General features: G+C 44.6%; 37 protein-coding genes (1 of these 37 only partly in view). 11 read left to right on the top strand and 26 right to left on the bottom strand.

The features are described from left to right. The 5 genes from AC1DU2_RS18910 to AC1DU2_RS18890 form a co-directional block, all read right to left on the bottom strand. Positions 1–251 carry the start of a DUF5703 domain-containing protein gene (locus tag AC1DU2_RS18910; protein ID WP_477386013.1) on the bottom strand. 1,909 nt of this gene lie to the left of the window's left edge, so only the first 251 of its 2,160 coding nucleotides appear in the window; its start codon is at positions 249–251; its stop codon lies beyond the left edge, outside the window. A gap of 180 nt (positions 252–431) precedes the next feature. After that, positions 432–1,508: a YncE family protein gene (locus tag AC1DU2_RS18905; protein ID WP_477386011.1), complete on the bottom strand. Its 1,077-nt coding sequence runs from the start codon at positions 1,506–1,508 to the stop codon at positions 432–434. A 273-nt stretch (positions 1,509–1,781) separates the two neighbouring features. After that, the gene (locus AC1DU2_RS18900) at positions 1,782–2,768 is read right to left on the bottom strand and encodes a 3-keto-disaccharide hydrolase (RefSeq protein ID WP_477386009.1); all 987 of its coding nucleotides are present in this window, start codon (positions 2,766–2,768) and stop codon (positions 1,782–1,784) included. Positions 2,769–3,222: 454 nt separating this feature from the next. Further along, the gene (locus AC1DU2_RS18895) at positions 3,223–4,398 is read right to left on the bottom strand and encodes a formylglycine-generating enzyme family protein (protein ID WP_477386007.1); all 1,176 of its coding nucleotides are present in this window, start codon (positions 4,396–4,398) and stop codon (positions 3,223–3,225) included. Positions 4,399–4,424: 26 nt separating this feature from the next. Continuing rightward, positions 4,425–6,050, bottom strand: coding sequence for an arylsulfatase (locus AC1DU2_RS18890; protein ID WP_477386005.1), 1,626 nt, complete (start codon positions 6,048–6,050; stop codon positions 4,425–4,427). A 500-nt stretch (positions 6,051–6,550) separates the two neighbouring features. Here AC1DU2_RS18890 and AC1DU2_RS18885 point away from each other — a divergent pair, with 500 nt between their 5' ends. Next, a complete protein-coding gene (locus AC1DU2_RS18885) occupies positions 6,551–8,314 on the top strand; it encodes an SMP-30/gluconolactonase/LRE family protein (protein WP_477386004.1) in 1,764 nt (587 codons plus the stop codon). 31 nt (positions 8,315–8,345) lie between these two features. On the opposite strand, the gene AC1DU2_RS18880 is transcribed toward AC1DU2_RS18885, so the two are convergent. The 6 genes from AC1DU2_RS18880 to AC1DU2_RS18855 all read right to left on the bottom strand — a co-directional run bounded on the left by AC1DU2_RS18880 (position 8,346) and on the right by AC1DU2_RS18855 (position 16,522). Next, positions 8,346–8,972 carry a M15 family metallopeptidase gene (locus AC1DU2_RS18880; RefSeq protein ID WP_477386002.1) on the bottom strand — a complete coding sequence of 209 codons (627 nt, stop codon included), beginning with the start codon at positions 8,970–8,972 and terminating at the stop codon, positions 8,346–8,348. 187 nt (positions 8,973–9,159) lie between these two features. Beyond that, on the bottom strand, positions 9,160–10,302 hold the full coding sequence (locus AC1DU2_RS18875) for a VWA domain-containing protein (RefSeq protein ID WP_477386001.1): 1,143 nt from the start codon (positions 10,300–10,302) through the stop codon (positions 9,160–9,162). Next, positions 10,292–12,559: a DUF5682 family protein gene (locus AC1DU2_RS18870; protein ID WP_477358218.1), complete on the bottom strand. Its 2,268-nt coding sequence runs from the start codon at positions 12,557–12,559 to the stop codon at positions 10,292–10,294. Before AC1DU2_RS18870 ends, AC1DU2_RS18875 begins: the two co-directional genes overlap by 11 nt. 87 nt (positions 12,560–12,646) lie before the next feature. Beyond that, positions 12,647–13,723, bottom strand: coding sequence for an ATP-binding protein (locus AC1DU2_RS18865; RefSeq protein ID WP_477358215.1), 1,077 nt, complete (start codon positions 13,721–13,723; stop codon positions 12,647–12,649). A 1-nt stretch (position 13,724) separates the two neighbouring features. Then, positions 13,725–15,215 carry a DUF5691 domain-containing protein gene (locus tag AC1DU2_RS18860; RefSeq protein ID WP_477385999.1) on the bottom strand — a complete coding sequence of 497 codons (1,491 nt, stop codon included), beginning with the start codon at positions 15,213–15,215 and terminating at the stop codon, positions 13,725–13,727. After that, entirely contained in the window at positions 15,215–16,522 is a 1,308-nt protein-coding gene (locus AC1DU2_RS18855) for an SWIM zinc finger family protein (protein WP_477385997.1), read from the bottom strand. The genes AC1DU2_RS18860 and AC1DU2_RS18855 overlap by 1 nt, the downstream gene beginning before the upstream one ends. A 177-nt stretch (positions 16,523–16,699) precedes the next feature. Between AC1DU2_RS18855 and AC1DU2_RS18850 the strand changes: the two genes are divergently transcribed. Then, on the top strand, positions 16,700–17,167 hold the full coding sequence (locus tag AC1DU2_RS18850; protein WP_477385995.1) for a DUF6265 family protein: 468 nt from the start codon (positions 16,700–16,702) through the stop codon (positions 17,165–17,167). 71 nt (positions 17,168–17,238) lie between these two features. Here AC1DU2_RS18850 and AC1DU2_RS18845 read toward each other — a convergent pair whose 3' ends face one another. Next, complete coding sequence (locus tag AC1DU2_RS18845; RefSeq protein ID WP_477358203.1) at positions 17,239–17,889, bottom strand: fibrobacter succinogenes major paralogous domain-containing protein; 651 nt, start codon at positions 17,887–17,889, stop codon at positions 17,239–17,241. A gap of 275 nt (positions 17,890–18,164) precedes the next feature. Here AC1DU2_RS18845 and AC1DU2_RS18840 point away from each other — a divergent pair, with 275 nt between their 5' ends. Continuing rightward, positions 18,165–21,554 (top strand): DEAD/DEAH box helicase, encoded by a 3,390-nt coding sequence (locus tag AC1DU2_RS18840; protein WP_477385993.1) that lies wholly within the window; start codon positions 18,165–18,167, stop codon positions 21,552–21,554. 85 nt (positions 21,555–21,639) lie between these two features. Here AC1DU2_RS18840 and AC1DU2_RS18835 read toward each other — a convergent pair whose 3' ends face one another. The 7 genes from AC1DU2_RS18835 to AC1DU2_RS18805 all read right to left on the bottom strand — a co-directional run bounded on the left by AC1DU2_RS18835 (position 21,640) and on the right by AC1DU2_RS18805 (position 36,973). Further along, positions 21,640–26,949: an Ig-like domain-containing protein gene (locus tag AC1DU2_RS18835; RefSeq protein WP_477385991.1), complete on the bottom strand. Its 5,310-nt coding sequence runs from the start codon at positions 26,947–26,949 to the stop codon at positions 21,640–21,642. 285 nt (positions 26,950–27,234) lie between these two features. Then, positions 27,235–28,074 carry a glycoside hydrolase family 16 protein gene (locus AC1DU2_RS18830; RefSeq protein WP_477385989.1) on the bottom strand — a complete coding sequence of 280 codons (840 nt, stop codon included), beginning with the start codon at positions 28,072–28,074 and terminating at the stop codon, positions 27,235–27,237. A 154-nt stretch (positions 28,075–28,228) separates the two neighbouring features. Then, entirely contained in the window at positions 28,229–29,284 is a 1,056-nt protein-coding gene (locus AC1DU2_RS18825; protein ID WP_477358190.1) for a family 16 glycosylhydrolase, read from the bottom strand. Between the two features lie 7 nt (positions 29,285–29,291). Then, positions 29,292–30,188: a PKD domain-containing protein gene (locus AC1DU2_RS18820; RefSeq protein ID WP_477385987.1), complete on the bottom strand. Its 897-nt coding sequence runs from the start codon at positions 30,186–30,188 to the stop codon at positions 29,292–29,294. Between the two features lie 12 nt (positions 30,189–30,200). Continuing rightward, a complete protein-coding gene (locus tag AC1DU2_RS18815) occupies positions 30,201–32,297 on the bottom strand; it encodes a phage tail protein (protein ID WP_477358184.1) in 2,097 nt (698 codons plus the stop codon). Between the two features lie 27 nt (positions 32,298–32,324). Continuing rightward, the gene (locus tag AC1DU2_RS18810; protein WP_477358181.1) at positions 32,325–33,827 is read right to left on the bottom strand and encodes a RagB/SusD family nutrient uptake outer membrane protein; all 1,503 of its coding nucleotides are present in this window, start codon (positions 33,825–33,827) and stop codon (positions 32,325–32,327) included. Between the two features lie 23 nt (positions 33,828–33,850). After that, the gene (locus AC1DU2_RS18805) at positions 33,851–36,973 is read right to left on the bottom strand and encodes a SusC/RagA family TonB-linked outer membrane protein (protein WP_477385984.1); all 3,123 of its coding nucleotides are present in this window, start codon (positions 36,971–36,973) and stop codon (positions 33,851–33,853) included. 410 nt (positions 36,974–37,383) lie between these two features. Between AC1DU2_RS18805 and AC1DU2_RS18800 the strand changes: the two genes are divergently transcribed. Then, on the top strand, positions 37,384–40,305 hold the full coding sequence (locus AC1DU2_RS18800; protein ID WP_477385982.1) for a ligand-binding sensor domain-containing protein: 2,922 nt from the start codon (positions 37,384–37,386) through the stop codon (positions 40,303–40,305). 69 nt (positions 40,306–40,374) lie between these two features. Next, entirely contained in the window at positions 40,375–40,890 is a 516-nt protein-coding gene (locus tag AC1DU2_RS18795) for a hypothetical protein (protein ID WP_477358173.1), read from the top strand. A gap of 70 nt (positions 40,891–40,960) precedes the next feature. Here AC1DU2_RS18795 and AC1DU2_RS18790 read toward each other — a convergent pair whose 3' ends face one another. The 7 genes from AC1DU2_RS18790 to AC1DU2_RS18760 all read right to left on the bottom strand — a co-directional run bounded on the left by AC1DU2_RS18790 (position 40,961) and on the right by AC1DU2_RS18760 (position 51,448). Beyond that, positions 40,961–42,292, bottom strand: a complete 1,332-nt coding sequence (locus tag AC1DU2_RS18790) for a TldD/PmbA family protein (RefSeq protein WP_477385980.1) — start codon at positions 42,290–42,292, stop codon at positions 40,961–40,963. Between the two features lie 7 nt (positions 42,293–42,299). Further along, on the bottom strand, positions 42,300–43,937 hold the full coding sequence (locus AC1DU2_RS18785) for a TldD/PmbA family protein (protein WP_477385978.1): 1,638 nt from the start codon (positions 43,935–43,937) through the stop codon (positions 42,300–42,302). Positions 43,938–43,968: 31 nt separating this feature from the next. Then, complete coding sequence (locus AC1DU2_RS18780) at positions 43,969–45,753, bottom strand: hypothetical protein (protein ID WP_477385976.1); 1,785 nt, start codon at positions 45,751–45,753, stop codon at positions 43,969–43,971. Positions 45,754–45,759: 6 nt separating this feature from the next. Beyond that, positions 45,760–47,886: a hypothetical protein gene (locus AC1DU2_RS18775; RefSeq protein ID WP_477385974.1), complete on the bottom strand. Its 2,127-nt coding sequence runs from the start codon at positions 47,884–47,886 to the stop codon at positions 45,760–45,762. Next, positions 47,883–49,397 carry a BatA domain-containing protein gene (locus tag AC1DU2_RS18770; protein WP_477385972.1) on the bottom strand — a complete coding sequence of 505 codons (1,515 nt, stop codon included), beginning with the start codon at positions 49,395–49,397 and terminating at the stop codon, positions 47,883–47,885. The genes AC1DU2_RS18775 and AC1DU2_RS18770 overlap by 4 nt, the downstream gene beginning before the upstream one ends. A gap of 66 nt (positions 49,398–49,463) precedes the next feature. After that, positions 49,464–50,342 carry a DUF58 domain-containing protein gene (locus tag AC1DU2_RS18765; protein ID WP_477385970.1) on the bottom strand — a complete coding sequence of 293 codons (879 nt, stop codon included), beginning with the start codon at positions 50,340–50,342 and terminating at the stop codon, positions 49,464–49,466. 110 nt (positions 50,343–50,452) lie between these two features. Beyond that, entirely contained in the window at positions 50,453–51,448 is a 996-nt protein-coding gene (locus AC1DU2_RS18760; protein ID WP_477358154.1) for an AAA family ATPase, read from the bottom strand. Positions 51,449–51,610: 162 nt separating this feature from the next. Between AC1DU2_RS18760 and AC1DU2_RS18755 the strand changes: the two genes are divergently transcribed. From AC1DU2_RS18755 to AC1DU2_RS18730, 6 genes are all read left to right on the top strand, one after another. Then, complete coding sequence (locus AC1DU2_RS18755; protein ID WP_477358151.1) at positions 51,611–52,237, top strand: DUF4159 domain-containing protein; 627 nt, start codon at positions 51,611–51,613, stop codon at positions 52,235–52,237. Positions 52,238–52,300: 63 nt separating this feature from the next. Continuing rightward, positions 52,301–52,921 carry an RDD family protein gene (locus AC1DU2_RS18750; RefSeq protein ID WP_477385968.1) on the top strand — a complete coding sequence of 207 codons (621 nt, stop codon included), beginning with the start codon at positions 52,301–52,303 and terminating at the stop codon, positions 52,919–52,921. A 90-nt stretch (positions 52,922–53,011) separates the two neighbouring features. After that, positions 53,012–54,646 carry a TldD/PmbA family protein gene (locus tag AC1DU2_RS18745; protein WP_477358145.1) on the top strand — a complete coding sequence of 545 codons (1,635 nt, stop codon included), beginning with the start codon at positions 53,012–53,014 and terminating at the stop codon, positions 54,644–54,646. 3 nt (positions 54,647–54,649) lie between these two features. Next, positions 54,650–55,987, top strand: a complete 1,338-nt coding sequence (locus tag AC1DU2_RS18740) for a TldD/PmbA family protein (protein WP_477385966.1) — start codon at positions 54,650–54,652, stop codon at positions 55,985–55,987. 195 nt (positions 55,988–56,182) lie between these two features. Continuing rightward, entirely contained in the window at positions 56,183–57,127 is a 945-nt protein-coding gene (locus AC1DU2_RS18735) for an Rpn family recombination-promoting nuclease/putative transposase (protein ID WP_477385964.1), read from the top strand. A 101-nt stretch (positions 57,128–57,228) separates the two neighbouring features. Beyond that, positions 57,229–57,432 carry a hypothetical protein gene (locus AC1DU2_RS18730; protein WP_477385962.1) on the top strand — a complete coding sequence of 68 codons (204 nt, stop codon included), beginning with the start codon at positions 57,229–57,231 and terminating at the stop codon, positions 57,430–57,432. The last annotated feature ends 239 nt before the right edge of the window (positions 57,433–57,671 follow it).

Below are 57,671 nucleotides of genomic sequence, written 5' to 3'. Positions count from 1 at the left end.
TCTAACTCGCCTCCCCAGGCATCGGTTTTGCTAATGTAGAAAACAAGATCGCCATTCTTTTCGACCCAAAGATTCAGGCCAATATCCCCGTTTCCTAAAGGCATCGATTGGGCCGAACCGGGGCCCGGTGTATCCCAGCTTACATTATATTTATCAAGCAACGTATCAGCAGGAAATTTCGGTTTGGCAAACCCTGTAGCTATTGTAAAAATCAGGAGTATATTAGTTAGTATGAAGACTTTCTTATTCATTGAGCATTAATTGTCAATACAAATAAAGCTACATAACTTAATAAACCATTAAAAAAGCATTAACAATGAATGCCTGGCTCTTCAAGATTGCTCATCAGTAAAAATAAGTCAGCACGGTCAGGTTCTGATGCCGGCATTCAGATTGTAGTAAACAGTTGGAAAAGGCCGTTGTAATAGCCACTACGGCCTAACCGCCCAGGCCAATCCATCCGCCCCACGTATATCGATATGCCCGGTTACTGCCAACGTTTTCAGGTTTATTACCGCAACATAGTTATCGCCTGTGCAGCCGATAAACGCACGGGATCCGTCATCATCTACCAGGATGCCTGCTGCTCCATGGCCGGTATTAATGCGTTTCAATTCCCGGTGCGATGCCGCATCATAAATGAACAAATCGCCGCTTCGCAGGCTTGTAATCAGTACGCGCTTGCCATCTGGTGTAAATTTAAGCCGGTTGGCCCCCAAAACTTTCGCGTCAATTTTACCGGTTAGCTTTTTTGCAGTAATATCGATGATGGAAATAGTGCCATCATCGGCACCGGCAGTCCATAATTCACGTCCATCGGGAGACACATCAAATCCTTCAGAGCCCTTAGCCACCGGAATAACCGTTTGTACCCAGTCCTGGTGAGCCGGCGGCGTGAATCCCATTGGAGAAGGAGCAGGTTTCAGCAGGCTATCTATCAAAATGCTTACGGTTCCCGCCGAAACGTTTGTGGTATAAACTTGTTTCCCGTTGCCGGTTACGTAAATCATGTGTGTTCTGTCCTGTCCCGTTCCCATAGCCCAATCGAATTTACCTGTCGCGGGGTCATACCGCCCAACAGCTTTGGTCCCCTCTGCGGTAAACCACACCTTGCCATCGGCAACCGTTAGGCCGTGCGGTCCCATGAATGGCCTGGTATCAATAGTAGGCAAGGGCTTTTGGGCCACCAGATCAACCACACTTAGTTCATGTAGACTGCCACCTCCGTAAATCGAAACATAAGCTGTTTTTCCATCGGCTGATGCAATAACTTCATGGGGATCTGAACCAACAGGAACACGTGCGACGACTTTCAGTGTAAGCGGATCGATGATAGCCAGGATATGATCGGCTTTTGATAATGCGAGGAGTGAAGTTGGCGGCGTAGCCTGCGCTACACATCCTGTTGCGGCAAAAATTAACGCAGTGAATAAAAGACCTACGGAAAGTAATTTGACCGGGCTAAACTTTATAACTTTAAGATTTTGCTTATACCGAGGATTGTTCATACGATTCACAGATTAGATAAAAGTTAGAGTTCGTTTATACGTGGTTTATCGAAGTCGATCATAAGCAATGATCGGCCAGAAAACAAATATACTTAACCTCAACTATGCTTTCTGCGTTATTGGCTGATGAATCGATGATGGGCCTAAGACTACCGACTGTTGGTTGCTTTTCATAGACCAAGGCCGATATCAAATAGTACAAATATAGTTGGGATTGAAACGAAAAAAGCCTTCCCGGTTTCGCGGAACGGCTTTTTCGTTTATTGGGATTTCTTATTTGACAGGTGTTATAATAATATTCCTGTAATCTATCGGCCCATGATCGCCCTGTATCAAAATTGGGCCGGGTTCGCCTTCCTGGCTATTTATCGCTCCGCCGGTTATTCCGGGGATTACCTGGTCGCATATTACCGTTTTTCCGTTGGCCACGATAGTTACCATCCGGCCAACCAGCGTAATATCATAGGACTGCCACTCACCTGGATTCTTCGCCATCATTTTATTTGGCGGCAGGAAACCATAGATTGAGCTGAACTGGTTATTTATAGGTTCAGGGTCGCCGCTTTTTGTATCGATAACCTGCAATTCATACCTGCCCCTCAGGTAAACGCCGCTATTGCTTCCCTGCGGGTACCTGAATTCAATGTGGAGTTTAAAATCAGTAAAAGTTTTATCAGTGATCAGGTTAGCTCCCGAATGCGGGCTTCTTAAAATTCCACCCTCGGCTATCCACTGATTTTTTCCGTCGGTATGCCAGCCCTTTGTATCCTTTCCGTTAAATAATTTCACAGGCGCAGCCCAAACTGGGCTTTTAGCCCTGATGAGTACCGGAGCGCGCGCACCCGTAAATTCATAGCTAAGGCCGTCGGTAAAAACCATCGTACCTTTTAATTTATCGCCGCTCACTTCAAACTGAAAATCCATATTGCGGGTTCCTTCTTCCCATTGCGGAGGAATAGAAAAACTGTATTTACCGTTCTCGGGCTTAACTTCCGAAATCGGGCGCGCACTTCCAAAAGCATAAACAAAACGGCCAATCAGCGTATGGGTGCCTGATTTTTGCACCTCCAGCCAGGAAGGTAAACTTTTACCTCCTTTGGTTATAGTGATATCCCATCTGCCAATTACGTCAGGATCTTTCTTCGGCTCTAAATTAACGGCTGATACTGTAAACGCCGAAAAAACTAATAACAACAGCATAATTTGCATCTGAAAAAAATGGCCAGTTAACTTAGTGCCTAACATTGTAAGGTTTTTCATATTTTACTTTAGCTATTTTATAGGTTTAAAATTTTCGCTTGCTTGCGATGATGCTTGAAAGTTAGTTTTTTTATTTTTCTTTATCTAAATTATTTGATTGAAACCGGGGGCAAACGCATTTAATTGGGTTAACATAACTTAACACATTTCAGAAAAAATATTTATAAATGTTTGATAATCAATATTTTATATTTTAACATGGTTAACATTAAACTGATGTATTCCGCAAGTCAAATGCATCCTATATTTGTGCCTGTTGTTGTCCAATACTGGTGCCGAAGGGACTTTGGATAACCAGGATCACGCAACAAAAATAACGTGTCGTTTGTTTAATCCTTATATCTTCCCGACACCATAAGCTTATTCCGTTAACCGAAAAAACCTGAATGAAAACTAATTCCATTCAGGTTATTGTTTTAGCAGACAGGTTATTGGTGCTATCTGCAGCTTAAATTTATTTATCAGCTACGCAACGAAAGCCCAGGTGCTCCATGCCACTGTCTTCGGTACTTTTCATACGGCGGGCAACACGGTAACCCGAACAGTAACTATCGTTGCACAGGAATGATCCACCACGGATTACTCTCTTAATGGCATAAGGCTCGTCGGGGTCAAAGCTTTTTGTAGCCCCTGTTGGATTTTTAACGCCCCCGGGCCGGCTAATTGTTTTGTAGTAACCGTTATTATAATAATCGGCGCACCACTCCCAAACATTACCTGCCATATCGTATAAACCATAACCATTTGGGGCAAAGCTGGAAACAGGCGCTATTCCATAAAATTTATCTTTAACGGTATTATTATCGGGGAAGTGTCCTTGCCATGTATTGGCTTTTACCTTACCGGCATCAACCGGCTCGTTACCCCAGGGGTAAATCTTATTTGGCAAGCCGCCACGTGCGGCCCACTCCCACTCGGCTTCTGTAGGTAAACGTTTGCCCGCCCATTTGCAATAAGCTACGGCATCGTACCAGGAAATGTGCACCACAGGGTAGTTATCTTTCCCAGCAATACTGCTTTTAGGGCCGTGCGGATGTTTCCAATTTGCACCTGTTTTCCAAACCCACCACTGGCTATAGTCATTCAGATCCACGGGGTGATTGGGCGCACTAAACACAAGCGATGCAGACACCAGCAGACTGTCGGCCGGCCTGGCCGTTCCGGGAGGCAATTGCTTTTTCAGCTCGTTCCAATCCGGCTTTTTTTCGGCCGTTGTAATGTAGTGGGTAGCTTTTACAAACCTGCCAAACTGGGCATTGGTAACTTCTGTTACGTCTATCCAGAAGCCATCAACCGTAACCTGGTGTTTTGGATATTCATCGGGCGACGCCTGTTTATTATCGGCCCCCATTTGAAAACTACCTGGCTTAATAAAAACCATCCCCTGGTGAGCGGTGTTTACGTCAGCTTTTCCTAACAAAGCGGCCTGGCGACCGGCCAGCGACGGAAAACGTGCCGGGATATTCGATTCGCAGCAGATGGCTTTTTTGACCGGTAATGCCGGCTTAACAACAACGGCTGCGGCAGCCGGTTTCGGTTTGCACGATGATGCCGAAAAGCCAATTCCCAATACCATCAGGCCTAAGCCTGCGCTATAAATTTGCCTGGTTTTTATTCTTATTTCCTTCATTACCGGCTCAGTTATTTTATACACCTTTAATTTGCTTTAATATCCAGTATCGCTTTGGGTTTTATCAAATTAAAATCCAAAACTACATTATTTGCGTTTACCCACTGCAGGTATTCTAATGAAAGCTTACTTACCACATCGGGGTTCTTTGCAGCCAGATTATTAGTTTCTCCGCGATCGTTATCAATATCGTACAACTCCCATTGATTTACCGGGAATACTGATACCAATTTCCATTTACCTTCGCGTACAGCGCGATTACCCCATAACTCCCAAAACAGCGGTTTGTTCCGGTTCAGGTCCTCGCCCTTGAAAAACAAACCGGCAAGACTTTTACCAATCAATGGGTTGGTTTTGGTACCGTTATAAACCACCGGGTATTTAGCCCCTGCCACATCATAAAATGTAGGTGCCAGATCAATAAGGTGGGCGGTGCCTCTTTCAATTGTATTTGCTTTTATTTTACCGGGAAACCAGGCAATAAGCGGCGAACTCATACCACCTTCATATAGTGCACCCTTAAATGAGCGTAACGGCGAGTTAGATACAAACGACCAATTTTTCCCCTGCGATTCAAACGAGCCGGATGTACCTACCGGGCCAATATTACGGGCCGCGTGTACCTTGCCATGTGCCACATCCTCGGCTGGCGCGCCATTATCAGATATAAATACAATGAGCGTATTATCGTCCTTTTTAAGCTGTTTTAACTTATCAAGCACCTTGCCAACGTTTTGATCCATACGGTCAACCATGGCAGCGTAAACCTCCATTTTGGCTTTCCACAGCTGCTGCTCATCGTAGGTGAGATTATCCCAGTTGGGTACTTCGGCATCACGTACAGCAATCGTCTGGTTTGGATCGCGCAATCCTAAGGCTAACTGGCGGGCAAGACGTTCTTTACGCAGCGAATCCCAACCAATGTTATACCTTCCTTTGTATTTGGCAATATCCTCAGGCAAAGCCTGCAACGGCCAGTGTGGTGCATTAAAAGTAAGGTATAAAAAGAACGGTTTATTGGTTTTGCTTTGCTCATCCAAAAATTTGGCGGCGTGATCACCAATTTCATCCGTCATATAATAACTATCGTCGGGTTTATGCCAGCGTTTGTTATCTTCTTCAATAATAACCGGGTATTTGGCGCCTGCAAGTGGCATGTAACCGGCATTAAAGTAATTCGCAGCTCCGCCTATGATACCGAAGAAATGGTCGAACCCTCTTTGGTTTGGCCAGCTGGTACTATCGTTGCCCACGTGCCACTTGCCCGACATTAAAGTACTATATCCATTTTGTTTGAGTACTTCGGCCAACGTCACCGATTCTTTATTCAGGTAACCCTGGTAAGCCGGCAAACCCAGGTTTTGATCAAAATAGCCAATTCCTGCCTTATGCTGATCCTGGCCCGTTAATATGGATGCCCGGGTTGGCGCGCAGATAGCATTATTATAAAACTCTTTTAAACGAAGCCCTTGCGAAGCCAGCTTATCCAGGTTGGGCGTATGAATTTCAGAGCCATAGCTGCCCAGGTCGGCATACCCCATATCATCAACAACAATAAGAATGATATTTGGCTTTTTTTGCTGGGCATGTACCTGCCAGGTGCCCAGGCTGATGGCAAAAAATATTATAAAAGCAAGAATTAGTTTTTTCATTTATTTGTTTGATTTGATAAACATATGGTACCGATCATAGATTGTTGACTATGCTACCTGATCTTGGTTATTTTTTACTAAGCACATTACTCAGATTATTGATAAGTGATATATTATCCTTTGAGGCTGCTCATCAAACAATACCTGTAAATTTCATTTCAAATGAATGTTTTGAAGGCTGCACGCCTCTTCATGCGAAAGAAAATCAGCGTCAAAAAAATAACAGGATGTTGTGCCGGATTAGCAACAACAACAATAACCGCACATGAATTGTCGCGGAGTAGCAGGAGAGAATTTATTGAACCCTATTCCAGGATTTAAAAAAGCATTCATGGTGGTGTTTTTACGTCGCAAATATAAAATTATTTCCATAAACTACTATTCCTATAGGAATTATATTTTACCCGAATTAAACAATCTCCTCAATCAGTCTCATATCATTTTTACTATCAATTTTATATATTTGAAAACCAATTACATAAACCTGAAATAAGCCCGCCATGAAACCAATAAAAGTATTGTTTCTTTTTGTATGTTTTATATCCTGGCTGGATGCCGCTGCCCAGTCGCCGGCCGAAAATTACCCCGCTGATCCTGCGTCAATGGATCAAACCGGCGTACCCAAGGGCGATATGATGGAATTTAAATTCGATAGTTCAAAGATATTCCCCGGCACCACGCGTAAATATTGGGTTTATGTGCCCGCCGCGTATGACGGCAAAAAACCGGCCTGCCTGTATGTAAACCAGGATGGTATCCAGTTTAAAGCCCCGGTTGTTTTTGATAACCTTATTTACAAAAAAGAAATGCCGGTAACTATCGCGGTGTTTATACAACCCGGCAGTATACCAGCCGAAGACGCCGACAACGCATTAAATCGTAACAACCGCAGCTACGAATATGATGGCTTGGGCGATAATTATATTAAATTTTTAATACAGGAATTACTCCCCGAAGTTGAGAAGCAAAAAACCAAAGACGGAAAACCCATCCTGCTTTCAAAAAAGGCCAATGACCGGGCTATAGGCGGATCAAGCAGCGGTGCGATAGCCGCCTTTAACGCAGCCTGGGAAAGACCAGACCAGTTTAGCCGGGTATTTAGCTCGATTGGTACTTATGTAGGTTTTCGTGGTGCCGAGCGGTTCCCTACCCTCATTCGCAAATTTGAGCCTAAACCAATCAGGGTATTTTTGCAGGACGGAACAAACGATTTGAATAACTACGTTGGCGACTGGTGGATAACTGCCCAGATAATGGAAAGAGCGTTGCAGTTTGCTGGTTACGAGGTTGAGCACGCCTGGGGCGATGGCGGACACAATGGAATCCATGCTACGGCCATATTTCCGCAAGCCATGCGTTTTTTATGGAAAGATTATCCAAAACCGGTTGCAAAAGGTCAGTCAAAAAACGCTTTCACCAACACAATCATCATACCGGGCCAAGACTGGGAACTGGTTGGCGAAGGTTATGGTTTTGCCGAAGGAACCGGCGTTAATGCCGCGGGAGAGGTATTTTACCAGGATATCCCCAATGCTAAAACCTACAAAGTAGATTTGCAGGGGCACTTAACCCAACTAAAAATAGATTCTAAAAAAGCCAGCGGCACAGCTTTTGGTGCCGACGGACTACGTTACAACACCGCAACTGCTAGCAATCAAATTTTAAAATATGATGTAAACAATAAAGAAACCATGGTTGCTGACGGCATCAATGTAAACGACCTTACTGTAGCCAACAACGGGAACATTTATGTAACAGCACCCAACGGTGCCGAAAAGCCGGGCAAAATTTACCTTATAAAACCCAATGGCGAAAAACTGGTTGTTGATGAAGGGCTCAAATTCCCTAACGGACTGGCCCTTAGCCCCGATCAAACGGAGTTATATGTTGCCGAGAGTGCAAGCCATTGGGTATATGCTTACCAGGTTAAAGCTGATGGCTCATTAACGGCCAAGCAGCGTTTTGGCTGGCTGCATGTACCCGATAATGCCGAAAACGCCTGGGCCGATGGTTTAAAATGTGACCGTAACAACCGTATTTATGCCGTTACAAAAATGGGCATCCAGGTTATGGACGAGATAGGACGGGTAATTTCGATAATACCCGTCCCCTTCGGAAATACCCCCGCCAATATTTGCTTTGGCGGCCCCAATTTTGATATATTATATGTTACCTGCCAGGATAAAGTTTACCGCCGTAAAGTGGGTGTAAATGGGGCTAATTCGTTTGATAAGCCATTTAAGGCGGTTACACCTAAAATTTGAACCAATGCTTGCGACGTGTCCGTTAAGTTTTTTAAATCTTAAATTTTCCTTCTGCCGACCACTGATGGATAGTTCCATCGGAAACTTCGAAGTGCATTGTATCATGGAAGCTTATTCCCGAATACCAGCCTGCTTCGTTAAAAAGAGGCAGTAATACTTCAATATATTTAGGTATGGTTGAATGGGTATCGCCCAAAAAGTCCTGGGTAATTATCTTGAAATCAATAGCAGTACCCCAGGCATGATTACTGATTTGGGTTGACGGCGGGCCCTTTGGCGGCTTGCGGTAACGAACATTTAGCATATTATATGCCGAACTAAGTACACTTTTAAGATCATGACCCGCAGCTTGTTCCTGACTAAAGGCTTTTTTAAGTATAGCATCAAGGCTTTGGACAGAGGGCTTAATACCGTTAGCGATAATTAAGGGGCTGATATTTAGGGTAGACGCAAGCTTTTTTACCAGTGGACTCGCTTTACCGGGCTGATCAACCGTGGTAAGGGGTAATTGAGGCGAACCGAGGACAGATATCATAGTTGCTTCCTGCGCCGACCGCAACCCAACATTAATAGGAAGCAAGGTATGTAAATCAACAGGTTGAAGGTACCAGGCTATATTCTTAGCCTGATCGGGGGTAACACTTGGTTTCTTTGACATAAATTAAGGTTTAAGTAGTAATAACAGTGCAAATATTGACTTAATGATACTTTTTAAAGTTTTAAAAATCAACATCTTATACTTATATCTAAGGTAAACAAAGATTTTATTTATGGCAAAAAATACTAAAAATAAAATGCTATTTATATCTGGTAAAAATGGCCGATATTATTGAACAACATTCAAATCATTTCTTTAGAACCAGGTCTTCTTTAGCAGCCCACAAAGCAACATCCTGCTTAGTAAGCGCTGCCGCCATTAAATCGGGGAATTTATCAGGTGTACAGGCAAAAACCGGTACACCCAAATCGGCCAGGAATTGGGCGTTCCGATGGTCATAAGATGGTGCACCATCATCGCTCAAAGCCAGTAATACTACCAACTGAACGCCTGAAGCCACAATTTCCACAGCTCGCCGGCGCATTTCGTTCACGTTACCGCCTTCGTAAAGGTCTGTTATTAAAACCATTACGGTATCGGCGGGTTTGGTAACTATTTGCTGGCAATAAGTTAGTGCAGCATTGATATCGGTACCACCACCTAACTGCACACCGAACAATAGTTCAACCGGATCGGTCAGCTCTTCGGTGAGGTCGGCAACAGCGGTATCAAATACCACCATTTTGGTTTTGATAGCTGGGATAGAAGCCATTACACTACCAAAAATCCCGGAGTATACTACGGACGAGCCCATTGATCCGCTTTGATCCAGGCAAAGGATTACATCTTTTAACGACGATCTTTTGCGTCCATACCCCACCCTATTTTCGGGCACAATAGTCTTATATTCAGGTTGATAGTGTTTTAAGTTTTTGAGAATTGTTGAACCCCAGTTAATTTCGCTGTGCCTTGGGCGGGTGTTGCGTACGCTCCGGCTCAGGCTACCGCTGATGGACTGGCGGGTAGGTTCGGCCAGTTTTTTTATAAGTTCGTCAACTACTTTGCGTACTACCTGGCGGGCGGTATCCTTAGTTTTATCGGGAATAACCCGGCTCAGTGTCATCAGGGTTGCTACCAGGTGAACATCGGGTTCGATGTTTTCGAGCATCTCCTTTTCAAACAACATCTGGGTGATGTTCAGGCGTTTAAGCGCGTCCTGCTGCATTACTTGTACAACGCTTGATGGGAAAAATGTGCGAATATCGCCCAGCCAGCGGCTTACGTTTGGCGAAGAAGCCCCCAGTCCACCGGTCTTATCACTGTCATATAATGCCTCTAAAGTACGGTCTACCTTCAGGTCGGCCTCTTCCAGTTCAAAGCCGGTACCCTCCTGTTGGTGGCCGCCCAAAATGAGCCGCCATTTGCGTAAATGTTGTGGTTCAGTTTCCATTTTGAGTGTTGTTATTGCTGATGGCTAAACCTAATAATTCCATAACCACCGGGATACCTTTCAATGCCCGTTGGGTATCCAATCCGGCATCGTTATTAACCCGTTGTTGCACCGTTGATGCACCAAACTTCACCTTTTCTCCCAGCTTCCTCCGCTCGGGGCTGGTAAAGTTGGAAAACGTGCGGCGGAGCAGCGGCAGCACCTGCATAAAAATCTCATCCGTCAAACCTGACACCCAGTTGTCTATCACCTGCCAAAGATCCAGATCGAGTAACAACAAAGTTCCGCTGCCTTTTAAAAATCCTTCGAGCCAGGCGGCCGCAATATCCGGCGCGGTTGCCGACGACATGGCATAACCGAAGTACTGCATCAACTGTTCGCCCTCTAATAATTTACCGTCATTCAACAGGCGGGTACTGTAGCCCCCAATTACCGGCGAGGTATTTTTATTACCGGCTATCACCCGCAAGGTTTGTTGCCAAAGGGCGGTGATATCGGTGTCCTGTAACAGGTTAATGCCGTCGTTCAGTTTGTAAAATAGTTCCAGTAGTTTTTGGGCGGCGTCTTCATCAATGGCAACACAGGCGCTGGGCAGGCTGATGCAAATACGGGTGATAATGCTGCTGATGATAGTCAATACCATCGTAGCATCCGTTTTGCGCACGTTACCGTAACGGGCCACCGTAATAAGCCCGGGACCTACTTCCATTAGCTGGATTACATCGGCCGAGGCGGCTGCTAAATCGTTTAGCCGGGTAATCAGCGACTCAATCGCCCCGGGTAATTCAGCAGGGATGCTTTTTTCAAGCAGGTCGCTGATTTCATTGAGTTCTTTTGCCTCGGTGGCGCGGTTGAGCACGTTGGCTGCAGCGGCCTCAGCAACGGTGTTGCCCAGGTTGCCCCGCTCGATAATATCTACCGAATAACCGGGATCCCATTGCAGGCGCCATTGTTCTTTGAAGGTGCCCTTGCCGGTGATATATTGCTGGCGGCCCCAATCAATTCCTAACAACAACAGGCGGTGTAAAAACACGCTTCGTTCCAGGTCGGTATCCTTACGGAGGTCCAGGGTGTAATCTTTGTAATCGGCAGTGGCCGGGAGCCGGAGTTTCTTTTGCAGTTTTTCAATATCTAACTGTAGCGGCGGCTTGGGAATATCCACCGGCACCTCGCCTATCTGGTGGCCAACAATCAGCTCTTCATGCACCAGTTTCAGCAAAATACTTTCGCCGTTACATAATACACTCAGGGTTGCCTCGTTCAGTTCCTCCAACCCAACCTTTGGCAGGCCACGTAAGGAGGCTAAAGAGCCTGCTAAACGCACTGCTTCAATGATGTGGGCAACCGACGTATCCATCTGCTGCTTGCGAAACAATTGGGCAACATGGGCCATCCACAAAGTGCCGTCATCCGTAGGATGATGCCAAACATGGTTGTACCATCCGGGCGAGTTGATACCCGCCCCATAGCCGCTGTTAAAGCTCAGGCGGTTAAACGTCCAGGGAATCCAGGTGCATTCAGTTTTTACTTTGGGCAGGCCTTTTAACAGTTCGTTATCATCTTTTTGCGACGATTTACCTTGCAGCGCGGGAACATGCCAGGCACCACAAATAACGGCGATGGTATGGAACATCTCCTTTTCGGCCTGGCGGATGGTGCGGCGCATATAAGCTTCGCGCAGTTGCTCCAGTTTTTTATCTTTTTGGGGCAGGCCTTCGCGCAGGGCCTGCATGGCTTCGGCTACGGCGTCAAATACATCATCGTTGTTTGAGCGGTATTCAAACATCTGCTCCCACCATTTTTCATCGTCGGCAAAGCCGGCGGCATCCGATAAATAGCTTATCGGGGTTTTATACAGATTTTCGAAAGGCTGCGCATCGGAGTTTATCGCATCTTTATCGGGGTCTGTATCCGGGATTACAACGGCACGCTCTTTTTCTACCAGCATCTGGTTGCCGGCCGGCAAATCCATAAACCTTACGTGGATATTATTCTTTTTAGCGTAAAGTATGGCCTGCCACTCCGGCGAAAAACTGGCAAAGGGATAAAATACCGATCGCCGCGAATCGTCGGGCTGAAAGCACAGCAAAGCCACGGGAGGTTTTAAACCCTCGTGCCCCACCCATTGCAGCATGGCATCGGCTTCCGGCGGACCTTCAACCAACACAATATCTGGCTTTACCGATTCCAGGAACGCCTTCACATTCCGTGCCGAACCGGGGCCATGGTGCCTGATACCTAAAATACTTACTCCCATTGGTTAATTTTCAACCTCATCGTAAACAAATCAAATTATTAAGGACGCAGCTAAAAGCTTTCAGCCTTCCGCCTTAAGCTTTCGGCTTTACAAATCCCGGCAGGCGCGGTAAATATCGCTCCAATCGTTGCGTGGCTTTACAACGGTTTCCAGGTACTCCTGCCAAACCAGTTTGTCCTGCACGGGGTCTTTAATTACCGAACCGATGATGCTTGCAGCCAAATCGGCGGCCTTGATTTGCCCGTCGCCGAAATAGGCGGCCATGGATAACCCACTGTTCACTACCGAAATTGCTTCGGCTGTGCTTAGCGTGCCCGATGGCACTTTAATTTTTGTTTTACCGTCCAAAGTAACCCCGCTGCGCAATTCACGGAAAATGGTCACTATCCGGCGGATCTCCTGCAAGGCCGGTGGCTCGGCAGGCATCTCCATTACTTTTTCAAAGCTCTCTACCCGGCGGCGCACAATGTCAATTTCTTCTTCAATGGTATCGGGCAAGGGCAAAATCACTGTATTAAAACGGCGCTTTAGCGCGCTTGATAATTCGTTTACGCCCTTATCGCGGTTATTGGCGGTGGCAATTACGTTAAAGCCTTTTACGGCCTGCACTTCCATATTCAGTTCGGGAACGGGCAATGTTTTTTCGGACAGGATGGTGATCAGTGTATCCTGTACATCGGCGCCAATGCGGGTAAGTTCTTCCAAACGCACTATTTTACCGTCCTTCATGGCACGCATTACGGGTGTTTCTACCAGTGCTTCTTCTGTTGGGCCTTGCGCTATCAGGCGGGCATAATTCCAGCCGTAACGTACAGATTCTTCGCTTGTCCCAGCAGTTCCCTGTATAATTAGGGTCGAATCTCCGCTTACGCCTGCCGCTAAATGCTCGCTTACCCAGCTTTTGGCGGTTCCGGGCAAGCCGTAAAGCAACAGGGCACGGTCGGTAGTTAAGGTTGCTACCGCAATTTCCATTAAGCGGCGATTGCCGATGTATTTTGGCGATACCTCGAAACCGTTTTTAAGTTTACCGCCCATCAGGTAGGTAACCACGGCCTGCGGCGATAGTACCCAGTTTACCGGGCGCTTCTCCGAATCCTGCTTTTTAAGTTCTTCCAGTTCCTGTGCAAATAATTGCTCTGCATGCTGACGTAAGATCTGTGACATGTTAAATTATTTTATCGTTAAAGGCCTGCAGCGTTTGTTGCTTTAAGCCGAGTAATTTAATTAAGTAATTTTTGTTTTTATCCCAGGGAGCCTGGTGGTTCAAATCTTTGGGCACTATCCTTTCCAGGTGGTCCAGGATGCCCACCGGAATCAGCCTGATCATCCGGCCAAAATCGCCACGGTTATATTGATAAGGATAGGCAACCATATGTACAAGCGCTGCTTTTGCAAACTCAATTCCCCATTCTTGCTGGCAACGTAACGCTATTTGTACGGTATTAGGGGCATCATTGTCCATAAACATAAAAAGGTATTTATCGCGCTGCTGTACGGGTAGTTTATTCACAAATTCGGGATGAATCTCGGCCTTGTAAAAAAAATATGGGATCCAGCTATCAGCATTAAACCTGATAACGGCCTTAGCCAAAGCACCAATTTGCGATACTGCATATTTTTCAAAATAGCCCACCACCTGCTCGGGCGTGGCATCAAACTGTTTTTCCCAAAACGAAGGCGGTACGGAAGCCATCAATTGGTAAATGATATAGCCTTCATCATTTACAGAACTTTTTTGCCCGGCCAGTTTTTCTATCCCCGATTTAAAAATGCTTTCATCAACCGTTGCCGGTAATTCCTGCCGGATAGAGATTTTGGTCATCATCCCCAGCATGGCCTTTTCCTTTTTCAGGGTGACAGCTTTTGCCAGCAAATCCTCGTATTGTTTTACGATAGACGAGCCGGGAATATGCTTCAGCAAAGTCAAAGCTTCCTCTTTCACCTTCTGCCCTTTCTCGGCCAACAAAGTTTCCAGCCAGGGTAAATCGGCCGGGCTGCTGTTTGTTTTCAAAACTTTCAACAGCTCCACTTTGCTTACCGCGTTTTCCTGCTCCCAGGTTTGCTGTAACCATTCCAGTGCTTTTTGGGGATCGCTTTGTCTCACCTTCCTGAGTACTTCCGCCCTGTCGGCCGGATTGCCGGTTTGCCAAATATCTTCATCCGGCAATACGCTAAAATAATCCCAGGCGGGGTTCAGCTTACTTAGCCAAAGGCCGCGGTTTCCGCTGCATTCAGTTATTAAGGGTCTTAATGATTTATCTTTTTCGGCTTTCTCCAACAATACAGGCAAAACATCAGGCAAAGATAATTGCCCGGCTTTGTGGCATAAGTTTAGCCAAAGTTCCAGTAAGGCATCGTTGTTTTCGTCGAGTATGGCGTTTAAAACGCTGGCCGCTTTTTCAGCACAATATGGCTTTGTTTCTGGCTGTGCTACGGTTTGCGGTAGGTCTTGTTTTTGCAGTGGGGTAAAACCACATTGCCTGTAATTGTATATTAAAGCTGCTTTTTGCAGGTATTTTGCTTCTTTATCTAAAGTGTCGGCGCTATCAATTGCGTTAGCAACAATGGCTATCTCCTCCGGCAAATCGGCATTGCCCGGCATGGGTTTATCGGTGCCCAGCATGGCGGCATTTATAACGTGTTCCCAGGCCTTCATCAGATAGCTTTATAATTATTTTGATGCCAAACCCCAAGCGGACGGTACTCATTTTCTTTCCCAATAACAGTCATGGTCAGTGCCTCGCCGCCGCTTATGGCCATCAGTTGCCATATATTTTGATAAGCAGGTGCAATTCTGCACAGGCAGCCCTCCTGGTCCTGCAACCACCATTGTTTATGATACAGCACCGGCTTTAGCCCGGCCACCACAAAAGGCATCTCGCCCCTGAAAGGCAAACGGCTGTTCAGGTCCGACTCCTGCCCTGCCACCTGCTGCCAGCCGCTATAACTTTGTATCGCGGCCAAATCAACCGGCTTTAACGCATTGTAATTTTTAATAATTGCCCGGTAAGGCACCGCCGATGGGAAATAAGCCAGCTCGGCCTCTAAAAACATGCCGGGGCTTAAAGCCATCTGCCCAAACTGCCCCCTTGCTATAAACTGCAGCACCAACGCGTATTGATTGGTTTTAATGCCATAAAGCCAGTTTTGCTCCACAGTAAGCTGCTGTTCATCGCGGCTATCCTTGCCAATCACCAGCCAGGTATCCGTAACGCCCGTTTGCTGTTTCAACTCCTCCTGGTTGGTGGTAAACCCAATAGCGGTGCGGATGTCTTGTTGCAATAAGGGATTAATATTGGCTAAGTGCTGGTAACTTTCGGCCACCAGGTACAATTGCAGCAGTTTATCCATAAAGCTGCTTTGCCAGCCTTCGTTCCAAAAATTAGTGGTAGCCAATGCGCGCACCATTCCGGCTAAGCCGCCGGCCTGGGCATCAACCATGCGGCGTGCCATGTTTTCCCAAAAGCCGGCTCCTTTTTCGGGCATGGTTAAAATGCCGCCGCGCACAATATCTTTTATCCAAACCAGTAATTCGGCTATGCCGCCGCTTACTTTTTGCTCCCGTGCCTGCTGCCGTTTGGCCTGTGCATTTTCATCAACGGGCTTTTCGGCTTTCTCAACCTTCTTTTCTTCTTTTTCAGATCGTTTGCTAATCCAGTCGCTTACCCAGGCCGGCATATCGCCATTGGTAAATAATACAGGCTGCCGGGCACATAAAAGCAACAGCCCCAAACCATGTTTACACGGAAACTTGCGGCTTGGGCACGAACATTTAAAGGCAATGGAAGTTAAATCAACCTGGGTTTGGTAAGGCTTGCTGCCGCTGCCCTGGCATTCGCCCCAAAGGGCCAGTTCATTAATGCCTTTGGTAACCCATTTAGCCGGACCGGCCAAATCGCGCCCCGCTTTTTTTGAAGCTTCATCGGGCGCAAGGGCGTATATCTGGTCTTCTGTTAGCTGCAAAACGGTATTATTTGTTGTGAATGTTTAGGTTTTAAAAATAGGAAGAAAATTAAAATATTGGCAAGTGAAATGCTTTTAAATAATATATTGATAATATTAAATTCTTGAGGATGTGGTTATATCAGTTATTACCAAAATACACCGGCAGTACCTATATTTGTTCAAATCCTCGCCATCATGAAACCATCGTTGTTAGTATTACTGCTGATCTTTTTTGTTAACACTGCTTTTTGCCAGGATGTGAACCATGATTTTAAAAAACTTAACTGGATTATCGGCACCTGGATACGCACCGGAATGAAACCCGGAAAAACGGGTACTGAAACCTGGAGCATAGCTTCATCTACAAGACTCATAGGCAAAGGTATTACTTTGAAGGGTGCGGATACTACCGTGATAGAAAAACTGCAGCTGGTGATTAAAGACAACGCTATTTTTTACGTAGGCGACGTAGCCGAGAATGCCGCACCCGTTTATTTTAAAGCCAGCAACATAACCGATCATAGTTTTGTATGCGAAAACCCTGAACATGATTTCCCTAAAAAGATAACGTACACACTTACCGATGGAAAATTGAAAGCCACCATTTCTGGTGATGGCAAAAGCATCGATTATTATTTTGTTAAGCAAACCGCTGGCAATTAAACCCGCTGTTCGATCCGAACCTATCTTTAATCAATAGAACTCGGCCTAAAACTATTTTACCTAATCTATCATTAATTATCCTTTACAAAACGCATAAGCGCGGTGGCTATACTATCGGTACCATCATTTACACTAACAATGCCTGCATATTTGGGGTTTAACTTGTACAACAATACGTTATGATAATCGCGGTCGCCCACGTATTTAGCGGCAAGATAATAACCGCTGGTTTTGTCGTGCATACCGCCATCGGCGGTCTGAGGCCTCATAACGTAGCCAGAAGGCTGACCGTTAAAAAATAATGCATTTGTACCCTCTGTGGTGGTCCATTGAAAATTACCACAAATTTGTTCGATACCACCACCGGCAACTGCTACATTGTTTCCTCTAAAATCTGTCGTATATTTAAAATTAGCGGTTAGCTTATTAAAATCGGCAACGGTGGCTACCCGCCACCCGTCTGGCAAAGTATCGGGTCTATTTGATAGTGTTACGTAGTAACCATCAGAATTACTCCCATACGGGCCATCTACAGGATCGTACCAGTAATGAAAGCTTTGTTCTGTCCATGTTTGCTTTCCTATCACTACAGTCCTGTAATCGTTACGCCCAATTTTCACCTTGCCATAATTGGGCTGTGGAACAACAACCGGCGCAGCCGACTTTTTACATGATAGCGCGGCCATCAACATTAATGCGGATATAAAAAAACAATACTTCATGATAAGATTTGATTGTGCTAAAGATAACATTATGATTTGAAACCATCCAACATCAGATAGCTTTACTGTCTTCTGTTATTAATTATGCATCCATAATCCTTATTATCCTGTAATCTGGAGACTACAGGCATAGTCGTCCGAGGTTAGAGAATCTGACAGCACGTTCAGCACGCGCAATATTTATGACAATGTTGTTATCAAAAATTCATCACACGCATACTCCTACTTTCGGCAATTGTTAAGATATTTACCCAAAACACACCGGGGGAATTATATTGGATACCGTAGCTATTTATGAGGATGATGAGCATGAGGGCCATACTTATATTTTAGATTTGCCTTTTGCGGCCATTACCGATACCGCTATACTCCAGCGGTCGGGCGATGGTTTTGATAATCATCCCTCCTATTATAAACAGATAGTGCCCGAGGTTATCGACATTGACAGCGGCGTGTTTTACCATGAGTTTGATGGCGATAACTTTCCGGAGGTTAACGTAGTGCAAAACAACAGCCAGCTGGTGTTAACCTGTGACTGTAATGCCAGCCACGGCAGGCTTTGCGCACATCAAACGGCAGTAGTTACCGCCATTACTAAAAAGAACGAGCTGCGCATCTATTTTGATGCCCGCCTGCGCGACGAAAAACTACGGAAAGTTGCCCTGGATTACGGCCTGGAAAATGAGCCCGACCTGGATGCTTTTTTGAAGGTGATGTATACCGATAAACAGTCGGTAATTGTTCCGCGCCTGCCCTCGCTTATCCCGGTTACCAAAGATAGCCTGGCCCAGTACGGCGAAATGCTGCTGCCCCCCGATGCGGCAATTACCGATAAGGCAGATGGCAATACCGGCCAATCAATGTGTATTGTATTAAAACAGCACAAGTACTATAAATACCTGTTTGTGGAGCTGTACAGCGCGCAAATTACCAAAGAAGGCAAAATTAAAAACCCGCTTACGCCGATAAACCCGTTAGACCAGATATGGAGTACCGACGACCATGAGCAGATCAAGTTTTTTACGGGGATAAATAAGTTTCAAAACCATATTAACAGTAAACGGTCGGCAGCCGATATATTGGCTTTGAAGGCAATTATCAAAAATCCGCTGCAATACGATTTTTATTACCACAACACCGAGGTATCTGATAATATTACGGCATCATCCATAGTGCCGGTTAAGGTGGGCTTGCTGCCGCAAAACGTAAACCTGGATATTAAACCGCGCGGGCCTTTTTATGAATTTTCGGGCCAGCTTAAAATTGATGGCGAGGTGCATCAGCTTAAAGACCTGGGCATCCGGTTCGGTTATTTTATTTTGGCAAAGGATAGGCTTTACCTGGCCGATAACCTTCAGCTATTGGGCATTATCGACCTCATGCGCAAACGGCCCGAGAACCTGCTTATCCATCACTCCAAATACAAGGAGTTTAAAACGCAACTGCTCACCAAACTGGAAGACAGGATCAGCATTGCCTATCAGCATATAAAACCGGCCACGCAGGCCCAGTTAAAGCAACAGGGCTTTGACGCCGAAACAGAACAGATCATTTACCTGTCGGATTTTGGCAGCCATGTGATGATTATTCCCGTAATGCGCTACGGCGAGGCCGAAATTCCCGTACGCACCAAACGCACCATTCACGGGCTTGACCATAAAGGCAACGAATTTATTGTGAAACGCGACGACGATGCCGAAATAGCCCTAACCGCCTTATTGGTAAGGCAGCACCCTTATTTTGAAGAACAACTGGACAACGACCTGCATTATTTTTACCTGCACAAAAGGCATTTTTTACAGGAAGAGTGGTTTTTAAATGTATTTGAAGACTGGCGTCAGCATGGCATTACCGTTTTAGGCTTTAACGAACTGGAGGGCAATAAGCTAAACCCAAACAAGGTGAATATCACCATCAGGGTGTTAAGTGGCATCAACTGGTTTAATACCGAAATAGGCATTCGCTTTGGAAAAACCAAAACCAGCCTAAAACGGGTACAAAAAGCGGTGCGCAACAAAAGCAAATACATACAACTTGACGACGGCACCCTGGGCATTTTACCTTTGGATTGGATAGAAAAATTTACCAAATACTTTAACGCCGGCGAAGTAACCGACGAGGACATTTTAAGTATCCACAAAATAAATTATACCGCCATTGCCGAACTGTTTGACCAGCAGGTAATGGACGAAGAAGTGAAAGCCGAGTTATATACCTATCGTGAAAAGTTAGCCAATTTTGACAAGATAGCGCATGTGGAGGTTTCGGCAGATTTGAAGGCTACGCTTCGCCCTTACCAGCAGCAGGGCTTAAACTGGCTCAACTTTTTGGATGATTTCAATTTTGGCGGATGCCTTGCCGATGATATGGGCCTGGGTAAAACCATGCAGATCATCGCGTTCATATTATCGCAACGCAAAAAAAGGGAACACAATACCAATTTGCTGGTAGTACCTACGTCTATCATTTTTAACTGGCAGGCCGAGGTTAAAAAGTTTGCCCCATCCATCAGGATGCACACCATTTACGGTGCCGACAGGATAAAAAGCACGGCCGATTTTGATGGCTACGAAATTATCCTGACATCGTATGGTACCTTGCTGGCCGATATTAACTTTTTAAAGCATTACCAGTTTAACTACGTTTTCCTTGACGAATCGCAGCAGATCAAAAACCCCGATTCGCAACGGTATAAAGCGGCTCGTTTGTTAAAATCGCGCAACCGGATAACCATTACCGGCACCCCTATCGAAAATAACACCTTCGATATTTACGGGCAGCTATCCTTCGCCTGCCCGGGTTTGTTGGGTACAAAGCAATATTTTAAAGATATCTACGCAGTGCCGATAGATAAGTTTAAAAGCCACAAACGCGCCGCCGAATTGCAGCATAAAATAAAACCCTTTGTTTTGCGCCGCACCAAACAACAGGTAGCAGCCGAACTGCCCGAAAAAACCGAGATGGTTTTGTACTGCGAAATGAAGGAGCAGCAACGCAAAATTTACGATGCTTACGAGAAGGAATTCCGCGAATACATCTCGGCCACCACCAGCGACGAGTTGCGAAAAACGCCGATGAATGTACTTAAGGGGTTAACCAAATTGAGGCAGATCTGTGATTCGCCCTTACTTATTGAGGGCGAGAAATTGCCGGGGAATGAATCGGCTAAGATTGATATGCTGATTGAGCAGATTGAGAGCAAACAACATCAGCATAAAATACTGGTATTCTCGCAATTTGTATCGATGCTGGAACTCATCAAAAAAGAATTGGTGAGCCGCAAAATTGAATTCAGCTGGCTCACGGGCAGTACCCGTAACCGCGAGGCCGCGGTGAACGAATTTCAAAACAACCCGAAGATCAGCGTATTCCTCATCAGCCTGAAAGCAGGTGGTACCGGCCTTAATTTAACCGAAGCCGATTACGTATACCTGGTGGACCCCTGGTGGAACCCCGCCGTTGAAAACCAGGCGATCGACAGGTCGCACCGTATAGGTCAAAACAAGCACGTGGTAGCGGTAAGGATGATTTGCCCCGATACCGTGGAAGAAAAAATTATGCAGATGCAGGACTTTAAACGCAGCCTGGCCGATAACCTGGTTAATACCGACGGCTCCTTCTTACAATCCATGTCGAAGACTGATCTGCTTGGGATTTTAGGTTGATCTGTGGTGTGTGGTGTGTGGTGTAAAAAAAAAATCTGACGTGTTTGTTTTAACCATCTTAATATAATCTATCACAGACCTCAGATCACCGCAAAACCGTAACATATCCCGTAAACCGTTGCCCATTCATTTTGGTATCTACAATATAGTAATAAACGCCAACTGGTACCGGCTGGCCGTTTGATTTACCGTCCCATGGCAGACCGTAGCCTTTGGAATGGAATATCAGGGTACCGTAACGATTAAACACATCTACAGTCGAATTTTCGTAGGCTACCAGACCTATTATCTCCCAGGTATCATTGGTGCCATCGCCATTGGGCGAGAAAGCATTGGATACCGAAAGTGTTGGCGATACCACAATATGAGTTGTACCGGTAGTTACACAACCCAGGCTATCAGTAATGGTTAATGTATACGTGGTATCTACGCTACCGGTTATTACCGGCTCTTTTGCATGGATATCGCTGATATTATAATTGGGCGACCATAAATATGCAACTGTGTTGTCATTTACCGACGGATGCAGCGTAATCGTTTTATCTTTCAACACATACCTTGTTTTTTCGGTAGTGAGCACCGGAGGGCCAAAGAATGTTATTTTAACTGAATCAGACGGTGTATAGCATTGACCGGAATTATTGACGTTAAAAGTTAAGATAACAGAACCATTCTTTCTGTCGTTAGCCCCCGGTGAATATGACGCGTTGGCCTGGTTGCCTGAATTAAAATGACCGTCGCCTTTGGCCGTACTCCAGGAACCTGTACCACCGGGCACCAGGATCTTTCCGGCCAATTGTACCAATTGATCCTGCGAGCAAACATTCTGATCCTTACCGGCATCGGCGCCAGGCTCCTGCCCATATACAATATTTAGGGTTGAGGTTGATATTGTACAATCGTCCTTGCTGGTAGATGACAAGGTTATGGTAACCTTACCTGTAGCCTTTTCTTCTGGCGATGGGATGTACTGCACATTATCGATAGTTGTAGACGATGGCAAAAATTTCCCTTTCGGGTTGCTTGACGACCAGATACCGGTTGTAGTACCACCAGTTACCGACCCTTTAAGTGGAATTGACGTAGCGTTAACACAAACCAGCAGCGGGCCCGTAGCCTCGGCAAGTGGCGGCTGGTTTACCTGCACAGTGGTAACACCGGCATCGCTTGTACACCCGGCAACAGTAACAAATAAGTTATAAGTACCAGCGCTTGCCGCAGTAGCCGGGATATCCGGGTTTTGCGATGTTGATGAATAACCGTTAGGCCCTGTCCACATATATGTAGCGCCTGCTAACGATGGGGTACGTAAATTAATGGTATTGCCCAGGCACACCGGCGAATTGCTGTTAGCCTGTGGCACGTTGGGTTTGGGGTTAACTGTTACCGGATGCGTAAATGGGAGGCCGGAGCAACCATAGGCAATCGGTGTTAAAATATAATTAACGGTCACAGCCGATGTTGTAGTGTTTGTTAAGGCCTCATCAATCAACGCGGTGTTACCGGTAGCCGCCGGATTGCTAATGCCCGGCACTGCTGCCCTGCTCCAGGTAAACGTTGCGATGGGTACATTGGATGTTATGGTATAATTTTGTGGTGTTTTGTTACATGCCAGGGATGTGGTATCGCTGGTAATATTAAGTGCCGGGTTAACAGTAACCACCCAACTGAATGGCGCCCCATCACAATCGTTGGTTTTATAGCTAATGGTGTATACAACATCAACCGGGGTAGTATTGGTATTGTATAAAACTTCCCTGATAACATTTGAAGCCTGGCCGTTCACCGCGTTATTGGTAATGCCGGGCACTGCAGCCCTACTCCAGCTAAATGAAGTATTGGCCGTGCTAAATTTTATAGTGTAATTGGCAGAGGTACCATTGCAAATTGTATCCTTTGCAGAACTGGTTATCACTGGTGTAGGGTAAACTGTAACAACATAATTAATAGGCGTACCTGAACATGTGCCACCTGTTGGTGTGATTGCGTAGGTTACATTTATTGGATTGGCCGTGGTATTTATTAACGTTTCGGAAATTAAAGCGCTGGATTGGTTTGAAACTGCCGGGTTACTAATACCGGCTACAGCCGCCCGCCCCCAGCTAAATGTAGCATTTGGCAAATTGGCCGTTATGGTATAATTTAAAGGGTTGCCGCTGCAGATAAAACCGCTTGAGGCGCTGGTAATGTAAGGTATTGAGTTAACTATAACAACTACCTTTTTCATAGCGCTTACGCATTGCCCTACTGTACTTTGTACATTATAAAATGTGCTGGTGTTTAATGGTGATGTTGTAAGCGTGTTGCCTGTGGCCACGGTTTGCCCGCTTTCGTTAAACCATTGGTAGTTTCCGACGGAGCCGCCTGCAATAAATTTTGCTGTACCTCCGGCGCAAATAACAAGCGTATCTGCAGAGGTTGTGGGCGTTGGTGGTTGGTCAAAAATACTTACCGTTACAGCTGTACGCGGACTTGAGAGCCCGTTTACAGTAGTTTGCACATAATAAGTGGTAGTAGCCGTAAGTGCGGGAGTGGTATAACTTGCACCTTGTTTTATTGATGAGCCACCATTAGCTATGGTAAACCAATTATAGGTTCCCCCGGGTGCTGTAGCCGTTAGCGTGGTGCTGCTGCCGGTGCAAATCTGGGCATCTTGGGCAGTAGGCGCCGGCGGAGGCGTGTTAAACAAAATGGTTACCGTTGCCGATACTGCATTACACGCCCCGGCAGGCTTATTTGAAAGTAAGGTTAGCACAGCCTTGCTTTCGTTATTTGCAGGAGTATAAACGGCGTGGAGGTCATTCACATCAGAAAATTGTCCTGCGCCACCAGACCAGGTGCCTCCTGATGCACCGGTTATACTGCCATTTAAAGTAACCGGCGTATTTAGCGGCACGCTCTGATTGCTCCCCGCGGTAATTACAACGGCGTCATCAATGGTAATTTTAAAAGTCGATGAATCGCCAGCAAAACCGCCGCTGGGTGGTATAGTGTTTTGCACAGTATATGTTCCCTTGCTGGTATTTTTTAAATCTATTTCGCCGGTGAATTTGTCTACAAAGGTTAATCCGGCGGGCGATGCTGTGAAAACACCGGCGCTGGCACCAGCTGCAAACTGGGGTTTAGGGTTGGTCCCGGCTTTACAAACAGGGGTATTATATGTAAAAGTAGTAAGAGGATTATCGGTAATAGTTATAGTAACCGAATAAGTGCCCGAACAAGTACCGCTACTGGTATAAACTATTTTATAGGTCCCGGGAGTACTTGCGCCTATATTAATTTGCCCTGTTGTAGTACTTACAAACACTACGCCTGAAGGTGCGCTGAAAGTACCACCGCCAGATGGGTTGATAATAGCCGGCGTTGGATTTGCGCCTGTTGTTGCAAATGTTGACGATGAATAGGTAAACGTAGTACCGCTGTTATCAACAGTAACTGTAATTGGGGTGCGCGTGCTGGTGCAAGCCCCCGATGTACTTTGCAGATAATAAGTTGTATTGGCAGATAATTGCGGCGTTGTATAACTGTTTCCTGTATGCAAAGATACACCTCCGGAGGGTACTGCATACCAATCGATACTTTCGCCCGCGGGTACGCTGGCTGTAAGATTGGCTGTAGTACCCGGACAAATTGTAGGCGACGGCCCGGCTACCGGCGATTGCGGCAATGGTGTAACCGTCACCTTTACCGGAGCAGGAGCGCTGCTGCAACCATTAACGGTAACTTGTACGGTGTATGTAGTGGTAGATGTTAACGCCGGGGTAGTAAATGTTTGCCCAATCTGAAGGAGCGTATTACTGCTATCATACCATGCATAATTTCCGGCGGGCCCGCTTGCTGTCAGGGTTACCGGGGTTCCTGAGCAAGTGCTGGTATCATGTACTACGGGTGGGGTTACCTGGCTTAATACAGGTACTTTTACCGCAGTACGGGCGCTTGTACACTGCCCTACTACAGTTTGCACATAATAGGTAGTGGTAGTGGTTAACGCCGGTGTTGTGAATTTTCCGTTCTCGGTAACCGGCAATGCGTTATTATCGGTAGCGGTTGCAAACCATTGGTAGGTGCCTCCGGGAGCGGTAGCGGTAAGCTCGGCTGTGGAACCGTAACAGGTAATGGGTGGGTTTAATACCGATGGTGCCGGAACAAGCGGCGCAACCACAACATTTACCGGGCTAAGCGTGCTATTACAGCCTGAATTAACGGCCATAAGATAGTAAGTAATATCCTGGGTTAATGGTGGGGTATCATAGGTAAGGCCTTGTTTTAAAAAGTGTTTGCCATCCGCATCGGCATACCATTGGTAGGTGCCTGATGTGCCCGCTGTTAGGTGTGCGCTGCTGTTATAACAGCTATTTACGGTTTGTTGCGGTGGGGCTGCGGGTATAGGTGTTACCGTAACATTAACCGGTACACGGGCACTTTGGCAATCGTTTAACGTGCTTTGTACGTAGTAGGTGGTATTGGCAGTAAGCGCCGGTGTTGTATAATCCGGGCTTGATATTAAAGGGGTGCCGCCGGTTGGTGTATCAAACCAATCAACAACGCCGGATGGCGAATCGGCGTGTAAAGTGATGACCGAACCTGAACATACCGAATTGTTGCTGTTAACCGTGGGTGATTGCGGCGCCGAGGTTACCGTGGCTGATACAGCGGTACGCTGGCTTGTGCAACCGTTAACAGTTGAAGATACAAAATAAGTTACTGATTGATTTAATGATGCTATGGTAAGCGTTGGGCCGGTATTAACAACATTTGTTGACGTGTTTGAGGTATACCAGCTATAATTATCACCGTTGCTTACCGATAGCGTAACCGGGCTACCTGCACAGGCTTTAACACTGTGGGCTACCGGTCTGCCTAAAACGTTAACAGAAACAGTAACCCGGGCGCTTGTACAGCCGGCAGTAGTAGTTTCAACATAGTAAGCTGAAAAGCCGTTAACGGGAGGCGTATCGTAACTGGTGCCTGTATGAAAAGGACTGCCGCCTGCCGCCTGCGTATACCATTGAAAACTATCACCTGCCGATGTAATCTGAAGATGGGCGCTTGTACCCTGGCAAACTGTACCCCCACCTGTTATTACAGGCGCTGTAGGCGTTGGCGTAATGCTTACCGTAATTGTTTTACTGGCCGTACATCCCGAGGATTTATCGGTAACAGTGACCGTATAACTACCTGCTTTGTTTACGTGAATTGGGTTAACATTTTCGCCTGTACTCCAGGCATAATCATAACTGCCGGTACCACCAGCGGGCGTAGCTGTTAAATCAATGGTATTGCCTGCACATATGCCCGGCTCCGAAGAAGCTATGGATACAGATAATGAGCATGACTGACAAAGGCCACGCAGGGAAATAAGTAAAAAAATAAAAAAAAGTAGACGGATCTTCATTAACCTCAATATCTATTCGTTTCAGCTTTATGATAATAAGGTCTGGTTTAAATAAATCCTTAAACCGGTAAATTATTTACAACCAATAACATAGCCAACAACACTGTTCTTATAGAAATCAATTCTCAACCTTTATACGTACAATAAACAAAAGGGTTTGGTTTATTGTAAAATTTTCTACTTAATTTTTCATTTCTTATAGCTGAACCGCCTGTTAAATTTCAAATCACAAAAAAAACCGGCTGTCGAGTCCGGTTCTAAATTCAAAAAGCGTTTTGATAAATGTTACTTTTTTTGAGTTACTCTAACCCAATCAACCAGCATTTTTGCTTCGCCTTTTTTAACAAGATTTACTGACGATGCCGGCATACCGTTATACGGCGACATTACACCATTTATTTTTACAGGATAAGCACCACCTAAAGCATAGTTCAGGATAAGGTACTTCCTGGTATCAAACGCCCACTTGCCGTAATGATTTGTCATTTTTTTATTTACCCTGAACATCAATTTGCCATCGTAAATAAAATTCAGGGCATCGGGTGTCCATTCAACGGCGTAAGTATGCCATTGGGTAACATCGTTGCCTGCTGTAAAATATTGCCGGTTTACAAAAGGGGTTTCGCCAAAGTAGCCGGGGCCGTGCACGGCAGCACTTGCCCAATCCTTCTCGCCTACGTATTCCATAATGTCAATTTCGCCGCATTCGGGCCAGGCACCTTTGCCCAGCATCCACCAGGCGGGCCAAAGTCCGGCACCATCTGTAAGTTTAATCCTTGCTTCCGCTTTGCCGTAGGTAAACTCAAATTTATTTTCGGTGGTTAGCCGCGCCGATATAAAATCAAAATTTTGTCCATCCTTTGTTTTAAAGCCTGGCATCGATTGTGGCCTTATTATCAAAGCGCCATTCCTTGCCCCTTCAGCAGCTGTTCCGTTTACCAGGAATGCCGTCGCGTTAGTATCTATATAAGCCTGCAATTCATTGTTGTTATGCTGACCTGTTATCTCGGCCCCCCATTTACCCCGATCCAGTTTTTTGCCCGAGAAATCGTCGAAAAAAACAACTTTTTCTGCCGTTTTTAATGTCGCTTTTTTCTTTTGAGCAAAGCTGGGTGTTGTTGGCATCAGGATAGCACAAAGCGGAAGTAAAAAACAGTACCTATACTTTCGATAGTTTATCATAAATTACGATTAAGTGAATTTTTAATTAGTTGTCGTATTAATTACAACACCATCTACCCAGGCTTTATGCGCAGGTAAATGGCGTTGCAAGTTAAACTTATTGGTAAAGCCGGATATAATCAACCTCCATCTGGGCGTTGTTAAATGCAGGATCAACCGCGCCTCCAAAATTACCCCCCATAGCCACATTAAGTATGATAAAAAATTTGTGGTTAAATGGCAAGCTGTTGTCATTAGGCACGGTAAAATAAACTACGTCATCAACCATAAATTTGATAGCCGTTGCCGACCAATCTATAGCATACCTATGAAAATCGGTAGTGGCGCCTGTAATGACCGTAGTGCCTCCTACAGAATTGCCGCCCGAATGGCCCGGATAATGTACCGTACCATAAATCTTATTCAAATCGCGGCCAAGGTGTTCCACAATATCTATCTCGCCGCAGCCGGGCCAGGGATTAGTGGAAATATCATCGCCCATTGCCCATATAGCAGGCCACGTACCCGAGCCGGCAGGCATTTTGGCCCTTATTTCTATCTTACCATATTTAAACGAAAACTTGTTAAGCGTCAAAATTCTTGCCGATGTATAAGCGCTGCCCATATAATCCTCTTTTTTGAGTTTTATCTTAAGCGTGCCGCCCGATATGATAACGTTATCGCTCCGATTGGTATAATATTCAAGCTCATTATTACCCCAGCCATTATTGTTACCCAGATCATACCCCCATATTGCCGAATTTGGCGCACCATCGGTATTGAACTCTTCGGCCCAGGTTGCACCTGCCCCGGTTCCGCCTCCGGTGTCTGCGGTTAATGAAACCGTTACCTGGATAGATTTTGCGGCTGTTTGCCCTGTGCTGCTTTTTGCAGTAACTTTTACAGTATAAGTACCCGCTGCCGGGTACTTATAGGTTACAGATCCTGATGTAGATGTTTGAAAAACACCATTGCCAAAATCAAACTCATAACTTACTGCATTGGTGGCAGTAGCGTTAAAAGTTACATTGCCACTGGCATCGGTGCTTACGTTTGATGTCATATCCAACCCGGTGGGCGGATTATTGGGGGTACCGGTACCGCTGCTTTTTTTACTGCAGGCGGCAAGTGATGATACCAGTAGAATTAATATTACGACTTTTAAAAATTTCATATCCAGGTTATTTAACTTTTAATTTTTGATACCATGCCAGTCCGTCGATACCGATGTTACGTAACGATATATTGGTATCGCTGATTGATAAGATCTCGTAGGTATTGCCGCCCGTACCAAAGTTAATCAATCCGTTACCCGGCACAACAAATTGCACCATGGTTGAATTGCCTGAATTTGAGCCAGATGAAGCATCCATAAATACCAGCTTTTTAGCGCCCGTTTCATCAATAGCATAGCAATTATCGCTGCCGCTTACCCCGTAATGCGCGGTTGACGCCGCTATAAAAAATGATTGCCCCTTGTTATCAATGGTCATGATGATGTTTCCATTGGTATCTTTGGTAAATGTTATCTCGTCGTCGTACAAACAATCGGCGCGCTGATTTGGCGAGGCTGCATAGTAATCGGGTGTAAACGTATTGGTTGGCCCTACCCCTACGTGCCCGGGCGCTGTTCTGTCTGTTACCCACGTACGCGATGAGCTGCCTGTTAAGCCCGAAACTATTGCCGGCGGAATGGTATAGGCTACATATACTGTTATTTTTTTGCTGATGGTTGACGTTACGCCACCAGTACCAACAGCATTCACCGTAATGGTATAGTCAAATGTGCCAGGATTATTGTATTTGTAGGTAATAACGCCCGATGATACAATTTGCTTGTTGCCGTCGCCAAAGTCGATGTTATAGGTAATGGCGTTGCTTGCAGTTACGGCTATAGCTACAGTACCCGCACCCGATCCGGCGGGGTTTGCGGCGTCGGCACCGGTAATGGTTGCCGTTAATTTAAGATCGGCCGGCGTTTTGATACTGCCGAACTGATATTTTTGCTTTGTACAGCTGCTATAAACTATCGCGGCAGCGGCAAAAAATATGGCGATTAATTTTATATTGAATTTCATGATCTGTTAATATTAATTAAGTGAAATATCATCAAACAACCAGGTGTAATTGGCAGATCCATCGCCACTTGTTCCGTTATCAAATATCAGTACCACTTTTTGGTATGATTTTGCGGTGTTAATGGTGCTGTAATCAAACGTGAGCGTTTCCCATTCATTGGCTTTGGTGGTAGTCACTTGTTTTTCAAAGCTGGTACCGCCATCAGTCAGGTTTTCAACTTTCAGCAATACTTTTGCACCTACCCTTGGCGAGTAAACTTTCATGGTAAAGGTTTTCTTTGTCGAAAAATCAATTGGGTTTGGTAAGGTAATATAGCTACCGCCATAGGTTTCGCCAGGATTTTTAACCATTTTACCAACTTTGGCACTGGTGTTTATACCCGATGATTTGGGGTTGGCAATTACAGTTACAGTTCCGCCATTAAAATCGGTAAATGCATAACTTAATGTAGTTGATTCAAAAGTGAGCGGGATACCTAAAACTTCAGGACGGGAGGCGGCCATCTTCACATCATCCCAATAGAATTTTTTACCATTACCTGCAGTACCAAAATCAAAGAAAATGGATGCCTTATCATAGGTAGTACCATAATTAACAGCAGGTGTACCAGATGAGTTTTTGGTAAAATCAAACGTTAGCGTTTCCCAGCCGTTAGCCACCGTACTTAACACATCCGTTTCGACCGAATTGGCGCCATTGGTGTGATCTTCCAGCTTCAATTTGATATCGATGCCAGCCGCCGGCGAGTAAACCCGTACTGTCATTTTGTTGCTTGTTGCAGTTAGGGGCACTTTTGCAAGGAACCCGGCTGGCGTACCAATGGTTACACCCGCCCATACTTCGGCACCGTTTGGCTTGGTAGTAAGTTTTACTTTATTAGCTGCGTTGGTTGGGTCAACGGCATCGGTTGTTTGGTCGTTGCCAAAATTGGTCATGGTATAGTTAACCGTAGCATCATCAAATGTAACCGGCAGGTTTATCTGTGTTAATGCAGGGGCCGATGGAACAAACTTCAAATCGTCGGCATAATATGCCTTGCCATCGCCGTTTACGCCAAAGTTGAAGAACAATGATGCTTTGTCATAAGTATACGCCGCGTTTAATCCCGGCGTGCCTGCGGCCGGCGAATTAAAGTCGAATGTCAGCGTTTCCCATTTATTGGCAACGGTTGTTTTAACGTCGGTTTCAACAGCGTGGTTGCCGTTGGTATGGTCTTCAATTTTTAGTTTGATATCCAATCCTGCCGCAGGCGAATAAACCCGCACGCTCATTTTTGATGAAGCCGCAGTAACAGGAATTTTAGATGCAAAACCTAAGGAAGTACCAATGGTGGTACCAGCCCAAACTTCAGATCCGGCTGTTTTAATGGCCTTTAAAACTTTATTAGCCGGGTTGGCCGGATCGGCCGCTACAGATGATTGATTGCCACCAAAATCGCTCATGGTGTAATCATAATTAGGATCATCAAAAGTAACCGGCAAATCTATTTGCTTGCCAACTTTGATGGTATCAAGCAAAGTAGTTGTTGCCGCGCCGCCGCTAAGTGCCACAACCCTAACTACGTACACGCCTGCACCGGCGTAAGCGTGGGTTAAAGTTTGTCCTTCTAAAAACGCCTTAAAAGGCTCGGGGTTAACCGCTGTCGAATCGCCATAGTAAACCTTAAATAAGGTTTCGTAGGTGGCAGATGCCGATAGGCTAATACTTAAACCCGATGTAGTTACCGTAGCTTTCAAGTTTTCGGGAGCGCGGAACGACACGGTTAACGGCTGGGTAAATTCGGTTGTTTTACCGTTAAGGCCGTGGCCTACAATTTTAACCGTGTAATTACCTTCGGCATAAGTGTGCTGTACGTTTTTACCCGACTGCACTTTTACGTAAGTACTACCCGCATCGCCATAATAAACATCGTATGATACCGCTCCCTCGCCATTTGGCGTAATGGTTACCAGTCCCGAGTTATCCTGCGTAATATCAAACAGGACAGATAGCTTAGCAGGCGATGTAATACCGTTTACAAAAGAAGTATCAGTGTATGATTCTTTTTTGCAACCCGCGGTAACGGCCAGTAATAACGCTATGCTATAAAAATATTTTCTTGCATTCATGATCGTTAGTTTTAATAGTTAAATGAATTAATATCCCGGGTTTTGTGTTAAGCCCGAAACATCCACTTCTGACTGCGGGATGGCAAATACTTCGTTTTTACCCGTTTTAAAGCCCGGAATTTTCGCGGCGGCCTGCCCTGTTCTAACCAAATCAAAAAACCTGTCGCCCTCCATAGCCAGTTCCAGCCTTCTCTCGTCCCAGATAGCCTGTTTTAACGCTGCGCCGGTTAAGGTGATATTGTGGTTAGCATCGCCAAATGCACGCTGGCGTACCTGGTTCAGGTACCCCTGTGCCTTTACATCGTTGGGCGCGGTAGCGCGGTTGTTGGCTTCAGCAGCCATCAGCAACACTTCGGCGTAACGGATAGTACGGAAGTTGTTTAAATAGTTCAACTCCACCTGACCAGATGTTTCGCCTTTGCGGGGCAGGTATTTACCATTGTACAGGCCCGTATTTTTATATGGCGCTACCTGGTAAGTAATACCTAATGCAGGATTGGCATTTTTGTAGGCTTCGATATCAAAAGTTGTTACCGCTTTACGCTGATCGCCGGCGGAATAAGCCGAGGCTAAATTTTGCGACGGCAGGTTGGTGCTCCAGCCGGCTGCATACGGAATATTGCCGTTTAAACCACGGATGCCGCATTGCTGTACCGAGTAGTTACCCTGGCCCCGGGTTACACCGCCCCAATTGTAATAAGGCGATCCATTGGTGTATTGGATCTCGAATACCGATTCAGACCCGTTTTCGCCGGCCGCCAGGAATATCGAATTAAAATCGGCCACTAACGAGAAAGCGTTGGAGGTAATTACGGTTTCTAATGTTGACGCTGCCTGATCAAACTTGTTTTCGTAAAGGTAAACCTTACCTAATAACGCCTGCGCGGCATATTTGGTAATGCGGCCTTTTTGTGTTTGTACAGCAGGTAATGCAGCAATAGCACTGGCCAAATCGGCCTCAATTGCTTTATAAACATCAGCCTTAGGCGATCTTTTTAAAGTACGTGAATCGGTTACGCCCAAACGCTTGTCGGTAAACAAGGGAACATCGCCAAACATGCGTACCAGCGAAAAATAGTAGTAAGCACGTAAAAAGTAAATCTCGCCATAAAGGGCATCCTTACCAGCAAAAGTAATGGTTTGGCCTGCCAGGTTTTTATCCTTGTACTGGGTTAAATAATTGGCCCGGTTAACACCCTCGTAGGCCACCTGCCATAAATCGGTCATGGTTGAGTTGATGGGTGTGTTGGTATAATCATCTATCTGTTGTAACGACAACACATCTGATGCGCTCTCGCCCCCGGTTACCGAATTATCTGAGGCGATATCGCCCACGGGAACCATCTGGTTTAGCCATTGTAACGGCGAGTACGCGCTAATTACCATGGTGCGGTAATCAGTCTCCGATTTTAAATAGTCCTGCTCCGTTGTCACAAAATCTTCATGCGGATTGTAATCCACAAACTTTTTGCAGGATGCAAGTATGGTAACCAGGGTAACCAAACTCATTAATATATATTTCTTCTTCATTGTAATATGATCTATTTAAATGATTATAATTTGATATCAAGGCCAAATGAATAGATGCGTGGTTGCGGATATTCGCCACGATCAACACCTGTATCCAGGATGCCGCCTGATATTTCCGGATCATAACCGGTATACTTGGTTATTACAAAAGCGTTTTTAACCTGGCCGTATAGGCGCACACTGTTAAACACCTTTCCGGTTATTGATTTAGGAAAGGTATAGCCCAGCTGCAGGTTTTTAATCTTTACAAATGAACCGTTCTCAACATACCTGTCAGATACGCGGATGTTGCTGTTAGGATCGGTAAATGAGTATCTTGGGTTATGGGCATCGTTGGTAGTTCCGGGGCCTGTCCACCTGGCCAGTACGCTGCGGAATTTATTGGTATAGTTTCCATTACGCTCGTAAGCCCTATAAATATCGTTGCCGATAGATGCATAAGTAAAGGCGCTAAAATCGAAGCCTTTGTATGATGCACTCAAATTCCAGCCGATGGTGAATTTAGGGAAAGGGTCACCAATTTTGGTTTGGTCGTTAGCGTCTATCTTGCCGTCTTTGTTTATGTCAACATAACGGATATCGCCAGGTTGCGCGCCCGACTGGGTAGGTGCTTTGGCAATTTCATCCGCAGTTTGAAACAGGCCATCCGTTTTATAGCCATAAAAATAACCGGGAGTAAAGCCTTTCTGGAACACAGTAACTGTTTGCGATTGACCGTTAAAATAGCCCCCTCCGTATATTTTGGCGCTGTTATCGGTATTGGTAGCGGTTACCAGGTTTTTTGCTGTAGTAAACGTAAACGTATTACCCAGTTTAAAATCCTTGTTTAAGGTTTCATTATAGCTTAGGGTGATATCAAAACCGTTAGTTTTGGTTGAGCCAATGTTGGCTGTAGGGATTGGCACAGTACCCAGGTATAAGGAAGCATTCGGCGTAAATAATAAGCCGTTTACTTTTTTCTGGTAGTAATCTGCCGAGATATTAAGTTTGCTGTTAAAGAAATGAATATCAAAACCTACGTTTGATTGTAACTGGCGCTCCCATTTCAAGCTGTTATTGGCAGCCGATGCAACAGTTGAACCCGGATAAAATACATTATCAAAGTTGTAACCATTACTGTTGGCAGTTGGGCCGTAATCAGGGCCGCCGGTTGAAATTTTTACATATTGCGGGCTAACGTTTTCGTTACCGATAGCGCCATAGCTACCCCTGATTTTTAAATAATCAATAAAAGGAACTTTAAAAAAGTCTTCGCTTGTTACAACCCACCCCAACGAACCGGAGTAGAAATTACCGAACTTATTATTGGTACCAAAAGCGTACGAACCATCGCGACGGGCCACAAACGACGCCAGGTACTTTTCTTTATAATCGTAGTTTACACGACCGAAGTACGAAACATTCCGGCGGAAATACTGGTAGTAGTAGCCACTAAGCGCATTGGTATTTGTAGCCGAATTTGTGCCGGTTGCGGCTGTAAAATCGGCAAATTCCCAGGAGTTATAAGGCACATCCTGCCTGCTTGCCCCATCGGCGTTGCCAGATGTGCGGTATAGCGAGAAACCTGCGGTAGTTTCAAAATGATTGTCTTTATCCAGGTTAAAATTGTAATTACCATAGGTTTCCCAAGAATAATTAAAGTTGCTGTCCTTTTCGTGCGATACGCTGTTGTGCATGCCGGTAACGGTTGTTCCGTCGGCATTCATCGTATTATCTACGTTCTGGGGGCCATAAAATACAAGAGGTGTAAATGTTTTTGCATTTGAATCATATTTGGTGTAGCCAAACCTGCTGGTTAAAGTTAAGCCTTTAAATACATCGTACTGCAATTCAAATTTGCCGTACAGTTTGTTGCCTGTGTTTGTGTTGTAGGTATTATCCAGTTTGGTAAGCGGGTTATAAACCTCCGAGAAAATATGGTTACTAAAGCCGTATTTCCCTACCGTATTGGGTACGTTATTATAAATGGGTACGGTTGGATCAAAGTTTAACGCACTACCCAAGATGCTGTTGAAAGAATTTTCCTGGATGCCTTTTGATTTAAGGATTACATCGGTTGCGTTGATAGTAAATTTTAACTTTTTGCTTAGCTGGAAGTTAAGGTTCGCGGTAAAGTTCCCTCTGTCAAACCTCGATTTATCAATGCCCCCAACAATACCACCCTGGCTTTGGTAGCCGCCGGACAGGAAATAGTTCACGTTTTCGCTGCCGCCCGTAGCCGATAAGTTATACGTTTGCATGGGGGCGGTATGGAAAATTTGTTTTTGCCAATCGGTACCAACGCCGAGTGTGCTCAGGTCAGGAAATATCACGCTGCCACCCGAAGTAACGCTACCTTCGTTTACAATAGCGCCATATTCAGAAGCATTTAATACACCAATTGTGCGGGCTACTTCCTGAATACCGTAATTGGTGGTTAGGGCAATTTGCGGTTTCTGGTTCTTTTTGCCGGTTTTGGTGGTTACTACTATTACACCATTACCCCCATGTACACCATATATGGCTGTTGTAGCCGCATCTTTAAGCACGTTGATCGATTCGATATCAATTGGATTGATGGAGTTAAAATCGGTTAAAGTTTGCTGCACACCATCGATAATTACCGTTGGGTCGGTACCCGAAAATGATGGGATACCCCTTACCAGCACCGTAGGCTTTGAGCCCGGCGAACCGCTTTGGATAACGCTTACGCCGGCTGCCTGCCCCTGCAGCGCTTCTTCTGCCCGTGTAGGGGTTAGTTTTTGGATGTCTGATGCTTTTATTGTTGATATGGCGCCCGAAACTTTGGTTATTTTTTGCGTTCCGTAACCAACCACTACTACTTCATTCAGGGCCTTTGCCGCGTTGTCTTCCAAGGAAAAGTCAAGTACGCCGCCTTTTGACACCGTTTTTTCTGCGGTTTCCATACCCAGGAATGATACTACGATGGTAGCGCCAACCTGCGGTATATTAAGCGAATAATTACCATTTACATCTGTTATTGCACCTGTGGTTGTACCTTTAATAGATACTGATGCACCGGGTAAAGGCTGCCCATCTGATTTTTGGGTTACTTTACCGGTTAATCGAACGTTTTGCGCAAATGCACCGCTTACAAAGCAAAATAGTAAGGCGATGCACATGCAAAACCTGAGTTTTACTTGCATACAAATTTGAATTTTAGGTTATATAATTATAATTGAAAGCTGCATTCCAGGCTTGTTACCCTCGCGCAGCGCACCTGGTCAGGATGCGGAATAAACGATTTTATATGGTTCAGGGTGGAAATTCGGGGCTGATAGGTGTGATATTTTCCATACTGTATTTACCACTACATAAATTAATTATACAGGGCATCATGAGGCATAATACATTCATACTCGCGTTAAAATTTTTAATATTATAATTGGTTTGGTCAATTGGTTTCGACGCTTCAAATGTAGATGCATGGGCCGTTGCAGCGAAAAAACGGACTACATCACTACCACACAGTTTGAAAAAATCGTCATATTAGTAGCTAATCGCGCTTATAGTTGATACATTTATTAAAATGTTCATCGCCGCATTATAACCTGATATGTTTTTACGTACTATTATTTTTTTACTCCTGCTTGCGGGTGTGCAGTCTGCATCTTCACAAACTTATATTGGACAGCGCGAAACGGTTAATTTTGATAAAAAACAATATAACGGCGGCACCCAAAACTGGAAAATAAGGCAGGACGCCCAGGGCCGCATGTATTTTGCCAATAACGAGGGCGTGCTTGTTTTTGATGGCGCGTACTGGCAGTTGTATCCGCTGCCTAATAAAACTATTGTCAGATCTATTGAATTTGGAAAGGACAGGAAACTTTACGCGGGCGGACAAGACGAGTTGGGGTACTTTGCCCCCGGTAGCAACGGACAGCTTACTTTTACCTCGTTAAAAAACCTACTGCCCAAGGCCGACCAGAATTTTTCGGATATCTGGGATATTGTGACCTATGGCGACGATGTTTTTTTTCGGTCACACGATAAAATCTTCAGGTATAGCTATGGTAAAATGACTATTTATAACTCATCGTCGTGGTTATTTTTGGGTTTGTACCAGGGCCAGCTGATAGCACATGATCAGCAAAAGGGCGTACTGGTTTTTAAAAACAACGACTGGCAAACCTTTATCGAAAAAAAAGATCTGCCCAATGGCTTTTATATTACCAGCGTTTGCCGGTTTGGCGAAAACTCCAGCCTGGTTACTACTGCCAAAAACGGCGTTTTTGTTTTAACCGGGAACCACCTCAAAAACTGGCTGCTTAGCGGCTTCGATATAGGTGGTCAGCAGGCATTTTCGGCGGCGGTTGCTATTGGCGAAAATAATTACCTGTTAAGTACCTATACCAACGGCATTTACCAGGTTGATGAAAACGGCACCGTAATAGAAAAGATATCGAAAAAAGAGGGGCTTCAAAATACAAATGTGCGCTGCATGTTTATGGATGTAAACCATAACATATGGCTGGGGCTTGATAATGGCATCGATTTCATCGCCTTTAATAATGCCGTAAAACATATTAACCCGGCTGTGTTTAAAGATGGCAGCGGTTATGCCATAGCTAAATACCAAAACGCGCTGTATTTTTCTATGTCGACAGGTATATACAAGCTCCCTGTAGAAGATATTACCGATTTAAGCTACGCTAAAAATAATTTTAACGTTTTAGCCGATGGCTTATCATGGCATTTGTCTGTAGTTAACGACGATTTGCTGGCCGGCCGCGATGATGGCATGTTTAAAATAAGCGGGGATAAGTTGCTCCCTATTTATAATGCCACAGGCTTTTGGCTTTTTGAACCTTTATTAAACAAACCCGGTACCAATTTAGTTGCCGCAGGCAATTATTACGGCGTGAGGTTATTTGAACGAATAGCTACCGGTTTTCTTGATAAAGGGAATATTGGCAAATACTATGAATCGGCCCGTTTTATGGCCGTTGATGCCGAAAGTAATATCTGGACATCGCACCCCACCCGCGGTATTTATAAAATAAGCCCCGACAACGCGCAGGTAAAAATGTATACCCAGGCGCAGGGCTTGCCATCAACCTTAAACAATTTTGTTTTTAAGATCAGGAACCGTGTAGTTGTAGCAACAGAAAAAGGCGTTTATGAATATGATGCTTCCACTGATAAGTTTGGGCCTTCCGAGGCTTATAAAGGGATTTTCGGAACAAGAAGCCTTAGGTATTTAAGAGAAGATCCATCAGGCAATATTTGGTTTGTACAGGAAAAAAGCCTCGGCGTGGTCGATTATTCATCCCCGAAACCAACCATTACCTACATCCCCGAGCTAACCGATAAAATATTAAGCGGCTTTGAAAATGTTTATCCCATTAATGATAACAACGTTTTTGTTGGCAGCGAGAACGGCTATTATCATATTAACTATGCCAAATACAAACAGAATATCCACCCGCTGTCGGTTTTTATCCGCAAGGTTAAAGCAACGGCAGGTACCGACAGCCTGCTTTTTGGCGGATATTATGGATTGGTTAATGATGATAATAAGCAATCATCAACCAATACCCGTTCACTGAGTTATTTACGAAACTCCCTTCACTTTGAATACTCCTCGCCTGTTTTTGAGGGCCAATCAAATGTTACGTATAGCTATTATCTGGAAGGCTTTGACCAGGAATGGTCGGCCTGGTCAAAAAAGACTGAAAAGGACTACACCAACCTGTCGGCAGGTACTTATACTTTTATGGTAAAGGCGCGCAATCACCAGAATAACGAATCGCCGGTAAGCGTCTATACTTTCACCATTAGTCCGCCCTGGTATCAAACCATCTGGGCATACCTTGTTTACATAATAATTTTTAGCTACCTGCTTTATTTTATTTACCAGCAACAAGAAAAACGGCACATCCGCAACCAGCAAAAAGAATTGGCGATACAGCGACAAAAGAACGAGGAAGAGCAAAAGCAAATGGCCTACCTGCACCAACTTGAGCTGGAGCGATCGGAAAAAGAGGTGGTGAAATTGAAGAATGAAAAACTGGAGAGCGAAATTGAATATAAAAACTCCGAACTGGCCAGCTCGGCCATGAGCCTGGTGCAAAAAAAGGAGTTTATTTTAAAAGTTAAGGACGAACTGCAACGCATCAACAAATCGGGTAAGGATGTTGTTGAAACGGTAGAAATTAAAAAGATCCTGCGGTTGCTGTCCGAAGAAAAGAAGGTAAACGAGGAATGGGAACAATTCTCGCTGCACTTTAACAAAGTACACGCCGACTTCCTGACGGTAATTAAAGACCGCTACCCCAGTATCAACCAGCAGGAGTTAAAATTATGTGCCTACCTCATTATGAACCTATCCAGTAAGGAGATTGCCCAGCTAATGGCGATATCTGTAAGGGGAGTTGAAATAAGCAGATACAGGCTGAGAAAGAAACTACAAATCCCCACGGAGATCAATTTATTTGAGTTTCTGTTTGATATTCAACGGGAAATCATGAAATAAATACCTTGATGCAGGTATTCCGGGCCAAACAAGATAAGTGTAGTTTTACTGTTACAAAACCATTTTATCATGATGACAATAACATACAACGGATCAATCCAGATTCTTATTGACGGCGTAGCAGAAGCAAACAGGCTTTTGGCCGATAACGCCTTTTACCAGGCTATTGCAACCAAACCCGGGTTTTATTTTACCAACGCAACGGGAGCACAGGTAGCCGCCTCGATGCAAAATTGCAACCTTCAGTTATCTGTAAAAACATTCAAGAAATATTTCACAAGGGAATTGGGGTATGAAGATCCAAACGATCCTACTTCCATTCACATCAATATTGCAGGCAACAAATTGAACAGATCGTTAGGGAGTATAGCGGGTACATTCATCCATGAGTCAGTACATGCTGCCGACTCTGATGACCAGGCCCTTGACTACCCACACGATGGTAATAGTTCGGCGGGTAATGAGGATACAGCACCTTATTGGATAGGTAACCTCGCTGTACAGCTTATAGACCATCCCGCACTACCTGTTGACGTAAATGCGGTGGCTTCGGTTGTACATGCACTTGATGACATTATGGTATAGTATCCCCAAAACACTATATAAATAACAAAAAACGGGATCTTAATTAAAATTTCCCGTTTTTGTTAAAGATTTAAACAGCGTCTGATAGTGAGCTAAACGTGAAATCCCTCACCTTCAAAGTTGGGATGAGGTAGCTGCGATAACTTTCTACACTGATGCTCCGCTCCTGCTTGCCAAGGGCTTCCAGGTTGTTAAGCATAATAACCGGGCTCTCGTTAAACCTGAAATTTTTAACCGGGAACTTGATTTTACCATTCTCGATATAAAACGTACCATCGCGGGTAAGGCCTGTTAACAGCAACGATTGCGGATCAACCATGCGGATATACCAGAGGCGCGATACCAGGATACCACGTTCGGTGCTCTTGATGAGGTCTTCCAGGCTGGCATCGCCGCCATCCATAATAATATTACCGGGGCCTGGCAAAGGCTTAACACCTTTTTTATCAGCCCAGTAGCGGGTATAGCTTAAATTTTTAACCACGCCTTTTTCAATCCAGCTGGTTTTTTCGCGCGGCAAGCCTTCACCGCTCCATGTGGTTGATGGCAGGTCGGGGTTAAATGGGTCTGAGTAGATATCCACTTTAGGGTCCATTAGCTGCTCGCCCAGGCGGGTACCTCCACCCTTCTTGCTCAGAAAGCTGCGGCCCTCTTCGGCACTCCGGGCATCAAAACGGAACATGTTTTCCAGCAGATAGGTAGCTGCAACAGGCTCTAGTATAACGGTATATTTACCTGGCTCTATGGCTTTTGCACCTGATGAGCTTAAACATTTACCTGCGGCGTATTTGGTTGCCGAAAAGGTATCCATCTTACTTACATCGGTAAATCCCCTGGCAGCATAGCCAGATGCTGTGCCTTCCTGGTTACGGGTGGTAACCGAGAAAGTAACATCGCTACCTTTGTTGTAAGCAAACAACCCTTTAGAATTCATTACAGCGTTAAAACTGGTAGAATTCTCGAGAAACCCGGCGGCTGTCAATTTTGCTTCTTTGGTAACCGATAGACTTTTGGCTACCATTTCGGCGCGGGTATCAGGCGTTATGGCTGCTGTGTTAGCATTAAAAGTAATAGACTCTGCAAAAGTTTGCGGGCCTAACATCGGCATATATTCGGGATTGGCCGGCGCTAACTGCGCCAGTTCCTCCGACCGGCGCACCACTCTTTCCAGCGCGGCATCGTCAAATTCATCAATGGTGGCGGTACCGGCCTTTTTGCCAAATACCGATGTTACGGCCAATCCAATAGTACTGATATCACCAGCTGTTGAAACAGCATTTAAAGCGGTGCGGATATTACCGCCTTCGCTCCCGTTTAAACTTACCTCACACTCCTCGGCTTTTGAATAGGCAAGTACCTTTTTTAGTAAAGCCTGGGCTTCTTCTTTATTTAATATAGGCATAATTCAGTTATCCGATCTTTCTTTTAGTGTTGATTACATTAACTCCCTTAAATAACGCGGTTGATGATCCGTGCGATACCGCGCTTGACTGGCCTGGCTGGCCTTTACCATCGTTAAAGGCTCCACCTAAACGGTAGTCACGCTCGTCGCAAACCTGGCTGCATGAATTCCAGAACTCCTGTGTGTTGGCCTGGTAGGCAACATCGTTAAGCATGCCAGCTATCTTGCCGTTTTTAATCTCATAAAACAGCTGCCCGCCAAACTGGAAGTTATAGCGCTGCTGATCGATAGAGAATGAGCCATCACCAATAATGTAAACGCCTTTCTCGACGTTTTTAATCATCTCATCAACACTTAATGGAGTTTTGCCCGGTTGCAAAGATATATTTGGCATACGCTGAAATTGCACATCCTGCCAGCTTTGGGAGTAACAGCAGCCTTGTGATTCGGTAAGCCCGATAATATGTGCCTGGTCGCGGATGGCCTGGTAGTTAACTAAGGTGCCTTCTTTTATGATATCCCATTTTTTACACTTAACACCTTCATCGTCATAACCTACGGCTCCTAATGAACCTACCTGGGTTTTATCGGCCACAATATTTACGGCCTTGCTGCCAAAATTAAACTTGCCCGATTTCCATTTATCTAACGTAAGGAAGCTGGTACCGGCAAAGTTAGCCTCGTAGCCCAGCACACGGTCAAGCTCGGTAGGGTGGCCAACAGACTCGTGAATGGTTAACCATAAGTGCGAAGGATCAAGCACCAGGTCATATTTGCCCGGCTCAACCGATTTTGCTTTTATTTTATCGGCTGCCTGCTGGGTAGCAAACTTCATATCTTCAATCATGTCATAACGCTTCTTGTAGCGGGTAGTTATGCCAGCCACTTTTTCGCTATCCAATGAATCAAGATATTCGTATCCCATGCCAACCGGCGAGCTTAGCGACCTGCGGGTTTCAAATGAACCTGCAGCAGGATCTATTTTGGTTACTGTAAAACTCGGGAATAAGCGATGTACATCCTGGTCGATATACGAACCATCGGTAGATGCAAAATATTTTTGCTCGTTTACAGCAAACATAATCGAGTTTACAAAGTTGGCACCACCTGCCATAGCCACGCCGTTGGCGTTAAGCAACRGATCAACCTTTTCTTTGATTGGCACTTCAAATGCGTTTTTGGTAATCGGTGTTTTCCAGCTTACTTCGCCATAACCTTTTTGAGGGGCAAGTTCTACGGGAGCACCTCCAATTTTGGCATTGGCTTTGGCAACTGCAACTGCTTTCAGGGCAGTTTTAGCCATACCTTCTTTAGTTACATCGTTGGTTGCCGCAAATCCCCAGCAACCATTAGCTATAACCCGGATACCGATACCGTACGATTCGGTATTAGCCACGTTAAGTACCTTGTTTTCGCGGGTTACCACAAACTGGTTAAGGTAGCGGCCAATCCTGACATCGGCATAGGTTGCACCGTTTGATTTGGCTGCATTTAAAGCCACATCGGCCAGCTCTTTTTTGATCTTTACATCAACACCTTCCAGCGCCTGTAAAGGATCGATTGTTTTACCGAGGGCATTCATACCGGGCAGCATTAAAGCGCCGGTACCCATACCCGTTAAATAGATAAAGTCACGTCTTCTCAAAGTATATTTCCTCCTTTTATTACTTATATAACTACCGAAACTTAGCCTCTAACCACAAAAAAGCACAAGCCATCAATAGCAAAACATAAAAATAAATTTTACTTACAGCAATCGTGGCTTTTTCGTGTATCTGTTTCGTTACATTGCTATTAATCGCGTTGTTGGCGATATAGGCTTTGGTGTCGGCTTGCTTTTTTAACGCCCTTATAGTTTTCCAATCATCGTAACTATAAATATAAAACCAGTTTAAAGTCCCGTTACTTTGTTTTACAGATTGCCAGCCGGCAACCTGCGGCCAGTAGTTTACTTTCCATTGAAAAGGGAGCTTGCTATTTTGTATTGGGGCGATAACCGCGCTGCCAATTTGTATTGCCGATGGCGCTATCGCGCTCTCCAACTGTAACTCAACCGGATTTGATACTGTTGGGATAGTCGATTTTACTGTCCACGATTCTGTTGTGGCAATCTTTCGTGCTGCCTTAGCAATCAACAACGACCATAAAGCTGAATAGTCGGCTTTATTACCGCCCAGTATCCAGCTGAAAGTATTATTCAAGGGTGTGAATACCAATTTACCGGCACGGGCCAATGCATTGGCTGCTAAAACATGTCCGTACTCGTCACTAACCAATGCTTGGGTATTAGCCTGGTTTGCCAGGTAAACCATTCCGGCATTCAATTTGGCTGTATTACCGGTTTTGCCTTGTATGCTGAGCGCTACCGGGGCCGGATCTTTCACCGCCAGCCGGTCAGCAGGAAAATCACGTTGTAGCCACAAATTTGATCTTAGGCTACTATCAGCCCGGATAACTACCCCCAGGCCTTTTTGGGTCACTTCCTGTTGTAAAGCGGTAGCCTCGGCCCCATTTAGCGTTTTCAAAACGGTTAGGTCGGCAATTAAAACATCAAACTTGCCAAAAACCGAAGCCGATAAATGATCAAGCGAAAATTGATCCAGGTTGATGAACTCTTTATTGAATTTATCTTTACTGATTGCCGAGCGGAGAGCTACCGTGTATCCGTTTTCGGAAAGCCAGTTCTTTAAAAAGCGACTCTCAAAATCGGGTGATGCGGTTAGCATTAGAACATTCAAAGGTTTGGCCGGTTCAATTTGTACGGGGATATTTTGGTTCTCGAGCGTGTCTGTCCCGGCTATGGCCAGTAACTTATAAACGTTTTTACCTTGATTTTTTGGCGTGTTCCTTAAATTAAACGGCCCGGCCTGGCGTGGTGGTACGATTACCGAATCCAACCCTGTACTTAAGCCCTTCATTACCAGTTTTATTTTTTGAGGCAAACTGTTTTTATAAGTTCCGGCAACGTTAATCTCATCTCCTGCTTTCAGGTGCTCATTCCAACTAACGGCAGTTATCCCTTGTTTAAAAGCCGCAGGATGGAATATTACCGGTACATGATCCAATCGCTGTAGTTCTTCCTTGTCCAAACCATCACCCAGGATCCGTATTTGTGTAATTGTCGAATCGGATTTCAGATCTGCTAAATCATAGATCAACGTTGCCTTTGAACTCTTTTGGCTGATTGCGCTATTCAGGGTGAATATTTTTTCAGCATTATACCTGCTCACACTATCGGCACTAAAGCCTTCAGTTAGTAATAGCGCTTCCCTTTTTTCCTGCCGGTTTACATTAACCTGGTAAGTTAAAGGTAAAGCAATACAGGCTAAGGCAATTATGGCCGTTATAGTTGCAAGCAGTCGTAAAACCAAACGCGATTGATTTGCCCGAACGTACTCTTTCCAAACCGCGAAAGCAGCAATTAAAATGCAAATGACGATAACAATGGCGTTCCAGTTCATTTGTATTTAGCGGTTTAAGCGGTTAAGGTTTTTATAATACTGCTGCGATAAACCCAAATCGGCAGGGCTTTGCGCTGCAACCGGCATTTTATCAGCCGAAATCAGTGTTTTTTGAATAGCCCTTTCTACCAACGGGATATCGCCTGGCTTAATTTTATTTGCTTTCGATAATATCCGGCGCATGGCACTTAAAGCCGGCAAGTAAGCACCCGGTTGAGCCGAGGCCTTTGAACTGAGCTGCTGATTAGCTAAAGCAAGCACATGTTCATCTGCATCGCTCATTTTTGGCGCAACCTTAAGCTGCGCTAAAACCTGCACCGCCTTTTTTAAATTTTCATATTGATCGGTAACGGGTTTAACATCCGATTTATTGATGGGTTGATTGATCTTCGACAGATCGCCGCTTAAACGTTTCTCTAACTTTAACGCCGGTGGATTATACGACGTTTTAGCTACATACATCCTTGATTTTTGCTGTAAATCTTTTAACAACCGTAGTGCTTTATACTCAAATGGCAATGCATCCTGTGGTTTGTAAAGCCTTAATTGCAATTCGGCCTTCCACATTTCTGTAAGTGTGGCTTTGAGTTGTTTTTTTAGTTCAGGATCAAAAAACTGGGCATCCTCGGCATTATCATGTTTATCAGTGTATTTATCCAATATTACCGCCGCATTACCGTAATTTTTGATGTCCCCAACCGGGTCATCTTTCACATCGGCAGGATTGATTTCCGATTCCGACTCTTCGCCCAAAAACTTACCATAGCGCAGGCGAAGCAGCTTTTGATCAATACCCAGGTCATTGCTCCGGTCATTAAACTTCACCGTTGTGATGCTGTCTTTATCCTTCAACAACTTTTCGGTATCAAGGATGATCTGCCGCTCACTACGGAAAAATTCCGGCTTTTGGTTTACCCCGCTTAGCATACCATCCATGCTTAACAATTGAGCGGTATCCTGTATAGATACTGTATAAACATCCGTGCGGCTTTGTTGTTGATGGGTATCGGTAGCCTGGATGTAAAAGTAAAGTTCATCGCCCGGCTCCATGTTTAAGGCCGGCAAACTAATTAATTTTTGCAGGCTATATTGTGGCAAGTGCGAACTGAACGAGGTAGAAAAATCGATTTTATACTCTTTGAATTTTACAGCCTCGCCACTTCCCTTAGCTACGGTGGCGAAAACAAGCGCGTTTGCTACACCATAATCATCATTAACAGTTGCATCAATATTTACTTTTTGTGCTTCGCCCGCATCAATATAGGTGTATTGTTTAGGCGATTTGATATGAATAACCGGCGGCTGGTCTGTTATTACCTGTACCTGGTATAAGTCCGAAAGCTTGCCGTCAACGTTAACCTGGTAAAAACCTGGCTTATTAACCAGTTTTTGAATTTGCCAACCGGTTTTATCGGGGTTTATATTTTTAAGGTTAATAGTTTCCTTATCATTAAACAGCAATGCCACCTGTTTAACCGCGATATTAGTGGCGATTTTCCAGCTCACAGTCGCGCCGTCCTCTACATTTAAAGTAAATTTATCCTGGCTACGTGGCTGTTTACCTGTGTAAGCTGGCGGATGTACCGCAACGTCAATCGACGATATTTGGGGCAGTACCTTTTCGGGAATGGCATTATTTTCAGTTAATAAAACATTTCCTGCCAAGGATTGATTTGTTACCGACGGCTTATTTAGTGCCCAGGTCAATCCGACTGCAAACAACAGCAACAGTAGCGCAAGTTTTGCCCGCTTTAAAAACGAATTATGCCACTGCGGAACAGCCAGCAACTGAGTTTCTACCTTTTGTACCTGTAGTGTTTCCAGCAGGTTTAATTCTGATGCAGGTTTTAATACCAACCCGCTGCTTTCTTCCAGTTCGGGATATTCTTGATCAAGGAAATTAGCTATTAAAACGTCGCTGGTTTTCCAGGCCCGATGAATGAACAGAAAAATTGCCAGGCATAATATAAATAAGGGTAACGCCCAAAGTACCGGCACTTTAAATAAATACCATAACAAACCAATTGAAAGCAGCGATATGGCGGCAGCAAAAAGCACATCGGCAAGCAGCTGATAGCTGATATACCACCTGCGTATCGCGTTTATTTTATTTATCCCTGTAGGTTCAATCATTTTAATACAGGCTTATTTTTATGGGCAACCCATCTTTCGACAATGAACGCGGCAATCAGCATCAGCCAGAAGTAGCACGACAGATCTGTTTGCACAATTATTTTACTATTATCTATGTTTTTTGCCGACCAAATTATATTTGGCATCATTTGCCCGTGGTCAATTTTAGTTAGATCGTAACTGTTTAATACTTCATAATCAGTGCTATATAAAACCAACTTCAATAATAACTTTGGGAAATTATTACTCCAAACCAGGTCATTCCAGGCGGGATTGAAACGGGAATAAAAGTGATACTGTGTAGTTTGTGGGCTTTCCTCTCGCGTTAAAACAGGGTTGCCATAGCCATCAACCCACATAGATTTACCGCCCGAAGTTTCATTTTTAACCAGTTTGTAAATTGCTGCGGGCTCTTCCCTTTCGGTTAAAGCAAAAGCGCCGCTGGCTTTTATTAACGATGACTCCGATTCGATCTTCCCCTGTTGATAGTTGAACACATGGGCAGCTTTAACCAGTATATTGGCATCAACAGGTTTATCGGAGAGCCAAAATAACCAATCCTGTTTTGCCGGTATTTGCGCCACATCAACATATTTTTTGACTACAACCTTACGTTGGGTAAAATCAATAATCGTCTGTAAAGCAGCACCTAAATACTTTTCATCAACACTGTATTTGTCGTTATAGATAGCTATCCGCAAAGTGCTTGTGTCAATCGGCGTGTATTTTTCAGGGGTCGTTTTCAAGCTGATAACCGGGCTGCCATGGTTAACATCTACTATGAATGGCGATTTTGGATCGCCCTCGGATTGGATAACATAATTCGTAAAATAGGTACCAGGTGGCCTGCTATTTCCCCCGATAACTTTTATTGAATTATTACTGGTGAACCAGGCATTTTCAACCCATGTGCTTACCGAGTCGGCCGGGGTATAGGTTAGCCAATGCAGGTTAAGCGACACTGACGGTTTGTTGCCGCTAAAGTACCTTGCCTGGTTTGGGGTGAGTAAATAAACCGGCAGGGTTGGCGGTAGCTTCTGGTTTAATTTCGCCACCAGGTTCCAGTAATTTTTTACTTCAGCTTTATCTTTTAATAAACTATCATTCAGTACTTTATTTAGTTCAAACTTCTTGAAATTTTCATCAAAAAAATGAAATTCATAACCAGCTTTAGACAAAGAATCTACAGTAAATTTCAAATTTTTATAGGTCTCTTTCAGGTTGGCTTTAGGGATAAGCACCCACCCTTTTGTTTTGGCTGTTGCCTGGCTGCGCTGCCAAAAAGGAGCCGCCAATAAAAAAGCAAGCATCAATAAAAACAGGCATCGTAAAATAAATAGCAACACATCGTTCAGCTTAAAACTCCGGCTGCTTTTTTGCGCCGCCGCGGTTATCAGGGCAATGCTACCAACCTTTAGGGTTTTGCCCGGCCTAATGTTCCATAGGTGTATCACTACCGGGATGCTTATTGCGGCAATAGCAAACAACCATATGGGATTTAAAAACTGCATTCTTTATTTTAATTATTGAATTAGTGAATTATTGATTTGAGGAATAAATAAATTCAAACAGCACATTCAAAATTTGCTTTTATGTCGTTGTGTTAAAAAATCGCGCAGCGCTTCATCCAGCGGCTGGGCAGTGCTCAGCATCCGGTAGTAGATATGCTTGCCCAGTAATTGCATCCGGATTGCCTCTAAATGGCTTTTCAGCTTTTGCTGGTAGTCGGCTGCCTGTTGGGTATTTATTTCGATGGTGTCCCCGGTTTCCAGGTCTTCTAATGAAGCATATCCGCCAAAGTCAAAATCAAGCTCGTTTTTGCCCATCACGTGAAATACTACCACTTCATGCTTTAAAGCTGTTAGTGAATCCAGCAGCTTATTTATCTCGCCCTCAGCCTGGTACATATCGGTAACAAATACCAATAGCTCCTTACGGCCATCGCCGGCAAACAGCTCCTTGTAATGAACAGGCTGCGTAAACTTACCATTGGGTTTAACCTGCTGCAGGTGATAAAACAACCGCTGCAAATGTTGCGGATCGGGTTTGGATGCTAACGAAAACAAACCACCATCCTGAAAAACGTACAACCCTACCGAATCGCCCTGCAAATTGGATAACCAGGCCAGCGACGCCACCAGGAAACGGGCATAGTCTATCTTTTTTATCCCGTTATCATCATGATCCATCGAAGCGCTGGCATCAACCAAAAACTTTACCGAAATACTGGTTTCCACTTCCGATTCCCGGATGTAATACCGATCGCTCCGGGCAAACATGCGCCAGTCCAGCCAGCGCAAATCATCGCCGGGCTGATAGCTGCGATACTGGCTAAACTCAAGCCCAGGCCCCTTCACCTTGCTTTTGTTAAACCCATTCATGAAGCCATCAATAACCGTTTTCGCCAGTAACGGCAAATCCTTAATGGTCATTAATACTTTTGGATCAAGCTGCATTTTTGATTTCGGATTTTATTAAAGGCGTCATTATAAGGAACGAAGCAATCCTCGATTTAGCAAGTAGATTTGCATGTATGGGATTGCTTCGTTCCTCGCAATAACGCGTATTAAATCGTTTTAGGCCTGGTTATTGTTTTTATCAACTCCGCGGTCACTTTATCTGATGTAATATCTTCTGCCTCGGCTTTAAAGTTCATCAAGATGCGGTGCCTTAAAACGGCCGGCGCCATGGCGTGTATATCTTCCATCAAAACGGAGTAACGCCCTTTTAATAATGCCCGTGCTTTGGCTGTTAATATTAACGCCTGCCCTGCCCGCGGGCCTGCACCCCAGCGCACCCATTCTTTTACATAGCCTACTGTGGTGGTATCGGGGCGGGTGGAACGGATTACCTGGCTCACGTATTTTACCAGGTCTTCGCTTATACTAACCTGCCTTACCAGTGCCTGGGCCTGAATAATTTCTTCGGCAGTTATTACTGCCTTAACATCGGCTTTTTTGGTACCGGTGGTACGGTTCAGTACTTCAAACTCTTCCTGCTCGGTTGGGTATCCAATTTTTATCAGCAATAAAAAACGGTCTAACTGGGCTTCGGGAAGCGGGTAAGTGCCGGCCTGTTCAATAGGGTTTTGGGTAGCAAGGATAAAAAAAGGCTTATCCAGGGGGTATGTTTGGCCGCCGTAGGTTACCTCAAACTCCTGCATCGCTTCCAGCAATGCCGATTGCGTTTTTGGGGGAGTTCGGTTAATTTCGTCGGCCAGGATAATGTTGGCAAACAGCGGGCCTTTATTAAATTTAAAGAAACGTTTGCCTGTGGCATGGTCTTCCTCCAGTATCTCGGTACCTATAATATCTGTAGGCATCAAATCGGGAGTAAACTGGATGCGCCTGAAGGCCAGGTGCAGCGCCTGCGACATGGTTTTTACAATGAGTGTTTTGGCCAGGCCGGGCACACCTTCTAACAGGCAATGGCCTCCGGCTAAAAATGCTACCAGCAATTCGTCCAATATGGCATCTTGCCCTACTATTACCTTTTGAATTTCGCCTTTTAAAGCAGGCAATTTGGCAAGCAGCGCTTTTATATTATTTTCGGTCAGTTCCAACTTAACACGTTTTTAATGTACTCCCCCAATATATCACCCTTTTGATTAAAAACCAGTATTTTTTATTAAAAATCAAATAAAGTATCCAAAACTTTACAAGCAATGCAAACAAATGTAGCATCAGCATAAAATATTGTACTACTTTTAAGGTTTTAAAGTACGATGGCATTCAGCGGAAAATTTACGTTTACCAGGTTAAGTTACCACTCCGGCGATTGGGATACCGATCAGCGCATGCCATCAAACCTCCTCAATTCCCTGCTGGAGTATACCACTATTCCTATTGATCAGCAGGAAAAAGTGATCCCCTTAAGCAGCGATGATATATTTTTGTACCCATTTTGCTACCTGAGCGGCCATAAGCTTGTGCAGTTTGATACCAAAGAGCGGGCGAATTTTAAAAAGTATGCAGAGAATGGCGGTTTTATTTTTGTGGACGACTGTAACCATGATATAGATGGCCTTTTTGCCAAATCATTCGAAGCGCAAATGGTTGCTTTGTTTGGCCCCACCGCATTGAAAAAAATCCCTAACAACCATAAAATATACCATTCTTTTTTCTCTTTCGATAAAGGCCCCCCTACCACCAGCTTCGAGTTAAATGGCTGGGGAGATGATTTGGTGCATGATTATTTAAAAGCCATTGAAATTAACGGGCGCATAGCAGTTTTGTATAGCAGTAAGGATTATGGTTGCGAATGGGACTATGACTACCGGAATAAGCGTTTCCTGGCCGAAGATAATACCAAGTTTGGCGTAAATATTATTATGTACGCGCTAAATTATTGATTGGGATTAATTTGCCCGCAATTACAATTTTAGTTAATTTACACAAACCTAAGCTGTAGATTAATGATAAACGAATATTACATTTTAAAAGGCGGCCAACAGGATGGCCCTTATACACATACCGAGTTAATGGAGGTGGGATTAAGCCCCGACGAATTAGTGTTATCGCCCATAGCCGATGACTGGCAACAAGCTACCGATTTACCCGAATTTCAGGAATACTTTAGATCAATAGGCATTTTTCAGCCTGACGAACGTAATGTTGCCAATTTTTGGTGGCGGCTGTTGGCCTATATTATTGACTATGTACTTTTATTTGCTGCAACTACTATTGGCACTATTGTAATATTGCTTGTTAAAAAGATGCTATTTCATAACATCAATGATGAAACCGAAGATAGCAGATATTTGACAACGCTTATAAGCGTACTTGCCTGGATTTTTTATAACGCCGTTTTTGAAGCCACAAAATTGCAGGCAAGCATAGGAAAAATTGTCTGCAAGATGATTGTAGTGGATGCCCGTGGCCAAAGGTTGGATTTTAGTAAAGCCCTGGCACGGAATTTTGGTAAAATACTATCAAGCCTGTTATGTTGCATTGGCTTTTTAACCGTTTTATGGAGCCCTATGCACCAGGCCTGGCATGATCAGCTTGCAAAAACGTATGTAGTCAGAAAATCTTAAGCAAATCCGTAACAAATCAACCTGTTTTGCTTCAAACACTCAAATATCCAAACTTCGCTCATTATATTTAGGACTTAAAACTGACTGACTTTGAAAAGAAAAGATTTCCTTTACCTAACCGGAATGGGCATTAGTGCATCCATGCTTAGCAGGATCCCCGTTTTCGGTTCGCCCGTTTTACCCGGCCATGATATGAGCCCGGTAGATGTGGCCCTTAAAAAACGAATGGCCGACGTGGTTTTAAATGCTGCCCGGTCAAAAGGCGCCACCTATACCGATGTGCGTATAGGTCGCTACCTTAACCAGTTTGTGGTAACCCGCGAAAACAAGGTTGAAAATATTGTTGATACCCAATCGTACGGTATGGGTATCCGCGTTATTGCCAACGGTTGCTGGGGTTTTGCCGCTACAGATAAGCTGGATAATGATAGCATAGCCAAAGCCGCCGAACTTGCAGTAGCCATAGCCAAAGAAAACGCCCGCATCCAAACAGATCCGGTACAGCTGGTGCCTCAAAAGGGCCATGGCGAAGTAAGCTGGAAAACGCCGATTGAGCGCAACGCGTTTGAAGTGCCGATGAAAGAAAAAACAGATTTATTGCTATCCGTAAATGATGCAGCCATGAAAGGCGGCGCCAATTATGTAAACTCGATCCTGTTTTTAGTCAACGAGCAAAAATACTTTGCATCTACCGACGGTTCATATATCGATCAGGATATCCACCGTATCTGGCCGTTATTCGCCGTTACTAAAATTGATGCTAAAACCGGCAAATTTGAAACGCGCCAGTCGTTAAGCGCACCACGCGGCATGGGTTATGAATATATGACCCCGCGCGAAAGTGACAAGATAAAAGGTGTAACAACCCTTTATAAAGACAGGTATGATATGCTGGAAGATGCCCGCGCGGCAGCTACCCAGGCCGATCAAAAGCTGAAAGCAAAATCTGTTGAAGCAGGCAAATACGATCTGGTTTTAGATCCAAGCCACCTCTGGTTAACCATCCACGAATCTGTTGGCCACCCTACCGAGCTCGACCGTGTACTAGGTTACGAAGCCAACTTTGCAGGTACCAGTTTCCTTACCCTGGATAAATGGGAATCAAAAAAATTCAACTTCGGCAGCAAAAATGTAAACATTGTGGCCGATAAAACCCAGGTTGGTTCGCTTGGCGCTGTTGGTTATGATGATGAAGGTGTTGAGGCCAAAAAATGGGATATTATTAAAGATGGTATTTTGGTTAACTACCAGGCCATCCGCGATCAGGCACATATCATTGGCTTAAAAGAATCGCAGGGCTGCTGTTATTCGCAAAGCTGGCAGGATGTGCAATTCCAGCGTATGGCTAACATATCCTTACAACCCGGTAAGGTGCCTATGGGCGTAAATGATATGATCAAAAACGTAGAAAAAGGCATTTACATCATTGGCGATAGTTCGTTCTCGATAGATCAGCAACGTTATAACTTCCAGTTTAGCGGCCAGTTGTATTACGAGATCAAAAATGGCAAAATTGTAGGTATGCTGAATGATGTGGCTTACCAGTCAAACACGCAGGAGTTTTGGAACTCCTGCGCCGCAGTTTGCGATGCAAATGATTATCGCTTAGGCGGATCATTTTTTGATGGTAAAGGCCAGCCTATGCAGGCCAGCGCCGTATCTCACGGGTCATCAACAGCATTATTTAAAGGAGTTAACGTAATTAATACAGCAAGAAAAATTTAATATATGGCAATTTTAACAGAAGATGAATGCCGCGCGATATTAAAAAAGGCGCTGGGCTATTCAAAAGCCGATGAATGCGAGATCAACTTTGGCGGATCAGACTCGGGTAATATCAGGTATGCCCGCAATACAGTATCTACCAGTGGCTCGTTAAGCCAAACCAGTATGGTTATTTCATCAGCCTTTGGCAAAAAATTGGGTGTGGTAACCACCAACGAATATGATGATGCCTCGGTTGAAAAAGCCGTTCGCTTATCCGAAGAGCTTGCACAGCTGGCGCCCGAAAACCCGGAATTTGTATCCTTTTTAGGCCCGCAAACCTACGCACCACGCTCAAAAACCTTTGTACCCGAAACGGCGGCAATTACCCCTGCCTTGCGTACAGATATGGTGGGCAAAAGCCTGGATACAGCAAAAGAAAATAAGTTAATAGCAGCAGGCTTTTTGCAAAACAGCGCTGGCTTTAGCTCGATGATGAATTCGCATGGCCTGTTTGCCTACAATACCTCTACAGATGTCAATTTCTCGGTAACCTTACGTTCTGAAGACGGTACAGGCTCGGGATACTCTACCAAGGGTTATAACGATGTGAGTAAACTGGATACACTGGCATTTACCAAAATAGCTGCCCAAAAGGCAACCGGATCGAAAGGCGCCAAAGCTATTGAACCGGGAAAATACACGGTAATTTTAGAGCCCGCCGCCGGTATTGTATTACTTGAACAATTGTATGGCGGCCTTGATGCACGCAGCGCCGATGAAGGCCGCAGTTTTTTAAGTAAACCCGGCGGTAAAACCAAACTTGGCGAAAAAATGGTTGATGAAAGGGTAAACATTTACTCCGATCCATCACACCCCGATTTGCCAACAGGCAGTTGGGCCGGCGATGGCCAACCGCAGGTAAAACGAAGCTGGATTGAAAAAGGAGTAGTTAAAAACTTCACATACTCGCGTTATTGGGCTCAAAAACAAGGCGTGAAGCCAATACCAAACCCCGACGGCATAATTATGGAAGGCGGCAATGCCACCTTGGAAGAATTGATAAAAGGTACCGAAAAAGGGATTTTGGTTACCCGCCTGTGGTACATTCGCCCTGTTGATCCGCAAACGTTATTGTTTACCGGCCTTACCCGTGATGGTACATTTTATATCGAAAACGGGCAGATCAAATTCCCGATCAAGAACTTAAGGTTTAATGAAAGCCCGGTAATTATGCTCAATAACCTGGATGCTTTAGGGAAACCCGAACGTACGGTAAGTGGCGAATCGGGCCAAAACGCGTTGATCCCTCCTATGCGGATCCGTGATTTTACTTTTACTTCGCTATCAGATGCGGTGTAGAGATAGGATAGTAGTGAGTGGTTGATTGGGTTTATTAGGTGAGTGGTTTTTGGATACTTAACATCTTTAATCTTATCAGCTACTCGCTTAATCAACTATCGACCGACCAAGCCCGGCACTATTAAATGTCGGGCTTGGTTATTTAGGTGGCTTATGTTAAAGACTTTAACTATACTCAATTTCTGTTTTACTTAAATGAGAAGAAAAGACGACATTCTTTGGAAAGGGATTCTTGAAGATGTTTTTGACGATTTTTTGCGGTTTGTAAATCCAGACGCCAGTGCTGTATTTGACCTGGATCGGGGCTTCGAATTCCTGGATAAAGAGTTGGAGCAGGTTTTCCCGCCCGAAAACGACGAGTACTCACCAAAGGTGATTGATAAGCTGGTTAAAGTATTTACCAAAGCAGGCAAAGAAGAATGGATTTTGGTGCACGTAGAAGTGCAGGGCCAATATCAAAAAGATTTTGCCAGCCGCATGTACACTTATTTTTACCGCATACTGGATAAATATCAAAAACCAATAGTTGCCTACGCCATATTTACCGAAGCCAATACAAAAGAAAGGCCCGATCATTTTGCGATAGACTTTATGGGTACCAGCCTACGTTATACGTTTAATACCTACAAAATAGCCAGCCAAAGTGATGAAGTGCTGAAAGCCAGCGATAACCCTTTTGCCCTGGTTGTGCTCACAGCAAAGGCGGCACTTGCAGGCAAAGACCTGAAAAGCAGCCGGGAACGCGATGAACTCCTCCTGAATTTAAAGCTTAACCTGACCAGGTTATTACTGGCCAAACAGATAGCAAAAGAAAAGATAAGGGTACTGATGAATTTTTTAAGGTACTACATACGCTTTGAAAATCAGGATATAAACACTAAATTTGAACAACAGGTAGAAATTTTAACAGAAAGGAACAACACCATGGGCTTAGAAGAACTTTTATTGGACAGGGCCGAGAAGAAAGGTGAAAGAAAAGGTGAGAAAAAAGGTGAGAAAAGAGGCGAAATAAAGGGTGAGAAAAAAGGTGAATATCAAAAGGCTCTTGAAATAGCCCGCGAACTCAAAAAAGAAGGCTTAACTTCAGCATTTATATCTAAAACCACAAAGCTTTCTGTTGAGGAAATAGAAAAACTATAAGAACCGCTGTAAACATTCAAAAACACCCCTGCTTATTGTACGCCGGTTAATTATAATTAGCTTGAATTCACCACGATAAATTTAATAGAATAATCACCACCATGGGGCTCGAAGAACTTTTATTAGAATTGGCTGAAAAAAGAGGTGAGAAAAAAGGGCAGCGCGAAGGTGAAAAAAAAGGACGGCGCGAAGGTGAAAAAGCAATGGCTATTGCTGTTGCCCGTGAATTGAAAAAAGAAGGCTTCCCTGTTGCCCAGATCGAAAAATACACCCAGCTTTCGGTTCGGAAAATAGAAAAACTATAGCAACGCGCTCTAAAGTTATAACTATCTAAGAGCCTATCTAAATTTGATTTATATTATTTATGTATCTAATAAAATCATTGCCGTTGACTTTAGTCAACGGAATAATGATTAAAAGGCGAATGGCTTTAGCCAAATTCCGCTTGAATAATTTGGCTAAAGCCAGCGGCGATGCTTTCTTTTACCGTCGACTAAAGTCAACGGCAATAAATAGCTCTCGTTTTTAGACAGCCTCTAAGGAA

The sequence above is a fragment of the Mucilaginibacter sp. P4_C11 genome, assembly GCF_056402115.1.
This window is presented reverse-complemented; position numbering and strand designations above follow the sequence as displayed.

Coding starts and splice junctions, on each gene's coding strand:
- AC1DU2_RS18895 (WP_477386007.1), bottom strand. CDS start 4,398: ATGAAGGAAATAAGAATAAAAACCAGGCAAATTTATAGCGCAGGCTTA.
- AC1DU2_RS18775 (WP_477385974.1), bottom strand. CDS start 47,886: ATGATTGAACCTACAGGGATAAATAAAATAAACGCGATACGCAGGTGG.
- AC1DU2_RS18755 (WP_477358151.1), top strand. CDS start 51,611: ATGGCATTCAGCGGAAAATTTACGTTTACCAGGTTAAGTTACCACTCC.
- AC1DU2_RS18850 (WP_477385995.1), top strand. CDS start 16,700: ATGAAACCATCGTTGTTAGTATTACTGCTGATCTTTTTTGTTAACACT.
- AC1DU2_RS18880 (WP_477386002.1), bottom strand. CDS start 8,972: ATGTCAAAGAAACCAAGTGTTACCCCCGATCAGGCTAAGAATATAGCC.
- AC1DU2_RS18835 (WP_477385991.1), bottom strand. CDS start 26,949: ATGAAGATCCGTCTACTTTTTTTTATTTTTTTACTTATTTCCCTGCGT.
- AC1DU2_RS18875 (WP_477386001.1), bottom strand. CDS start 10,302: ATGGAAACTGAACCACAACATTTACGCAAATGGCGGCTCATTTTGGGC.
- AC1DU2_RS18865 (WP_477358215.1), bottom strand. CDS start 13,723: ATGTCACAGATCTTACGTCAGCATGCAGAGCAATTATTTGCACAGGAA.
- AC1DU2_RS18825 (WP_477358190.1), bottom strand. CDS start 29,284: ATGAAATTTTTAAAAGTCGTAATATTAATTCTACTGGTATCATCACTT.
- AC1DU2_RS18770 (WP_477385972.1), bottom strand. CDS start 49,397: ATGCAGTTTTTAAATCCCATATGGTTGTTTGCTATTGCCGCAATAAGC.
- AC1DU2_RS18870 (WP_477358218.1), bottom strand. CDS start 12,559: ATGGGAGTAAGTATTTTAGGTATCAGGCACCATGGCCCCGGTTCGGCA.
- AC1DU2_RS18795 (WP_477358173.1), top strand. CDS start 40,375: ATGATGACAATAACATACAACGGATCAATCCAGATTCTTATTGACGGC.
- AC1DU2_RS18860 (WP_477385999.1), bottom strand. CDS start 15,215: ATGAAGGCCTGGGAACACGTTATAAATGCCGCCATGCTGGGCACCGAT.
- AC1DU2_RS18750 (WP_477385968.1), top strand. CDS start 52,301: ATGATAAACGAATATTACATTTTAAAAGGCGGCCAACAGGATGGCCCT.
- AC1DU2_RS18740 (WP_477385966.1), top strand. CDS start 54,650: ATGGCAATTTTAACAGAAGATGAATGCCGCGCGATATTAAAAAAGGCG.
- AC1DU2_RS18780 (WP_477385976.1), bottom strand. CDS start 45,753: ATGAACTGGAACGCCATTGTTATCGTCATTTGCATTTTAATTGCTGCT.
- AC1DU2_RS18765 (WP_477385970.1), bottom strand. CDS start 50,342: ATGCAGCTTGATCCAAAAGTATTAATGACCATTAAGGATTTGCCGTTA.
- AC1DU2_RS18890 (WP_477386005.1), bottom strand. CDS start 6,050: ATGAAAAAACTAATTCTTGCTTTTATAATATTTTTTGCCATCAGCCTG.
- AC1DU2_RS18830 (WP_477385989.1), bottom strand. CDS start 28,074: ATGCCAACAACACCCAGCTTTGCTCAAAAGAAAAAAGCGACATTAAAA.
- AC1DU2_RS18885 (WP_477386004.1), top strand. CDS start 6,551: ATGAAACCAATAAAAGTATTGTTTCTTTTTGTATGTTTTATATCCTGG.
- AC1DU2_RS18800 (WP_477385982.1), top strand. CDS start 37,384: ATGTTTTTACGTACTATTATTTTTTTACTCCTGCTTGCGGGTGTGCAG.
- AC1DU2_RS18900 (WP_477386009.1), bottom strand. CDS start 2,768: ATGAAAAACCTTACAATGTTAGGCACTAAGTTAACTGGCCATTTTTTT.
- AC1DU2_RS18735 (WP_477385964.1), top strand. CDS start 56,183: ATGAGAAGAAAAGACGACATTCTTTGGAAAGGGATTCTTGAAGATGTT.
- AC1DU2_RS18790 (WP_477385980.1), bottom strand. CDS start 42,292: ATGCCTATATTAAATAAAGAAGAAGCCCAGGCTTTACTAAAAAAGGTA.
- AC1DU2_RS18810 (WP_477358181.1), bottom strand. CDS start 33,827: ATGAAGAAGAAATATATATTAATGAGTTTGGTTACCCTGGTTACCATA.
- AC1DU2_RS18905 (WP_477386011.1), bottom strand. CDS start 1,508: ATGAACAATCCTCGGTATAAGCAAAATCTTAAAGTTATAAAGTTTAGC.
- AC1DU2_RS18845 (WP_477358203.1), bottom strand. CDS start 17,889: ATGAAGTATTGTTTTTTTATATCCGCATTAATGTTGATGGCCGCGCTA.
- AC1DU2_RS18820 (WP_477385987.1), bottom strand. CDS start 30,188: ATGAAATTCAATATAAAATTAATCGCCATATTTTTTGCCGCTGCCGCG.
- AC1DU2_RS18730 (WP_477385962.1), top strand. CDS start 57,229: ATGGGGCTCGAAGAACTTTTATTAGAATTGGCTGAAAAAAGAGGTGAG.
- AC1DU2_RS18805 (WP_477385984.1), bottom strand. CDS start 36,973: ATGCAAGTAAAACTCAGGTTTTGCATGTGCATCGCCTTACTATTTTGC.
- AC1DU2_RS18815 (WP_477358184.1), bottom strand. CDS start 32,297: ATGAATGCAAGAAAATATTTTTATAGCATAGCGTTATTACTGGCCGTT.